47 protein-coding genes and 2 pseudogenes are annotated in these 53689 nt (G+C 62.0%); 40 read left to right on the top strand and 9 right to left on the bottom strand.

What is annotated here, in order from left to right; genetic code table 11:
- Positions 1-382, top strand: a pseudogene (locus PQR02_RS09480) (MocR-like pyridoxine biosynthesis transcription factor PdxR); the annotation flags it as partial.
- Positions 383-1069: 687 nt separating this feature from the next.
- On the top strand, positions 1070-1324 hold the full coding sequence (locus PQR02_RS09475; RefSeq protein ID WP_408228801.1) for a hypothetical protein: 255 nt from the start codon (positions 1070-1072) through the stop codon (positions 1322-1324).
- 44 nt (positions 1325-1368) lie between these two features.
- Here PQR02_RS09475 and PQR02_RS09470 read toward each other — a convergent pair whose 3' ends face one another.
- Positions 1369-1806, bottom strand: coding sequence for an SET domain-containing protein (locus PQR02_RS09470; protein ID WP_408228798.1), 438 nt, complete (start codon positions 1804-1806; stop codon positions 1369-1371).
- A 535-nt stretch (positions 1807-2341) separates the two neighbouring features.
- Between PQR02_RS09470 and PQR02_RS09465 the strand changes: the two genes are divergently transcribed.
- Positions 2342-3328 (top strand): Dyp-type peroxidase, encoded by a 987-nt coding sequence (locus PQR02_RS09465; RefSeq protein ID WP_408228795.1) that lies wholly within the window; start codon positions 2342-2344, stop codon positions 3326-3328.
- Between the two features lie 95 nt (positions 3329-3423).
- On the opposite strand, the gene PQR02_RS09460 is transcribed toward PQR02_RS09465, so the two are convergent.
- The gene (locus PQR02_RS09460; RefSeq protein WP_408228792.1) at positions 3424-3882 is read right to left on the bottom strand and encodes a zinc-finger-containing protein; all 459 of its coding nucleotides are present in this window, start codon (positions 3880-3882) and stop codon (positions 3424-3426) included.
- A 316-nt stretch (positions 3883-4198) separates the two neighbouring features.
- On the bottom strand, positions 4199-5014 hold the full coding sequence (gene ppk2, locus PQR02_RS09455; RefSeq protein WP_408228789.1) for a polyphosphate kinase 2: 816 nt from the start codon (positions 5012-5014) through the stop codon (positions 4199-4201).
- 282 nt (positions 5015-5296) lie between these two features.
- Between ppk2 and PQR02_RS09450 the strand changes: the two genes are divergently transcribed.
- The 10 genes and pseudogenes from PQR02_RS09450 to PQR02_RS09405 all read left to right on the top strand — a co-directional run bounded on the left by PQR02_RS09450 (position 5297) and on the right by PQR02_RS09405 (position 15267).
- Entirely contained in the window at positions 5297-5977 is a 681-nt protein-coding gene (locus tag PQR02_RS09450) for a hypothetical protein (RefSeq protein WP_408228786.1), read from the top strand.
- Positions 5978-6460: 483 nt separating this feature from the next.
- Positions 6461-7048: a BPSL1445 family SYLF domain-containing lipoprotein gene (locus PQR02_RS09445; RefSeq protein WP_408228783.1), complete on the top strand. Its 588-nt coding sequence runs from the start codon at positions 6461-6463 to the stop codon at positions 7046-7048.
- A gap of 1165 nt (positions 7049-8213) precedes the next feature.
- A complete protein-coding gene (locus PQR02_RS09440) occupies positions 8214-9665 on the top strand; it encodes a PAS domain-containing sensor histidine kinase (protein WP_408228780.1) in 1452 nt (483 codons plus the stop codon).
- Positions 9662-10285 carry a response regulator transcription factor gene (locus PQR02_RS09435; RefSeq protein WP_408228845.1) on the top strand — a complete coding sequence of 208 codons (624 nt, stop codon included), beginning with the start codon at positions 9662-9664 and terminating at the stop codon, positions 10283-10285. The genes PQR02_RS09440 and PQR02_RS09435 overlap by 4 nt, the downstream gene beginning before the upstream one ends.
- Positions 10286-10448: 163 nt before the next feature.
- A complete protein-coding gene (locus PQR02_RS09430; protein ID WP_408228777.1) occupies positions 10449-10835 on the top strand; it encodes a response regulator transcription factor in 387 nt (128 codons plus the stop codon).
- Between the two features lie 1050 nt (positions 10836-11885).
- Positions 11886-12185, top strand: a complete 300-nt coding sequence (locus PQR02_RS09425; protein WP_408228774.1) for a hypothetical protein — start codon at positions 11886-11888, stop codon at positions 12183-12185.
- 92 nt (positions 12186-12277) lie between these two features.
- Positions 12278-13099, top strand: coding sequence for a DUF2092 domain-containing protein (locus PQR02_RS09420; RefSeq protein ID WP_408228771.1), 822 nt, complete (start codon positions 12278-12280; stop codon positions 13097-13099).
- An 11-nt stretch (positions 13100-13110) separates the two neighbouring features.
- Positions 13111-13899, top strand: coding sequence for a hypothetical protein (locus PQR02_RS09415; RefSeq protein WP_408228768.1), 789 nt, complete (start codon positions 13111-13113; stop codon positions 13897-13899).
- Between the two features lie 508 nt (positions 13900-14407).
- Positions 14408-14608 (top strand): annotated as a pseudogene (locus PQR02_RS09410) (ATP-binding protein); the annotation flags it as partial.
- A 5-nt stretch (positions 14609-14613) separates the two neighbouring features.
- A complete protein-coding gene (locus tag PQR02_RS09405) occupies positions 14614-15267 on the top strand; it encodes a response regulator transcription factor (RefSeq protein ID WP_408228765.1) in 654 nt (217 codons plus the stop codon).
- A gap of 131 nt (positions 15268-15398) precedes the next feature.
- On the opposite strand, the gene PQR02_RS09400 is transcribed toward PQR02_RS09405, so the two are convergent.
- Positions 15399-15584: a hypothetical protein gene (locus PQR02_RS09400; RefSeq protein ID WP_408228762.1), complete on the bottom strand. Its 186-nt coding sequence runs from the start codon at positions 15582-15584 to the stop codon at positions 15399-15401.
- A 335-nt stretch (positions 15585-15919) separates the two neighbouring features.
- Here PQR02_RS09400 and PQR02_RS09395 point away from each other — a divergent pair, with 335 nt between their 5' ends.
- The 11 genes from PQR02_RS09395 to PQR02_RS09345 all read left to right on the top strand — a co-directional run bounded on the left by PQR02_RS09395 (position 15920) and on the right by PQR02_RS09345 (position 29440).
- A complete protein-coding gene (locus PQR02_RS09395; RefSeq protein WP_408228759.1) occupies positions 15920-16297 on the top strand; it encodes a response regulator transcription factor in 378 nt (125 codons plus the stop codon).
- 175 nt (positions 16298-16472) lie between these two features.
- Positions 16473-17042, top strand: a complete 570-nt coding sequence (locus PQR02_RS09390; RefSeq protein WP_408228756.1) for a lipid-binding SYLF domain-containing protein — start codon at positions 16473-16475, stop codon at positions 17040-17042.
- 376 nt (positions 17043-17418) lie between these two features.
- Positions 17419-18669 carry an efflux RND transporter periplasmic adaptor subunit gene (locus PQR02_RS09385; RefSeq protein WP_408228753.1) on the top strand — a complete coding sequence of 417 codons (1251 nt, stop codon included), beginning with the start codon at positions 17419-17421 and terminating at the stop codon, positions 18667-18669.
- Positions 18670-18681: 12 nt separating this feature from the next.
- Positions 18682-21912 (top strand): efflux RND transporter permease subunit, encoded by a 3231-nt coding sequence (locus PQR02_RS09380; RefSeq protein ID WP_408228750.1) that lies wholly within the window; start codon positions 18682-18684, stop codon positions 21910-21912.
- Between the two features lies 1 nt (position 21913).
- Positions 21914-23398: an efflux transporter outer membrane subunit gene (locus tag PQR02_RS09375; RefSeq protein ID WP_408228747.1), complete on the top strand. Its 1485-nt coding sequence runs from the start codon at positions 21914-21916 to the stop codon at positions 23396-23398.
- A complete protein-coding gene (locus PQR02_RS09370) occupies positions 23395-24672 on the top strand; it encodes a paraquat-inducible protein A (protein WP_408228744.1) in 1278 nt (425 codons plus the stop codon). The genes PQR02_RS09375 and PQR02_RS09370 overlap by 4 nt, the downstream gene beginning before the upstream one ends.
- Positions 24653-26269, top strand: a complete 1617-nt coding sequence (locus PQR02_RS09365; protein ID WP_408228741.1) for a PqiB family protein — start codon at positions 24653-24655, stop codon at positions 26267-26269. Before PQR02_RS09370 ends, PQR02_RS09365 begins: the two co-directional genes overlap by 20 nt.
- Positions 26269-26856, top strand: coding sequence for a PqiC family protein (locus tag PQR02_RS09360; protein ID WP_408228738.1), 588 nt, complete (start codon positions 26269-26271; stop codon positions 26854-26856). Before PQR02_RS09365 ends, PQR02_RS09360 begins: the two co-directional genes overlap by 1 nt.
- A 957-nt stretch (positions 26857-27813) precedes the next feature.
- Positions 27814-28071 (top strand): RNA recognition motif domain-containing protein, encoded by a 258-nt coding sequence (locus PQR02_RS09355; protein ID WP_408228735.1) that lies wholly within the window; start codon positions 27814-27816, stop codon positions 28069-28071.
- A gap of 17 nt (positions 28072-28088) precedes the next feature.
- A complete protein-coding gene (locus PQR02_RS09350) occupies positions 28089-29111 on the top strand; it encodes a hypothetical protein (RefSeq protein WP_408228732.1) in 1023 nt (340 codons plus the stop codon).
- 35 nt (positions 29112-29146) lie between these two features.
- Entirely contained in the window at positions 29147-29440 is a 294-nt protein-coding gene (locus PQR02_RS09345; RefSeq protein WP_408228729.1) for a hypothetical protein, read from the top strand.
- A gap of 46 nt (positions 29441-29486) precedes the next feature.
- Here PQR02_RS09345 and ydiK read toward each other — a convergent pair whose 3' ends face one another.
- The 3 genes from ydiK to PQR02_RS09330 form a co-directional block, all read right to left on the bottom strand.
- Positions 29487-30641 carry an AI-2E family transporter YdiK gene (gene ydiK / locus PQR02_RS09340; RefSeq protein ID WP_408228726.1) on the bottom strand — a complete coding sequence of 385 codons (1155 nt, stop codon included), beginning with the start codon at positions 30639-30641 and terminating at the stop codon, positions 29487-29489.
- Between the two features lie 208 nt (positions 30642-30849).
- Positions 30850-31434, bottom strand: a complete 585-nt coding sequence (locus PQR02_RS09335; RefSeq protein WP_408228723.1) for a hypothetical protein — start codon at positions 31432-31434, stop codon at positions 30850-30852.
- Between the two features lie 99 nt (positions 31435-31533).
- Positions 31534-31959, bottom strand: coding sequence for a glycine zipper family protein (locus tag PQR02_RS09330; protein ID WP_408228842.1), 426 nt, complete (start codon positions 31957-31959; stop codon positions 31534-31536).
- Positions 31960-32330: 371 nt separating this feature from the next.
- Between PQR02_RS09330 and PQR02_RS09325 the strand changes: the two genes are divergently transcribed.
- The 13 genes from PQR02_RS09325 to PQR02_RS09265 all read left to right on the top strand — a co-directional run bounded on the left by PQR02_RS09325 (position 32331) and on the right by PQR02_RS09265 (position 48751).
- Positions 32331-33743, top strand: coding sequence for a DUF3300 domain-containing protein (locus PQR02_RS09325; RefSeq protein ID WP_408228720.1), 1413 nt, complete (start codon positions 32331-32333; stop codon positions 33741-33743).
- Positions 33655-34713, top strand: a complete 1059-nt coding sequence (locus tag PQR02_RS09320) for a DUF2950 domain-containing protein (RefSeq protein WP_408228717.1) — start codon at positions 33655-33657, stop codon at positions 34711-34713. The genes PQR02_RS09325 and PQR02_RS09320 overlap by 89 nt, the downstream gene beginning before the upstream one ends.
- Positions 34714-34927: 214 nt before the next feature.
- Positions 34928-36694, top strand: coding sequence for a SulP family inorganic anion transporter (locus tag PQR02_RS09315; RefSeq protein ID WP_408228714.1), 1767 nt, complete (start codon positions 34928-34930; stop codon positions 36692-36694).
- A gap of 35 nt (positions 36695-36729) precedes the next feature.
- A complete protein-coding gene (locus tag PQR02_RS09310; protein WP_408228711.1) occupies positions 36730-37128 on the top strand; it encodes an RT0821/Lpp0805 family surface protein in 399 nt (132 codons plus the stop codon).
- Between the two features lie 342 nt (positions 37129-37470).
- Complete coding sequence (gene aspT / locus PQR02_RS09305; protein ID WP_408228708.1) at positions 37471-39216, top strand: aspartate-alanine antiporter; 1746 nt, start codon at positions 37471-37473, stop codon at positions 39214-39216.
- Positions 39217-39276: 60 nt separating this feature from the next.
- Positions 39277-40932, top strand: a complete 1656-nt coding sequence (locus tag PQR02_RS09300; RefSeq protein WP_408228705.1) for a bifunctional aspartate transaminase/aspartate 4-decarboxylase — start codon at positions 39277-39279, stop codon at positions 40930-40932.
- A gap of 80 nt (positions 40933-41012) precedes the next feature.
- Positions 41013-42392 (top strand): glutamate decarboxylase, encoded by a 1380-nt coding sequence (gad, locus tag PQR02_RS09295; protein ID WP_408228839.1) that lies wholly within the window; start codon positions 41013-41015, stop codon positions 42390-42392.
- A 424-nt stretch (positions 42393-42816) separates the two neighbouring features.
- Entirely contained in the window at positions 42817-43386 is a 570-nt protein-coding gene (locus PQR02_RS09290) for a BPSL1445 family SYLF domain-containing lipoprotein (RefSeq protein ID WP_408228702.1), read from the top strand.
- Positions 43387-43465: 79 nt separating this feature from the next.
- Positions 43466-44572: an AI-2E family transporter gene (locus tag PQR02_RS09285; protein WP_408228699.1), complete on the top strand. Its 1107-nt coding sequence runs from the start codon at positions 43466-43468 to the stop codon at positions 44570-44572.
- Between the two features lie 87 nt (positions 44573-44659).
- Positions 44660-46138, top strand: a complete 1479-nt coding sequence (locus tag PQR02_RS09280) for a TolC family protein (RefSeq protein ID WP_408228836.1) — start codon at positions 44660-44662, stop codon at positions 46136-46138.
- Positions 46135-47262 carry an HlyD family secretion protein gene (locus tag PQR02_RS09275; RefSeq protein ID WP_408228696.1) on the top strand — a complete coding sequence of 376 codons (1128 nt, stop codon included), beginning with the start codon at positions 46135-46137 and terminating at the stop codon, positions 47260-47262. The genes PQR02_RS09280 and PQR02_RS09275 overlap by 4 nt, the downstream gene beginning before the upstream one ends.
- A 19-nt stretch (positions 47263-47281) precedes the next feature.
- The gene (locus PQR02_RS09270) at positions 47282-48292 is read left to right on the top strand and encodes a DUF2955 domain-containing protein (protein ID WP_408228693.1); all 1011 of its coding nucleotides are present in this window, start codon (positions 47282-47284) and stop codon (positions 48290-48292) included.
- A 78-nt stretch (positions 48293-48370) separates the two neighbouring features.
- Positions 48371-48751 (top strand): potassium channel family protein, encoded by a 381-nt coding sequence (locus PQR02_RS09265; protein ID WP_408228690.1) that lies wholly within the window; start codon positions 48371-48373, stop codon positions 48749-48751.
- Positions 48752-49020: 269 nt separating this feature from the next.
- On the opposite strand, the gene PQR02_RS09260 is transcribed toward PQR02_RS09265, so the two are convergent.
- The gene (locus tag PQR02_RS09260; protein ID WP_408228687.1) at positions 49021-49200 is read right to left on the bottom strand and encodes a hypothetical protein; all 180 of its coding nucleotides are present in this window, start codon (positions 49198-49200) and stop codon (positions 49021-49023) included.
- Here PQR02_RS09260 and PQR02_RS09255 point away from each other — a divergent pair.
- The 3 genes from PQR02_RS09255 to PQR02_RS09245 all read left to right on the top strand — a co-directional run bounded on the left by PQR02_RS09255 (position 49199) and on the right by PQR02_RS09245 (position 52356).
- Positions 49199-51559 carry a mechanosensitive ion channel family protein gene (locus tag PQR02_RS09255; RefSeq protein ID WP_408228684.1) on the top strand — a complete coding sequence of 787 codons (2361 nt, stop codon included), beginning with the start codon at positions 49199-49201 and terminating at the stop codon, positions 51557-51559. The two genes, PQR02_RS09260 and PQR02_RS09255, sit on opposite strands and share 2 nt — an antisense overlap.
- 386 nt (positions 51560-51945) lie before the next feature.
- Positions 51946-52128, top strand: coding sequence for a hypothetical protein (locus PQR02_RS09250; protein ID WP_408228681.1), 183 nt, complete (start codon positions 51946-51948; stop codon positions 52126-52128).
- A gap of 21 nt (positions 52129-52149) precedes the next feature.
- Entirely contained in the window at positions 52150-52356 is a 207-nt protein-coding gene (locus PQR02_RS09245) for a DUF6900 domain-containing protein (protein ID WP_408228678.1), read from the top strand.
- 405 nt (positions 52357-52761) lie between these two features.
- Here PQR02_RS09245 and PQR02_RS09240 read toward each other — a convergent pair whose 3' ends face one another.
- Complete coding sequence (locus tag PQR02_RS09240; RefSeq protein WP_408228675.1) at positions 52762-53235, bottom strand: hypothetical protein; 474 nt, start codon at positions 53233-53235, stop codon at positions 52762-52764.
- Positions 53236-53689 lie beyond the last annotated feature (454 nt).

Below are 53689 nucleotides of genomic sequence, written 5' to 3'. Positions count from 1 at the left end.
CGGCCTTGATGGCGGAGGGCCATCTGGAGCGTCACATCCGCAAGATTCGCAATGTGTACGCCGAGCATCGGCTGCAATTGATCGAGACGCTCGCGACGCGCTGTTGCCCAATGACCTCGCGTGGTTGAAGCCGGGCGACCAGGGCATGCATTTCGTACTCTGGCTCGCGAAGGGCACGGATGATCGCGCGGTCGCCGAGTTGGCGGCTCGACGTGGAGTCACGGTGCGTGCAGTGTCGCCGATGTTCGCGCGGGGAACCGCTCGACTCGGGCTGATTCATGGATTTGGCGGGTTCAGCAATGCGCCGATGAAGGCGGCTGCGCAACGGCTTGCCGCAGTGGTAGCAGCTAAGGTTGCTAGACGTCGAACCGGCTCAAGGTAATCGTGGGCAGGGGAGCTGGACAAACGTGCATGACGCGATGCACGGCGCGCATCTCACGGCCGCGAACGTCGCCCCGCGCAGGCACAGCACGCGCCCACGAGAAAAGCGCCGAATGCGGCGGATGGCAGGGCCAGCACGAGAAACACCGTGCCGGTGCCAATAGCCACCCACGCAACGAACGGGGCGTTCTTTCGGGTAATCAGCACGCGTCGGATCATCGGGCATTCAGAACATGGCCGCTCGACGAGGTGCGGCGCCCGGGCGCCAACCGGTTGGCGAGGCATTCGGGAGGAGGGTATCGAGTGGGTCGAGCGGGTCTAGCGGGTCCATGAGGGGCTCCCTGATAGCGATTGGAATACCTGTTTGGCGCAATCGCTGTGCCCGAGCAGATACTTTCGATCACTACGCATGGAGTCGTCGTGCGCCCCTGACGGTCCGTTCATTCCAACCGGCTGGCCTCGCCCCTCGTGAAACTGGCCGGGCGCGTAGCCGCACAGCCGCATGCGATTTCAGTAAGCCAGCGTGCGGCGATGTAACGCATACCGGCAAGCCAAGGCAACGCATTCATGTACAGATACGGCTTGGGGGCAGGCCGGTGCGCCCGGAGACCCGGCACAAGCAGTCTGCTGGCTGCTGGCGCGAGATTTGCGCAACAACGTGTCTCGGGCTCACCGTCGCAAGGCGATCATGAAGACGCGCTCAATCACCTATGTGCAGTGTCCGTGCGGGCACCGCGGTTCGATTATCGAAAGCTTCGATGACGAAGCCATGCCCGACGGTTGGCACTTCAGTTGTCTGCGTGATCTGAAGCACGGGGGCGACTATGAGGGACTCGATCCGCTATTCGCCGACACCATGCCAGCCTGTCCGGCCTGCGGACGATCGTTGGGCCCGGAACACGTCGTTGACCATGGCGAGCTGATTGCCGCCATGCCGGGATAGGGAGCACTCGGTCGTCGAAGCAGGAACCGCGTGCAAGTTCAGCATCAAGCCACGCCGAGCATCGTTCCCCGGCAACGCTTCGTCCCGCAATGACAGGCGTACGCAGCAAGCGCGTCCCTGCGCGATGCGCGCGGCACCTCCAGCGCGTAGTCGATGAAAAGCTCCTCGCCCGGCGCGATGTCGCGGATCGTCACGATGTACACGCGCCCCGCCTGCTCGACCGCTTCGCAATTCGCGACGCAGGCATGGTTCAGCCAGCGCGCGCCGTTCCCTCCGCGGCCGCCATCGATCACGTGGCCGCCGGACAGTCCGAACAGGAACGTGTGTCCGCCGTCCGGACGGGATCGGTACCAGCGCGCGGCTTCGCGCCAGGTCGTCACGAGCCCTTTGTATTCGAAAATGCGAACGCCGGCGGGCAGCGCCTGAAGCGCGAAGACACCTTTGCCGTGTATCGGGGAACGCCTGACAGAGATACGTTTCATGCTATGCGAGAGGAGTGAGGTAGACGCCAGTATCATCTTGACCGAACGCCGTGAGCGCGGCATCCGGACGGGTCCATCTTATCCGCTGCCGTGGTGATGAAGTGCGGGCCGTCACGCATTTCGATTGCTATCCGGTCATCGTATCCCTGGGCGAAACAGGTTCTGGCGGCTAATGGTCTTGCCGGAGATCGTAAAGACGCCATCGTCGGCGCTCCAGATAGCGCCGCACCCGCTCGACGGGGTAGTGTGTTTGGCGTTCGGATAGGTCACGGTCAACGTAGGCGGGATGGGGCAAGACGGTGGGAGAAAGTGTCGGCCAACAAATCGCTGAAACAGCACGTATCATTCCACGGGGCACCTGATCACGCCTCAGCAAATTTGCCGGCAACCAGGCGCGGCCTGTCTGGATGAGCGCTCGCCTCGACCGGAACCCGGTGCTGAGGCGATCCCTGCGGTGCGAGATCCACGGCAGCGTCCGGCGCCGACGACGCATGCCGCTGTCGAAGCGGTCACAAACCGATAGGGAGCATTCCAGATGAGTGATAAGAGTTGGGACAGAGTGCCGATCGACGCGCAAAGTATCGACGCGCCCCTGTCGCGCGCAGCCGTCTTTCTCGTGGTTACCGTCGCCAGCGACCGGGCCGCTCTTACCAGCCTCTGTTCAGCGCTCGATGGGCTTGATGATCTCGTCAAGACCGTCGGGTTCCGCGATCTTTCTGCCCGGCTGTCATGCATCGTCGGCATCGGACGAGGTCTGTGGGATCGTCTCCATGTCGATCAGCAACCTCGGGAACTGAAGCCGTTTTCGCCGATCCGGGGCACCGTTCACACGGCGCCCGCGACACCCGGCGACCTGCTGTTTCATATCCGCTCCGACCGTCCCGATCTGTGCTTCGAGTTCGAACGCATCCTGCTTGACAGTCTCGGCGCGAGCGTGAGCGTCGTGGATGAAGTGTCGGGCTTTCGCTATTTCGATGCGCGCGACCTGCTGGGCTTCGTCGACGGCACGGCCAATCCGACCGGTCTGGACTTGCCTGCCGCGGCGCTAGTCGGCGATGAAGACGCGGATTTCCGCGGCGGCAGCTATGTCGTCGTGCAGAAGTATTTGCACGATCTAAGCGCATGGGCGCAGATTCCGACGCCCGTGCAGGAAGCGATCATTGGTCGAACGAAGATCGACAACATTGAAATCGACGACGACGACGCGCCGCGCAAGTCCCACAAGTCGCTGGCCACGATCGTGGATGCCGACGGCAACGAGCACGATATCCTGCGTGACAACATGCCGTTCGGCCGGCCCGGCCAGCGGGAATTCGGCACCTATTTCATCGGCTATTCACGCTACTTGTGGGTCATCGAGAAAATGCTGGAACGGCTGTATGTCGGCGATCCGCCGGGCGCATACGATCGGCTGCTGGATGTCTCGACGCCGCACACCGGCGCGACCTTCTTCGCCCCGGCGCGTCCGATGCTGGAGACCCTCGTTCGGGCCGCCCAGCAGAAGCTTTCGGCTGCGCAATAGGCTGGCAGGACAGCTGGTTGGAGCGCTGCGATGGAGTGAGTCTGCCTGTTTCAGGAGAGCAGGAGACCGCTATCGTCCTTCCGATAGGGGCAGAGTCAAGTCTGCGTGTTATCCGATGAAGCGCGCCGCGCTGCCTGGAAGGCATCGACATATCGCAGCGCCTGCTCGCACTGGTCGAGCGTGAGCATGTGAATTGAGCCCGGCATCGGATCGAACCCGACTTCAGTCGCCACCCAGCGGATCGCCTTGGCGCGCGCCTCGAACGTGTTCACACCGTCGCGGCGCACCTTGCCGGCAACCAGCGGTTCCAGCGCGTCATGCAGGCGGCCCTTCGCTTCGCGAAGCTGCGCGTTCGCCAGTCGTCCGAGCGGGACGTTGCGCGTGCTGCGCGAATGCACGCCGATCCAGGCCTGACAGGATGCGCAGATCCAGATCGGCCCGTGATCTTCCCGATAGGGATAGGACTCGTCGCCAGCGCGGGCGAGCAGTGCGCGCGTACCGCAGTAGTCGCACAGCGGTTGCGGTAACGCCTTCACAGGTTTGCCTACGCGCATCCGGGCGCCTCCGGGGACAATGCAGGGAATCTCATAACGCGGGTCCGATTAGCAGCAGGGGCGAACAACTATACGATTTTAGCGGGCCTGGCTGGAAATGCCCGTCGGCCGTCGATGGCGCGGGCATACATCGGGCGTACGCGGGTTGGCGGCCGAGAATATATTGAAGGGGGCGCTCGTGGACGGGCTACAAGCCCTGGGTCGGATTTCGCTCGGGTGCTTCAGGCGCCGCCGGCTATATCAACGGCTTTAAGCCGGCTAAGGCCGGAGCCCTTGATGGCAACCACAGCATTCGTCCGCACTGACGCCGACGAGGTCAGAAGCGCTCGGCAATGTATTTGAACGGATAGTCCGATTCCTTATAGTCATGCGGTTTTTGCCTCTTCGGCAGCGCAACTTTCTTGCGCGGCATTGCTTTATAAGGAATCCTGCTCAGTAGATCGCTGATGATGTTCAGACGCACGCGCCGCTTGTCGTTCGAATTGGCCACATACCATGAAGCGATTTCGGTGTCCGACGCCTCGAACATCGCGTCGCGTGCACGCGAGTAGTCATACCAGCGGCTATAGGATTTCAGGTCCATGTCCGTCAGTTTCCAAACCTTGCGGCCGTCGTTGATGCGTTCTTCCAGGCGGCGGGTCTGTTCTTCGGGGCTGACTTCCAGCCAGTATTTGAGCAGGATGACCCCCGACTCGACGATCGCCCGCTCGACGAGCGGCACCGCCCTGAAGAAGAGATCGACGTCCGCTTCGGAGCAGAAACCCATCACTCGCTCGACGCCCGCGCGGTTGTACCAGCTGCGATCGAAGATCACGACTTCCCCCGCAGCCGGCAGGTGCGGCACATAACGTTGCAGGTACATCTGGCTCTTCTCGCGCTCGCTCGGCGCAGTCAGGGCGACCACGCGAAATACGCGCGGACTGACCCGTTCGGTAATCGCCTTGATGGTGCCTCCCTTGCCGGCGCCATCGCGGCCTTCGAAGACAATGCAGATCTTGGCTCCCGTTTGCACCACCCATTCCTGGAGTTTCACCAGTTCGACGTGCAAGTGGAATAGCGCCTTCCGGTACTCCTTGTACGAGAGCGGCTTGCCTTCCACGGACGGGTCTGTTTTTGCCTGGGTCTTCGCCATTCCCATATCTCCACACGGTCTCAGCTGACGCGTTTTCCGATGATCCTGTATCAAGGTAGGACGCGGAACGCGGGAAGGCCATACGACCTTGGTCCAATATCGTCGCCAGATCGCGCGGCGTATCTTCCCTGAACACTGTCAGTGGAACGTCGATCCAATGGGGATCCATGCGATGACGATTACCGTCCGGCGGTGTCTATCCGCGGCCGGGTGCTGAAACGCTAAAGGCGCGTTCGACTGGATGATGAGAACAATCACATGCCACGCGCGGCGGGAGACCTCATGGACGCTACCGGTCTAACGAACCAGCAAGACATCGACACCCGCGAGCCGATTCTGGACACAGTCGATCGGGTGTCGGAATTGTGTTTTGGCCTGTTCATGGCGCTAACATTTGTGGGCGCCGTGTCGGCCGCCACAGCCGGCGAAGAGGCCGGGCGAAAAATGTTCTACACGGCACTTGGGTGCAATCTCGCATGGGGGCTGGCCGACGCCGTGATGTTTCTGGTGCGCACGCTGACCAATCGCGGCCGGCGGCTGACGCTTGCGCTGACCGTGAGACATGAGCCGAATGCGGTGGCCGGAGTTGGGGCGCTTCGCGCGGCCTTGCCCAGGTGGATCACGCCCCTGATCACCGATGCGGAACTGGAACTCATCCGGGCACGCCTTGCCGCCATCCCGGATTTGCCGCACCGCCCACGCTTTTTGCGCGATGACATCGTCGGTGCGGCGGCAATCTTCCTGATCGTGGTCTTCGCGACTTTTCCCGTTGCGTTGCCGTTCGTCCTGTTCAGGGACGTCCCGACGGCGTTGATCGTTTCGCGTGTGCTGACGATAGTCATGCTGTTCGGCAGTGGGACGGCGCTCGGCCGCTACTCCGGGTTCGGCGGATGGAAAGCGGGCTTTGCGATGGCGGCAGTCGGCGTCGCGCTGACCATGGCGATCATCGCGCTTGGCGGATGACGCAGGGTTGGTTTTCCCTGATGGCGTTCAGGCTCTCAGCGCACGCTCGCGAAACTGTGATTCGATGCCCGCACTTTCAGGCGATCGGCCAACGATGTCGTCCGGCGGCCATTGAGCCGGAATTCGCAAGCACGTTCGTTCGTCAGGCATTCCTCGGCCTGTGCGGTCGCCGGCTGTAAGACCATGGTCCGATTTCCCGATTGCCCCGTCGTGACATCATGCAATCGGAGGCGCTGCCGCCGCCGCGCCTCGTAACCCGGACATGACCGTTCGCCATGTCCGGCTGGATCTGCGCGTCTACGCCGTGCGGGCACAAAGGGTAGACCCGGTCAGAGTTCGCCGGGTCATTGCGCACGGCGCGTGTGATAGAGCAGCAAGACAAGCCGCATTGCGGCCAACTGTTGGAATGCGATAGAACAAAGGACCGAAGCGGCCAGACATAGGGCCTGGCGATTCGCACTGTAACCACAATGGAGTTCGATAATGAACAGACGGAACTTTGTGCAAAATATTGCGATTTCAACCGCTGCTGCGAGTTTGGCTCTTACGGGTTGCACTATGACATCGGGAAGCGGCAAGAGTCCCGAAACCAACGCTGCAAAGCGGCAAGAGATCGATTCGGCCGTGAACGGGACGTTGTCGCGATTGTTCACGGCGGTAGGCGGTTCACGTGAACTCGTATCAAAGGCCCAAGGGGTGCTGGTTTTCCCTGATGTGAAAAAAGCGGCCTTCATTGTTGGCGCCGAGCACGGCAACGGCGCGTTGCGTGTCGGTGGCGCGACAGTCGGCTATTACAGCACGACGTCCGCTTCATTCGGATTTCAGGCGGGCGTCCAGTCGACCGCCATCATTTTCCTCTTCATGACGCAAGCCGCACTGGACAAATTCCGCAGTACGTCGGGCTGGTCGGTTGGGGCCGACATGGGGGTCTCGATTGCGAAAGTAGGCGCGAACGGTGCAATCGACACATCGTCCGTGTCCTCGCAGGTTGTGGCGCTAGTATTGACCAACCAAGGTCTGATGGCTGATATCTCTCTTGCTGGAACAAAGGTGAGCAGACTCGACCTGTGAACGCGCGGTGCTCTTCTGCAATGCCTATTTGATCATCGGGGTCAATGCATGCCGAATCGTTATGCGGACCTGCGATGGTACACGCCAGAATGCGATGTCCCGAAGCGCGCCGTGAAATGGTCGGGATGGACCGCGTATTTGAGCGCTAATCGGCTTGCGCCAGCCGAACAACCGAGTGACAACTCAAACGGCGTGCTGTGAGCGGTGTGATTGCGTCGCAGCAAATCGGACTTCGAAGCCGTGATGAAGCACGGCTTCCGAGCGACGTCGTCTGCAAATACCGTAAAGCCATATCCCGTCGTGCATTGGAGCGCGAGTGACCATCTCCCGCGGGCGTGCCGGCATGAGGTCTAGCGACGCAAACTGTGACGATGCGGCTCGCTCGCGGGTCCCAGCAGGAGCGTCGCAAGTTACACCCGTCCTTTTACGCCAACAGGATTGAGGTTACCCCGGAGCGCGTCGGCGGTATTACTCTCCATTTAGCGAGCGTTCGAAACGACTCGCCATTCACGGCGCAGCGTGGGACATATCTTCGTTTGACGCTGCACATATACCCAATGAAGATTCCGATCCACATCACGAATTAAACCGCATAACTATCGGTATATTTTGTTGTTGGCTGAAAGGCGCTATCAAAATCGATTACGTGGCGAAAAAAACCGCTCACCAGCCCAGAAACATCAATTAAATGGTTCCATAGACGTGTCATATTATCTCTGCAGGGTTAACCACGAGCATGCGCGGGTTTCTGCTTGACGATGGCAATCAAGTCGCCACGGCAATAACGTGAAGGTATGCAAACTTCACGGAGTTGTTTGACGGGTCGCGAACGCGGCCGCCGAATCGCTTTTCTCTAGGGGCAACGGTGCTCGGGGCATTTTTTAAGCGTGCCTAATTAACTAGATATGAAATCGACCTGTCCGCGCCCCTTGATTGCTCGTACGCTTTATAAAGTGCCGAGCACTTCGCAGACTGAGATCCCCGACTGAGGAAAAAATTGCTTCAATTTACTCGTGGAATTAAAGTTTGAGATCCTATACTGTTTCCAAGTTACCTATTGTACGAAGCGAACTTCGCAAAATCGGTTAAGTAGCGTAGGCTGGGTAAAGAGGCTGCCGGCCGGGTAACTCCACACATGCACTAAATATTGGTTACGGAGAGGCCGATGATCAATCTGCTTGTGCGTGGCAAAGGCCTGATTCAAGAGGTGGCTGATTTTGCTATCGCCTGCTATGCGTGGCGTCATCCGTCTCGAAGCTCCCACAGCGATGCGCATGCATTTCCCTCCAGCACCCGATCGAGTCGTCAACACGGACATCGGCGCCTGAGGACATCGGGTTCCGATTTTATCGTTCTCCATGGCGATGTCGCCGATATGCCGAAAAAGCGCATTACAGCCGATCAGCATCAGCATGGCGGCCGAAAACCGGCATGGCGAGGGTATCCGGGCGCATGCATTGCATGGCTGTACGGAGACGGACGCGGCAGGCGCCGGATACTGGACGAAAGCATGCCGTTGAGGGGCGCCCTTGAAATGTTGCCGATCCCGATCCTGACGGTCGATCGCCACAATCGGATAACCTTCGCGAATGCCAAAGCGATAGATCTGTTCGGATACAGCGGGGAAGAGCTGATCGGCGCATCGATCGAGATGCTGTTCCCGATTCACGGCTTGGACCGTGGTCATTCGGCGTCCGCAGACCGTGGTGTCCAAAGCGGCATCTCCGACGCGGCAACGACACAGATGCTGGTTGCGCGGCGGCGTGACGGTGAAGGTTTTCATGTCGAAGCCAATACGACCAGATATGGCGCCTTTGATCAGGCATTGCGGATCATCGCGATAGCGGGTCGCAGCGCATGCCTCGAAGTCGATCGGAACCGCAATGAACTGGTACATCTGGCGCGCGTGTCATCGTTGGGAGAACTCGCGAGTTCTCTTGCGCACGAGTTGAATCAACCGCTTACCGCTATCCTGAGCAACGCCCAAGCCGCGCAAAAATTCATGGAGGCGGAAAACGCCAATAAGGCGGAGCTCCGTGAGGCGTTGGGCGACATCATCCTGGACAGCTGTCGCGCGAGCGAAGTCATCCAGAAGATCCGGACGATGGTACGAAAAGGCGACATGGAGCTGCGGCCGGTGGAGGTTGGCAGTGTGGTCCGGGACATCGCGCTGCTCGTCCATAGCGATGCTATGGCGCGCGAGGTTCGCACGAAATTCGACATTTCCGACCATCTGCCGATGGTGTTCGGCGACAAGGTTCAACTGCAGCAGGTTGTCCTTAATCTGCTGCTGAACGCGTTCGACGCGGTGAAGGAATGCGATCCAACGGAGCGCATGATTGAGACAACAGTGCGAGAAGAGGCTGGGGGAGGCGTACGGATCACAGTGAAAGATCGAGGACAGGGGTTGACTGTCGACAGGATGAGCAAGATATTCCGGCCTTTCTTCACGACCAAACCTCAGGGACTCGGTCTGGGACTTTCTATTAGCCGCACGATCGTGACGGCGCACGGAGGCCAGCTATGGGCGGAGAACAACGAGGACAAGGGAGCGTCGTTTCACATAACGTTGCCTCCGGGAGCGGACCTGCAAAGGCACCATCCCCAGTCGCTTTGAGTCGGGCCGCGGCCCGCGTTTTCATCGTAGACGACGACGAGCGGGTGCGATGCGCACTTGCGCGGCTTCTGCGCGCATCCGGTTACCACGTTGAGTCCTTTGACAGTCCCGAAGCTCTTCTGAATAGAGCCGATCTGGCGAGCGTGCCCGCATGCCTGATTCTCGATTTGCAGATGCCGGGAATGACGGGTCTGGAGGTGCAGCGCAATCTCGACCAGCTTCTCCCCATCGTTTTTCTGACCGGACATGGCGACATCGGCTCGAGCGTTGAAGCGATGAAGGGTGGCGCACTCGACTTTCTACCCAAGCCGGTGTGCGAATCGCTGCTTCTCGCCGCGGTGGATCGCGCACTCAAGCGCGCTTGCGTGGAGTGGACGCAAAGAAGCGAAAGGGCGGAACTTCAGGAACGGGTCAATCATCTCACGCGCCGCGAGCGCGAAGTCATGGCGCTCGTACTAACCGGCCGTCTGAACAAACAGGTTGCCAGCGATCTTGGCGCGGCTGAAAAGACCATCAAGATTCATCGGGCCCGCGTAATGGAGAAGATGAAGGCCCGATCGATTGTCGAACTCGTTCGGCTGGCGGAAAAAGTCGGCGTGCACGCGGCCGACGGCAACTGATCCGGAATGGTCCGATCGGGGCCTCGTGAGAGGAATATCGGACCTGTTCCGTCGAATCAATGCCGCTAGTGGACCAAAGTCCTATATCTCGTCACCGTATCTCCCGTTACGCTGGAACCCCAGATGGTCTATTCATGGAGCGACTGCGTGTTCGCGCCGTCATATGGTCAACCTCAACCAAATCGTTGCTGTGGTCGACGATGACGAATCGGTATGCCGAGCCATCAAGCGTCTGCTGCACTCCGCAGGTATCGGGGCGGAGACATTTTCAAGCGGCGACGAGTTTCTGAATACGCTGTCGGCGATTCCGTCATACCGCCCTGCGTGCGTCATTCTGGACATCCAGATGCCGGGAACCGACGGTCTGGAAGTCCAGCGTCAACTCGCGCCACTGGGCCTGCCGATCGTCATGATCACCGCGCACGACGAGCTTTCCGTTCGGCAGGCAGCCCTTGGGGCCGGCGCGGCAGCGTATCTGCGCAAACCATTCAATGCGGCCATCCTGATCAAGGCCGTGGAAATGGCGATAGACGGTTCGTCGCGCCCCTGAAGCCCGTGCGCTCCGCCTGGTGATATGGGACTAAGGTTTGATGTCTCCCTGTATCCCAGCTACCAACTGAGCTACGTCAGCGCGTCAATCGAGCGGCCGGCCTTTTCAAGTTGACGCGCGGCTATCTGACCCTCCGCATTCGCCTGCCGTCGGCGCGCGCGGGTTCACTGCGCGCGCAGCGTTCAATGCAAATGCAGGAGCACGTGATGAGATACGGGTCTGCTTTACGCGGCGATGATTGCCGGATCCCAGAGCGGGCATGCGGACACATTTGTCCGTCCGTGTACCGAGAATCGTGGGAGGGGATAGGACCAAAGTCTAATTGTTTTATCAGGACCGGAATACCACTATTGGCATGAGCCGGGGGAATTATCGTCGGAAACGCCTTTCATGCGGAGACGGCCTTTTGTGCCTGGAGCTCGCGCCATGGTCAGGTATTTTCAGCTTATCCTCGCCATCCCGCTCTCGCTGCTCGCGCTGGCTTGTTCGACGCGGCAGTCTTCAGCCTCGGGAGACTTTGAGCCTGACGTGAAAGTACGCGCGGCTTTGCAGCGACGGTTCGACACGGAACAAAAGCCGAGGACCGACTATCGAGCGAAGTTGGTATTTTATTCCCGGGCGTAGTGAAGGCGGGGTTCATCGCGGGTGCGCAAGGCGACAAGGGCGTCATGTTCTCTCCCGACGGCAAAGCAGTTGGATACTACACAATTAGAGCCGCCTCAAACGGCCATCAGGCCTGTGAACGCCCGTGTTCACAGGCTATGTCATGACGGACTCAGCAATCAGCTACCACTAACAGCGGCGACAACTGGTCCGTTGCGATCGGCCCGAGCGCCGCGGTGATGGATGCGGGCAAGGCCAGGAGAGTTGACCACACCACGGTGCAGTCCGATGTCTACGCATTCGTATAGGGTCAGGAGGGCTTGATGGCCGGTCTCGGCCTGGAAGGTCCGAGTATAAAAAATACACCCCTTGACACGGGCAACTGCATCCGCCGATCACGGCAGTTTACCTGACCGACACTTTGATGACGATATGAGGAGCAAACTCATGAACAAGCGTCTCTTGTGGTTCGCGATCACGCCAGCCCTGCTGTTCACGGGTATTGCCGTCGCACAACAATACCCGATGATGGACATGGTCGCCGACAAGCTGGTTCAAAGATACCAGCAATCAAGCTGTGAGCAACTGTGGCAGGAGCGGGCCCAGAAGCAGGGCAGGCCGAAGTCTGAGAGAGAGCAGCAGGCTGTACAACTATTGCACGACGACCCGCAGATGCGTGCTGCTTTCATCAGCAAGGTGGCAGCGCCGATTGCCAACAAGATGTTTGAGTGCGGCATGCTCCCCTGAGCGTCGACTGGTGCCGCAAAGCCTGGCTACTCACTGAGACCGCGATGAGTTATGAAAAATTGCAGCGAAGCATAGCGGCCGTCGTGCTGGGCATGTTGCTGGCCGCAAGCGGCAACGCCCAGCAAGCGCAGCATGCGACGAAACATGTGGCCACGCCGGCGGCGAAATCTGCGGTGCCATCATTCCAGCCTGGACTTGAGCAGCGCGCGATCGACATTCTCAAGGCGGCGAGTGCCCGCCTCGCGGCCGCGAAGACGATGTCGTTCACCGCGATCGTTTCGTATGAAAGTCCAAGCCGCCTCGGCCCGCCGCTCGTCTATTCGACCCGATCCGAGGTCATAGTGCAGCGGCCCGACAAGCTCAGGGTCATCACCACAGCAGACGGGCCGCGTTCGGAGTTCTACTACGACGGCAAGACCATGACCGCGTTCTCACCGGCCGAGAATCTGGTCGCTGTCGCCGACGCGCCGCCGACCATCGATGCCGCGCTACAGGTGGCCTTCGATACCGGCGCAATCTATTTCCCGTTCACCGACGTGATCGTCGCGGATCCGTACCAGGACATCGCCGACCGACTGAAGGTCGCTTTCTACATCGGACAATCAAACGTTGTCGGCGACACGACAACGGATATGGTGGCGTATGTCACCGGGGACGTGTTCGTGCAGGCCTGGATCGGCGCGGAGGACAAGCTCCCGCGTCGTATCTACGCGATTTACCTCAACGATCCCGCCCGGCTGCGTCACGTGCTGACGCTTTCCGACTGGAAACTGGACAGTGCGATTCCTGTGGATGCTTTCGTTCCGGCCAACGTGGCCGGCGCGGCACGCATCGCGTTCGCGCGCCCGGACGCGACGGATGCGCCCGGAATGATGCCGCCGCCGAAGAAAGCCAACTCCACCAAAAGTCAATGAGGAGACGCACTGTGAAGAACGTCGTCATCCGTCTGGTGGTTTTTCTTATCCCCGCGCTCGCTGCGGGTGCCGCCGGCGCGTGGTCGCACGCCAACTATTACGGAGGTCGTACGTCACATACGCCCGGTTCCGGGTCTACGACGCGCTCGAACGCTTGGGGGGGCAGCGAAACGCACACCTACGGACAGGGCACGACCGCTACGGGCCGCTACGGCAATACAGCAACGCACGCCCAGGGGTCGGGGCAGACGACCGCCACCAATCGCTACGGCGGAAGTGCGACTCACACCTACGGACAGGGAACCAGCGCGACTAACGGCTATGGTGGTTCGGCATACCATGCCACCGGCTCAGGCTATACGAGCTACACGAGCGCCTCAGGTGCGACTGCGTACCACAGCGCTTACTACGGCGCCAGATACCCGGCTTACCATCCGCCGGTGACGGTGAACAATTACGGATCCACGTGCTACAACTGCGGCGGCTGGTCCACAGCGGGGGCAGCCGCCGCGGGCGTAGCGGTCGGCGCGGCGGTCGGCGCCACCGTGGCATCGGCGAACACCGCGGCAGCGACGTCGAACGCTTATAACGCCGGCTATGTGGCAGGAGCGACTACCACCGCCCCTGTGCCCGCTCCGGTCAGTAACTCGTTTGCGATGGGTGCGGTCTACGCGACGCTCCCGGCCGGCTGCATATCGCCCAAGGTTTCGGGCGGCACATACTACCTGTGCGGCAATACGTGGTTTCAACCCGCCTACGGCGCGAATGGCGTTTACTATCGCGTGGTGCCTGCGCCGTGAGGAGCCTCAAGTTAAAGTCGACTTACTGCATTCGCGTGAGGCAACCCTCGGAGACAGATTCAAGGCCACCTGGCGAAGCTGTGGTGGAGAAAACGCCGCCTCAGCGTGAGCAGCGCACGAGGCAACCGCTCGGGAGACGGTTCCGCGCAGCGGCAAGACGGGCCATTCATTGGGCCGGGGAGGGGCATAGGCGGTCTCGCCCACACGACAACGGCAAACCGCAACCATGCGTTCGGGCTGGCCAAATCTACGAGCGGGGCATGCCTGGGAGCTGTGTTCGAGAGCGACGCAATCTTCCGCCAGACCCTGGTGTCGTTGATATAGCCGAGGGTCACCCTACCGTTTACGTCGACAAGGTGCAGTTGCAGCAGGTCACGCTCATTCTGTTTCACGATGCGTTCGACGCGATGAGCGACGGAGCGGCCTCCCGGCGCGTGGTCGTGATTACGCTAGCCCGGCCGCCCGATGGCATGGCCCGCATCGCCGTGCGCAGTGCGGCCACGGACTCGCCTCCGGCAGGCTGGATTCGGTTTTTACTCCGTTCCATACATCCAAACCCCATGGCCTGAGGCGTGGATTGTCAATCAGCCGCGCGATCGTGGCGCTTCACGGCGGCCGCCTCTGGGCCGAGAGCAATGTTGATCGAGGCACGACGTTCTACGCCACGTTGCCAACCGGGAACGCGGCCGAGCACAAGGAATTGCGATAAGAGCCATGGGATATTCCGAGCCAGTGGTGTTCGTCGTCGACGACGACGATTCCGAACGTACCGCCCTTGCGCGACTGATTCGCTCTGCGGGTCATCGCGTCGAGGCGTTCGCCACGGCACGCGAATTCCTGGCTGCCGCACACGCGCCCGCGTGTCCGTCGTGCCTGGTACTGGACATTCATTTGCCCGACATCAGCGGTCTTCAGTTGCAGCATGAACTGGGCGATGCCTTGCCGATCATCTTCATCACGGGTTATGACGACACCGCGATCGCGGTCCACGCCATGAAGGCCGGTGCGTCCGATTTTCTGGCGAAACCCGTGCGCGACACGGACTTGCTGAGTGCGCTCGAGCAGGCGCTCGGGCGTGCCAGAGTGCTTTACGCGAGCCGCTGCGAACGGGATGCGCTGCGTGGCCGTTTCGACCGGCTCACCCCACGCGAGCGGGATGTTCTGGAACTGGTCGCGACCGGGTATCTGAACAAGCAGATCGCACGCGAACTAGGTACGGCCGTGCAGACTATCAAGGCGCATCGCGCGCGGGTCATGACGAAGATGGAAGTGACCTCGCTCGCCCAGCTGGTGCACGTCATTGACCGTATGGACACACTTTCTTCCGCCGATCGCCGGCTATCCTGGCAGATGTGCCAGACCGCGTGATTCTCAGGCGCTCACAGCGGGGGGGCAAGCTTGATGCCCGCGAACTGGTGGCTGTGTGCCTCGCACCGTGCGGATTTTGCGCCGCTCATCTTCAGGCCGGCCGCCGCACGTCAAGTCGACCGGCGAGGCATCTACTTCGCGGCAGCCGGTTCGACGGAAATGGCGAGTGCCTCGGTATACACGGCATCGACCTGATCGCCCTTTTTGATGTTGGCGAACTGTGCAGGATCCTCCACCTTCAGGTCGAGCGTGTTGCCCTTGGGGCCTCTCAACGTGACGGTCTTGTGTTTGGGATTGACCGCGACCACGTCAGCCACGATTTTCACTTCCCGGCCCAAGGTGCCGCCGGGTTTGGCACCCGCAACCGTGCGCTCGATCGACGGAGTCTCTTCGACCGAAGGCGCGTCGCCGCCTTTTTTCCTCAGGTTCAGCGTAAGTGATTCCCGGATGCAAGTCTATGTTTATCAGCACGGTGCTGATAGTGGACTTTGGTCCTGGAGAGGCAAGCACGTTCTCGTGACTTCCGGCGACGGCACAGCTCACCTTGAGGATGATAGGACCAAGGTTCAATACCGCAATCCGAATATGTCTCGTAGTCTAGGTGCTTGGGGCATGCACACGCGCACAAGTTGACGCCACTGGACTATTCATAATGGGAAAAGCCCAACCATTTGTGGTCGTCGTCGATGACGACGAGTCCGTGAGCCGGGCGATCAAACGGCTATTGCGTTCGATCGGGGTCGCGGCGGAGTCGTTCGCGAGCGGAGAAGCATTTCTCGAAGCCTTGCCGTCAATCCGCTCGTATCACCCGGCGTGCGTGATTCTCGATGTTCAGATGCCTGGGTTGAACGGACTGGAGGTGCAGCGGCGCCTGGCTGGCAGTGGCTTGCCTGTTATTTTTATCACCGCACATGACGACATCGGCATACGCGAGCAGGCGCTGTCTGCCGGCGCTCTGGCGTACCTGCGCAAGCCGTTTGATGACGAGATCTTTTTCAGGGCAGTACGTTCCGCTCTGGGCATGGAGTAGGCGGGCGGATCGGTTCAGTGCGACCGCCTCGCGTATAAGACCAAAGGCTAATTGTTATTCGTTAGAGACGCGACCAAAATTGACCTTGCTGGATCAGAGCCCAACGTGAGGTGCATCGCTGGCCGTTGCGTAACGCGATCAGAGATCGACCATTTTTTAAGTGGAGCGCGTCATCATGTTCAAATTTTTGCGTCTTCTGATAACGATTCCGATCGTTCTCGCTGCCGTAGCGTGCTCGAACATGGGTTCATCGAGTTCGACGGGCAGCTCCGGGCGCCCGGACCTCGAACAGCAGGCACGCGACGCGTACAAGACACTGATTGCGACGACACCGAAAGCCGCCGACCTGAGGAGCGGCGCAACCGCCGTTCTGGTGTTTCCGAGCATCATCAAGGCGGGTCTGCTTGTAGGCGGCCAGGAAGGCAACGGCGTATTGTTCGACCCCAACGGCAAGGTGCTTGGCTACTACAACCTGACGGCGGTTTCGTATGGTCTGCAGGCGGGCGCGCAGGATTTTTCCCAGGTGATGTTCCTGATGACACCCGCCGCGCTTAACTACCTGAACTCCAGCGACGGCTGGTCGGTTGGCGTGGGTCCGAGCGTCGTGGTCATGGACGAGGGAAAGGCCAATTCGATGACAACCACCACAATGCAGTCCGATGTCTACGCGTTCATCTTTGGCCAGTCAGGCCTGATGGCAGGCATGGGCGTGCAAGGGCAGAAGATTACGCAGACCGGTCGCTAATGTGCTGTATGACTCATACCGATCGGCGCGGCAGTTCGAACTGTCACGTGTGTCAACGCCTGGGTCAAAGAGGCCTGACGGGGGGTGTCATGAAAGTATCGCCGTGCGTCACAGCCGGACTGCCCGGGTTTCTGGTGGCGCCGTGCCAACCAGGCTGCGGCCCAACAACAGCAGGCGGGGCAGCAGCAGGTCTCGCAGGAGATGGCGACCTTCCCGGGCCGTGGCGGCTTGCATGTCGGGCCGTGGCTACACGGTCCAGTAGGCACCGTTCGTTGGGAGAGTGAGACATCATGAACAGTGCGTGTCTGCGCTTTGCGTCCGGCTCGCCTTGCTGCGCCGGTCGAGGTACGCCCGACAAACCGTGACAGGTGATGCCATGGAATTCGCGCCACTGAATGCCTGTACGCGACGCACTTATCGGGTCGATTTCAGACTCGCGCTCGCTTGTGCAACCTTCCTGCTTTGCACGGGCTGTCACAAGGCGTCGACCGCCCCGCCGGCGACCGTCACCGAAGTGACGGTCATGACGGTTCAACCGCACGACACGCCAGTCTCGATCGAATTCACCGCTCAGACGCAAAGTTCGCGCGAAGTCGAGATTCGCGCACGCGTAGACGGGTTTCTCGACAAGCGCGTGTATAGGGAGGGGGACCTTGTGCATGCCGGGCAGACACTGTTCCTGATGGACCGCAAGCCATTCGAGGCGGCGCTCAAGACGGCCGAGGGCCAGCTTGCCCAGCAGCAGGCAAGGCTTTACGTGACGAAAGCCAATCTGGCGCGCGTCATTCCGCTCGCGAAGCAGAACGCGTTGAGCCAGAAGGATCTCGACGATGCGACCGGCAATGAGAAACAGGCCGAGGCCGCCGTGATCTCCGCGCAGGGCGAGGTGCGGACCGCGGAACTCAATCTGAGCTATACCACCATCAAGTCGCCGCTCGAAGGTCTGTCCAGTTTCGCGAGGCAGCAGGACGGCAGCTATGTGTCCGCTGGCTCGTCGAGCCTGCTCACCTACATTTACCAGCTCGACCCGATGTGGGTAAACTTCAGCCTTTCGGAAAACGAACTATTGAGGTATCGCGCCGAAGCCCAGAGAGGGACGCTGCGGATGCCGGCCAATAGCGACTATGTCGTCACTGTCGTCCTGGCCGATGGCACCGTGTTTCCCGCGGAAGGCCATATCAACTTTACCAACCCTGCCTTTAGCGACCAGACCGGCACCTTCCTCGTACGCGCCTCGTTTGCCAATCCGAAAGGCGTCTTACGCCCCGGACAGTTCGTGCGCGCCGTGGTCTCCGGAGCCGTGCGGCCAAACGCGATTCTCGTGCCGCAGCGCGCGGTCCTGCAAGGTGCGAAGAGTCACTTCGTGTGGGTGGTCGACAATGACTCGAAGGCGCATCAACGCGTGGTCGAAACCGGCGAATGGCATGGCGACGACTGGTTCATTTCGGAGGGACTCAAACCGGGCGAGCGCGTCGTGGTGGATGGGGCAATCCGGGTTGTCGCCGACACGCCGCTCAAGATAAAGGGCGCGCCCGAGGCGGCCCCGAAGCCGACTCCGGCCGCCAACGCATCGCCCGACCAGCCCCTGCATCTGGCCCGCCGGTCCGGCCAGCCCGCGATCGAGTGAGCGACGGTCGATATGAACATTTCTCATTTCTGCATCGACCGGCCCATCTTCGCGTCGGTGATTTCAATTGTCATCACGCTGGGTGGGGCATTGGCGATGTTCAGTCTGCCTATTGCCCAGTACCCGGACATCACGCCGCCGCAGATCACGATTTCCGCGACCTACCCAGGGGCCAATGGGGCGGTGGTCGCGAATAACGTAGCCGCGCCGATCGAGCAGCAGGTGAACGGTGCGGACAACATGATCTACATGTACTCGTCGAGTTCGTCGACCGGCGCCTATACGCTCAACGCCTTCTTCCAGATCGGCACCAACCCGGAACTCGCGCAGGTCGACGTGCAGAACCGCGTGAACCTGGCGTTGCCGCAATTGCCTTCGTCCGTGCAGGCGCAGGGCATCCAGGTGCAGAAGAAGTCGTCGGCGTTCATGATGGTGATCGCCATCTATTCGCCGACTGATCGTTACGATGCCACCTATATCGCCAACTACGCGAACATCTATGTGCTCGATGCGTTGAAGCGCATACCGGGTGCGAACCAGTCGAGCATCTTCGGCACGCCCGACTACGCGATGCGCATCTGGCTGAAACCCGACCGGATGGCGCAACTGGGCATTACGGCGGCCGACGTGCAGCGGGCCGTGGCCAACCAGAACCAGCAGTTCGCGGTCGGGCAAATCGGGCAGTCGCCAACCGGCACCGCCGTCGAGCAGTCGTTTGCCGTCACCACCACCGGGAGGCTCACCGACCCCACTGAGTTCGACAACATCATTATCCGCGCGACGAATGGCGATGCGGCGATCGTGAGGCTCAAGGACATCGGCCGGGCTGAACTCGGCCAGAAAGACTACTCGATCCGCAGCCGGTTCCAGGGCAAGCCCGCCACGGTCATGGCGGTGTATCAGCAACCGGGGGCTAACGCGCTCGATGTCTCGAAGCAGGTGCGCGCGACCCTTGCGGAGATGAAGAAGTCGTTCCCGGAAGGTATCGACTACGAGATTGCGATGGACACGACGGACTTCACCCGCGCCTCCATCTCGGACGTCATCCATACGTTTTTCGAAGCCCTCGTGCTGGTGGTGATCGTCGTATTCGTGTTCCTGCAAAGTCTGCGCGCCACGTTGATACCGGTCATCGCGGTGCCGGTATCGATCATCGGCACCTTCATGGGCATGCTGGCACTTGGGTTCTCGATCAACATGCTGACGCTGTTCGGCATGGTGCTGGCGATCGGCATTGTGGTGGACGATGCGATCGTGGTGGTCGAGAACGTCGAGCGGAATATGACCGTTCACAAGCTGAACCCGAAAGACGCGGCCAAGCGGGCGATGGACGAGGTTTCCGGGCCGGTCATCGCGATCGTGCTGGTGATGTGCGCGGTGTTCGTGCCGGTCGCATTTCTCGGCGGCATCACCGGACAACTGTACAAGCAGTTCGCCATCACCATCGCGATCTCCGTGGTGCTGTCCGGGGTGGTGGCGCTGACCTTGTCGCCGGCGCTGGCGGCGTTGCTCCTGAAGCCCGGTCACCATGAAAAGCGCGGTTTCTTCAAGTGGTTCGATAACGCGTTCGGGCGGATGACGGCTGGCTATACGAACCTGGTCAAGCTCGCCATCAAGCGTTCCGTGATCGGGCTGCTCATTTTCGCGGGCGTGATTGCGCTCGCGGTCGTCATGATGCGCTCGATTCCTACCTCGTTCCTGCCGCCGGAGGACCAGGGTTACCTGCTCGGCGCGGTAATCATGCCGGATGCCGCGAGCCTCGATCGCACGGAGGCGGTCACGCAGCATGTCACGGACTATTTCATGAAGCAGCCGGCCGTGGGCAGCGTGACGATTGTCAACGGCTTCAGCCTGCTCGACAGTCAGAACAAGAACAATGCCGGAACGTTTTTTGTCGGCTTCAAGAGCTTCGACGAACGATACAAGTTCGCCAACATCAAGACCCAGAACGCGCGCGCGGTGCTGATCGACGCGTACGAGCATCTCTCGGCGGTGCAGGAGGGGATCATCCTGCCGGTCAATCCGCCGTCGATTCCCGGCCTGGGCACGACCGGCGGCACCGAGGTATGGGTCCAGGCGCAGGGCGATGCCACCACCGCGCAACTGGCAGGCGTGGTAGACCAATTTGTCGCCAAGGCCAAGGCCCGGCCCGAACTGGCGCGCGTCACGTCGACCTTCAATGCGTCCGCGCAGCAGCTGCTGGTGAACGTCGACCGCGACAAGTCGGAGACGCTGGGTGTGCCGATCGAGGACGTCTACAGCGCGATGCAGACGATGTTCGGTTCGCTGTACGTCTCGCAGTTCAACCGTTCGAGCCGCCTGTGGCAGGTGATCCTGCAGGCCGAACCGTCCTACCGCCTCAAGCCGCAGGATCTCGATCAGATCTTCGTGCGCAGCAAGACCAACAGCATGGTGCCGCTCAAGGCGGTCGTGACCTCGAAGTTCGACACGGGCCCTGATCTGGTGACGCGGTTCAACAATTTCCCGGCCGTGAAGGTCACCGTCAATCCCGCCCCGGGTGTCAGTTCGGGCCAGGTGCTCAACACGCTCGACGAAGTGGGTGCGCAGGTGCTGCCGGACGGCTATAGCCTCGGCTGGAGCGGCGAGGCGTACGAGGCCAAGAAAGCCGGCGGGACCTCCGCGCTCGTGTTCGTGTTCGGCCTGATCATGGTGTTCCTGATTCTTGCCGCGCAATACGAGAAGTGGAGCCTGCCGTTCGGGGTGCTGATGGCCGTACCGTTCGCGCTGTTCGGCGCACTGCTCGCGATCATGCTGCGCGGCCTCGAAAACGACGTCTACTTTCAGATCGGTCTGACGATGCTGGTTGCGCTCGCGGCCAAGAACGCGATCCTGATCTTCGAGTTTGCGGTGCTCAACCGCGAGTCGGGCGAGTCGGTGTACGACTCCGCAGTCACGGCGGCGACCGAACGTCTGCGCCCGATCGTGATGACCTCGCTCGCGTTCATCCTTGGCTGCGTGCCGCTGGCGATTGCGCTGGGCGCGTCCGCGAACAGCCGCCATTCGATCGGCACCGGCGTGATCGGCGGGATGCTCGGCGCGACGGTGATTGCCGTGTTCTTCATCCCGATGTTCTTCTACGTGCTCGAGTCGATGTCAGAGAAAAGCGGCGGCAAGAAGACACCGGGGCCGACCGGCAGCAAGCCCGGCGACGACGCTGCGGGCGGCACAGGCGCTGGCGGCGCTCCTACGATCACGCCGTCGGCCAGACACGAGGGCGAATGACATGCGTAGCAGAGCGTCCTTGCCCCTTCTGGTGCCCGTGCTGCTGAGTCTGGGCGGCTGTCTGCTCGGCCCGAACTACTCGCGGCCGGCGATCGACACACCGGCCACGTATCGCTTCGCGGCCGGTGAGACCGCCGAGGTGGCCAATACCGCGTGGTGGGAGCAGTTTCAGGACCCGGTGCTGAACGATCTGATCGCCACCGCGCTGGCAGAAAACAAGGATGTGAAGATTGCGGCCGCACGCGTCGACCAGTTTCTCGGCCAGTTCGTCACCACCCGCTCGGGGCTGTTTCCACAGGTGGCCGCCGGGTTCGATGCGCAGCGCCAGCGTACCTCGCAGGCTGCCGGCGTGCCTTTACCCGCGGGGGTATCGCCGGTCTTCAACATCTTCGAGCCGACATTGTCGGCGGCGTGGGAAATCGATCTGTTCGGCAAGGTACGCCGCCAGACCGAAGCGGCGCGCGCCGGCCTGCTGGCCAGCGAGGAAGGGCGGCGCGCGACGATCCTGACGCTAGTCGCGTCGGTGGCGACGGCCTACATCAATCTGCGCGATCTCGACCAGCAGCTCGAGATCGCGAAGTCCACGACAGAGTCCCGCGCGGAATCGGTGCACGTCTTTACGTTGCGGTTCAAAGGGGGCGACGTATCGCAAATGGAGCTGGCGCAGAGCCAGTCGGAATACGAGGCATCGCTCGCGACGATTCCCCAGCTTCAGACGCAGATCGCCCAGCAGGAAAACTCGCTGTCGATCCTGCTGGGCCGTAACCCGGGCGACATCGTGCGCGGCCGCCAGCTGTCCGATCTGGCTGTTCCGGCGGTGCCCGCCGGGTTGCCCTCGGATCTGCTCGCACGGCGCCCGGATCTGCTGCAAGCCGAGCAGAACCTGGTGGCCGCCAACGCGCTGATCGGCGCCGCTCGCGCACTCTATTTTCCGTCGATTTCACTGACCGGACTGTTTGGCTCGGCCAGCGGCGAATTCTCGAAGCTGTTTACCGGACCGGCGCGGATCTGGGCGTTTGCAGGTTCCGTGACCGTGCCGATCTTCACGGCCGGCAGCATCAGCGGACAGGTGCGGCAGGCCGAAGCGCAGCAACAACAGGCCTTGTTCCAGTACCAGCAGGCGATTCAGACCGCGTTTCAGGAGGTCGACGATGCGCTCATCTCGGTGCAGAAGTCGCGCGAGCAGCTCGTCATTCAGGAGCGCCAGGTCGATGCGCTTCGCACTTATGCGCGGCTTGCGCGGCTGCGTTTTGAAGGCGGCTACACGAGTTATATCGAAGTACTGGACGCCGAACGCAGCCTGTTTAACGCGCAGCTCAGCTATACGCAGACCAACGGCGTGGTGTTCAGCTCGCTTGTCGCGCTTTACAAGGCGATGGGCGGCGGCTGGGTAGTCACCGCGGAGCAGATGACGCACCAGACTCCGCAGCAGGAGGGCAGTGTCGTCCGGAAAACGGGCGAGGCGCTTGCGGAGTTGCCGCGATGACGACCGGGCGCCTGATTGCCTGCCACGAATGCGATCTGTTGCAGCGCGAATTGCCGTTGCCACTCAAGGGCGTGCTGCGCTGCCGCCGCTGCAACGCCGAGTTGTCGCGCAGCCGTCCGGACAGCGTCGACCGGGCGCTGGCGTTCACGCTCAGCGCGATGGTGCTGTTCGCCATCGGGAACGCGTTCCCGATGGTCGGCCTCAGTGTCAATGGCGAGCTCGTTCAGACGACCTTGCTAGGCGCCGCCCGCGTGCTGTACGACGATGGCATGTGGCCCATCGCCGGGCTCGTGCTGGCCACGACATTCGTGATGCCTCTTCTGCAGATGGCGACGATGACTTATCTGCTGGTGCCGCTTCGCTTCGGCCGGGTGCCGTACCGGTTCGACCTGATCTTCCGTCTTCTGCAACTGGTTCGACCGTGGGGAATGACCGAGGTCCTGATACTCGGCATGCTGGTCGCCCTGGTCAAGTTGGCCCACATCGCCAGCGTCGTGCCCGGCACGGCGTTGTGGACGTTCGGCGTACTCATGGCGCTGCTTGCGGCAGCCAGCAGCGCGTTCGATCCACGTGAATTCTGGGAACGCGCGCGCGGCACGCAGGCGGCCGGTCCCGATACCGTCGAGTCAGTCATCCCACGCGCACCCACGGCCATGGGTTGCGGCCTGCTGACCTGCCACACGTGCGACCAGCTCGTGAAGCACGCCGCGCACGGCGCCGACGCGGCCTGTCCGCGCTGCGGTGCGCATCTGCACGCGCGCCAGCCCAACAGCATCGGCCGCACGTGGGCGCTCCTGATCGCTGCGATGGTTCTATACATCCCGGCGAACGCGCTGCCCGTCATGAACACCAGTTCGCTGTTCGGCAGCGAGAAAGATACGATCCTGAGCGGCGTGGTCTATCTCTGGACCTCCGGCTCATGGCCGCTCGCCATCATCGTGTTTATCGCGAGCATCGCGGTGCCGATGCTCAAGATCATCGCGTTGATGTTCCTTGTTATCTCGACGCAGCTGCGTTCGCCCTGGTCGCCGCAACAACGGGCGCGGATCTACCGGCTGGTGGAACTGGTCGGTCGCTGGTCGATGCTCGACATCTACGTCATCACCATTCTCGTCGCGCTCGTGCAGTTCAAGGGGCTCGCAACCATCCAGGCCGGGCCGGCCGCTATTGCGTTCGGGTCGGTCGTCGTTCTCACGATGTTTGCCGCACTATCGTTCGACCCGCGCCTGATCTGGGACCGGGCGGAGAATAATCATGTCCCGGCCGCCCGATAACCGTTCGCCCGACATTCCCGATGCCGTGGCCGTGCCGCGCAAGCGCTGGCGTATGCAACTGGTCTGGCTGGTGCCGATCGTCGCTGTGCTGATCGGCGGCTGGCTGGCCGTCAAGGCGGTGCTCGACAAGGGGCCGACGATCACGATCAGCTTTGCGACCGGAGAAGGTCTCGAAGCGGGCAAGACCAAGATCAAGTTCAAGAACGTCGACATTGGCACTGTCACGAGCGTGGTGCTGTCGCCGGACCACCGCAGCGTGATTGCGCGCGCCGAACTCGCCAAGGACGCTTCGAGGTTGCTGGTCAGCGACACGCGCTTCTGGGTGGTGCGCCCGCGCATTTCCGGCGGCACCGTATCGGGCATCGGCACGTTGCTGTCCGGTTCCTTCATTGGCATGGATGTGGGAACCGCAAAAACGTCGCGCAGTGACTTTGTCGGTCTTGAGACGCCGCCTGTTATTGCCACGGGTGTGCCGGGGCGGGAATTCATATTGAAAGGGGACGATATGGGCTCGCTCGATGTGGGCTCTCCCATCTTTTTCAGGCGCCTGCAGGTTGGACAGATCACCTCGTATGCGCTGGATGGAAATGGCAAAGGGGTGACAATGCATGTGTTCGTCAACGCCCCCTATGACAAGTATGTCAAGGACGATACCCGCTTCTGGCACGCCAGCGGCATTGACGTGGCGCTCGATACCAATGGCGTCAAGGTCAACACCGAGTCGCTGGTGGCCATTCTGATCGGAGGGCTCGCCTTCCAGACGCCAGAGGAGAATGCAGACAAGAACGAGGCTGCCGTCGGCGAGGAATTCTCGCTGTTCCGTACCCGCGACGAGGCCATGAAGCGCCATGACCGCATCGTCGACAAGTATGTGTTTGACTTTACCGAGTCGGTTCGCGGGCTGTCGGTTGGGGCGCCTGTCGATTTTCGCGGGATCGTGGTCGGTGAGGTGGCAGCGATTTATACGCGCTTCGATCCAGTCACGAAGCAGTTCAGCATCCCGGTCGAGATACGCTTCTACCCCGAGCGCTTCACGTCACGCTACAAGGGCGGAGAAAAGCGCGGAAGGATAGCGGCAGACCCCCACCAGCTCGGGGACTGGCTGGTCGCGCGTGGCTTGCGTGGGCAACTGAAAACCGGCAACCTCCTGACCGGGCAGTTATATGTTGGGATCGACTTCTTCCCCAATGCGCCGAAAGCGACGATCGACTGGAACGCCAATCCGCCTGAGTTGCCGACCGTGCCCGGCGGCCTGCAATCGCTGCAGGATTCGGTGTCGGCGCTGATTGCCAGGCTCAACAAGATTCCGTTCGAAGGGATTGGCAACAACGCCAAACAGACGTTGCAGGACGCCGACGCGCTCCTGAAACGGCTGGATAGCGAAGTGGTGCCTCAGGCGCGCTCCACGCTCGCAGCGGCACAGGCGGCGCTGAATTCGGCGAATACAGCGTTGCAGCCCGACTCGCCCCTCACGCAGAGTACCGCCGATACGATGCGCGAACTCGCACGCACCGCGGCAGCTTTCCGCACGTTGGCTGACTACCTCGAGCGTCATCCTGAGGCGCTGATTCGCGGCAAGTCGGAGGATAAAAAGTGATGCGCACGTTTCTGTCCAGGGCATTGGTGCTGACGGTCGCCGCACTGGCCGGCTGTAGCACCTCGCCAACAGCCAGCTTTTATACGTTAAGCGCGGTCGCCGCGCCTGGCGACGCCTACACGGCCCGCCCGGTCAACGTGGCAGTCACGTCGGTCACGGTGCCCGAGCTCGTGGACCGTCCGCAGTTCGTGGTTCGCGTCAGCGACAATCAAGTGAAGCTTGACGAATTCGCGCGTTGGGCGGACTTGGTGAAGAGTCAGATTCCGCGCGTGATAGCGGCCAATCTCGCAGTTCTGCTGCCAGGCGCACGCGTGTCCGTCTATCCGCAGGACACGGATGCCGGTACACCGTACCGTGTCAAGGTCGAACTCCAGCGCTTCGATGGCGCGCCGGGCGAGAGCGCCACTGTCGAGGCAATATGGTGGATCAGCCCGCCCAAGGGGGGGGCGCCAATGAGCGGACATACGGTCGTGCGCGAGCCCGTTGCGGGCCCCGGCTACGAAGCGCTCGTGGCGGCGTACAGCGAGGGGCTCGGTGTCGTCAGCCATGACATTGCCACGGCGATCCAGGGAGGTCTGTCGAAGTGATGAAAATTGGAGCAGGGGTGTCCACGGCGCATGCGGCACCGGGGGATGTTCGCGCCACCTGTTGGAGTTGATCGCGCAGGACGCGGCGGCCCGTGCTGTGGAGGATTTACCTGGCTACGGCGACGTCGCAAACAACTGTGAGGAAACGCCGAACATCACCGTGCAACGCTAGCTCCTCGCGCTGCGCTGGATCAATTGCATGCATGACTCGCGGCCGTCCTGTAGCACTTCTCCCCATTCGGGCCGCGGTACACGCCGCCCTTTCCATTCATCGTCTTGGCTTCTCCGCCTTTGCTCGTCTGCGTCGTCGTCACGCCAGCCTGATTCTTCTGCGATTTCCAGGCGTTACCCGTATTGTGACGGTCATACCCGACGGCCTTCTTGCACGACGTGTGGCTGCGTAAATTTGCAGGAGCGCCCAGCCGGACTGGCGGTCACTCGCAGAAACGCACGCACGGCCGCACGTGAGGTGTAGGAGGGGACAGACGTGTTGAGCCAAGTCGCTGCCCCCGGAGCGAGGAATAAGACTTTGGTCCGATTGCCGACTATTGGGGCTCAGAACACGATGGAAACAGAACCGGACCGTGCGGCGCGCGCATTTGCGCCGCCGCATCAGCCGCACAACCTGAAGCCGATCCGGATCCTCACACAGTTGCGCCGCGACATTCCGCACGTTGCGTGCTTCGACACCATGTGTCATAACATGTGGACGGACGCTTTGCAGGCGCTCTATCAAAGATATGTCTACCCGGTTTGCCGGGGATGTCGAGCGACATGAGCGCGCACGCCGTTTCCTGCTGGTCTGCCAGGACCCGTTCCGCTTCGGGGCTGAAGGATTTTCGGGCTGATCTCCGGCGCAGCGGTGCATCGCGCGCCGCTGGGGTTCCCCGCGCCACGTTGCATGTCGACCGCAGGCAGAAGATCATCGCGTAGGCTGATAGTCGAGGAGCAATCATCATGGCTGAACTGCTGCTTGGAAACGTGGAAGAAAGCGTCACCGATGAAGAAATCGGCGAGTTCCTGATCCGGTATGGATTTCCCCGGTTCAGCGAGATTCGGCGTTTGCCGGGCGGGGGCTCCCGGCCCGCGGCGCTGGTGGTCTTCGACGACGTGACCGCGGACGGATTGCGCATACTGCAGTCGCGCATCCATAACCTGTACTGGAAGAACCGCACGATCACCGCGCTGCTTCTTCCGACCCGCGATGAATCCTAGATCGCGAGGAGCCGCGCATGGGCCTGCTGTCGTGGTGGTTCGGGAAAAACCGCGCATCTGAGGAAGGCGATCTCCAGCAGGTGAAGGAAATCGTCGAGCGGATCATCAGGCTCGGTCCGCAATTGCGTCTTGCGCCCGATTGCGAGGCGCGCATGGCGCCCGCCGTGCACCGGTCGATCGACTTTCTGCGCGAGCTCGTCGCGGACATGCAGGCGCCGCGGGAGGCCAGCGCGGCGGCGTGGGCAACGGACCCCTACATTCATGCTTTTTTCGCCACGCCGGACGATGTCGGTCCGGTCTTCAGCCACTCGGAGGCGTTACGCGCCTATTTCGATGATCGTGCCGGCGCGGACGAAGCCGTCGCCGTACTCGGGATGAACGTCAACGAGCGGCGCACTCTCGGTGTCGCGCAATTTGGCGCAACCACGCGCACCGATGTCATGCAGACGACCGTCGGCTTCAGCGATCACCAGGTGCGCCTGTGCGCCGGGTCGGAAGCGGCGCTTCGGCAGGAAATCATTTTGCGGGTGGTCGATCAGCTTGCGCTCGAAGCGCTCGGGAAAATTGCGGAGGACACGAAACGGCGCGATTCGCTGGAGCAGGAGCGGGCGCTGCTGAGGACGCGCTTGAGGATGCTGGAGCGGCAGGGCACGGGTGCACGGTCGCTACTGGGCAGCGACGCGTCGTGCAGCTTCGCGGAAGTGGCGCAATTGCAGAAGCAAATCGATGAGAACGATCAGGCGCTGACGAATCTCGGTCTGAAAACCGAGGCGCTCGAACGGCATCTGGAGATGGTGTGCAGCGTGCTGTCGTCGCCGGATGCACATTTCCACGTGCAGAAAAAAAGGTTTCTGCTGGATCGGTTGAACGTCGTCGTCGACGCTGGGGACACCCGCCCGGCGGACGAACTGGAACTCCAGATGGCCCGTCTGCCGGCGAGTTCCGATGCGATGCGCGCCTTTGCGATGGTGCGCTTCAGGCGAGCCGATCTTCTGCCCGCGCGCGACATGCTGGCGGAAGCCCGCCGATTGCTGATTTGACGAAACGGCCTTTCGCACTCCGGGGAGGACATGGCGTGAGCATCATCGTAGATGAGAATGCGGTGGACACGACGCTCATTCGACTTGGCCGTCCGTTCTTCGACCGCGAAAACGCACTATGCTTTTCCGCCTACGCGTTCGGTTGGGGATATTGCGCCTTTTCGCTGGAGGCCGTCGTCGCCCACGAAGTGCTCGGCAGCATTGACGAGTCGCCCCGGCAGATCCTGCTGGCATTCGCTATCGGACAAGCCAGAGTCCGCAAGGCGGTGCGCCGGGCCGCACGGCAACACGGAGAGCGCATCAGGCTCACGCCGGACGATTTTTCGTGAAGCGCGAACGTCGCGTCGTTGGTTCAGGAGAGCGCGTGTTCTCGCCTCAATCGCTCCGGTGCGAGTTGATGTCGGCCGGGCCGGTGGGGTTGCCTTGCGCCGCCGACCCGTTCGGCTGCTCTATCCACGCCAGAAGCAGATGATAAGTGACGGCCAGGATGACCGGACCGATGAAAAGGCCGACGGCTCCTATTGCGATCAAACCACCCAGCACGCCCGAGAGGATGAGCACCATCGGCAGCGCAACCGCCCGGCGGATGAGTATCGGCCGCAGGACGTTGTCGAGCGCCGAGACGCCGATGGCCCAGACCAGCAGCACGCTGGCCGTCAATCGCGCATCATGCATGAATAGCCAGATCACGCAGCCGAGCATCGGCACTAGTGGTCCCAATTGCACGAGGCACATGAAGAGCATCAATGCGCTGAGCACGCCTGCGAACGGAATGCCCGCGGCCCAGACGCCGGCCGCGCCGAGCGACGCCTGGACCAGTGCCGTTACCACCACACCGAGTGCGATCGCGCGGATCGACTGACCCGTCAGGTGCACGATGTTGGCGCCGTTGCCCGGCGCCACGCGCAAGGCCAAGGCGGTCACGAGGCCGACCGCGCCCTCGCCGTGTCCGTAGAGCAGTCCGCACACGATCAGCATCAGTATCAGATGCACGGCAAACGAGCCGACGAGACCCATCTGCACCAGAAGCCATTTCGCGACCACGGCGGCATAGGGTTCCACCTTGGCGAGAATGCCCCCTGGGCCCGCGTCGGACAGTTTCTGCCACTCGCCGGTTGCATGGTCCATCAACGGCACGCTGCGCAGCCAGCCCGGGGGCGATGGAAGCGCATAGTCAGGCAGCCGTTCGACGAAGTTCATGATGTCGGCCGTATGGTCGGCAAGCGTGGACACCGCGGCGTAGGTCGGGATGCATATCACCACGATTTCCAGCCACAGCATGACGGTGACGGCGAGCCAGCGCCGTCCGCCGAGCCGCCGCTGGATTGCGAGCATGAGCGGCCATGTCGTGACGACGATCGTGCTGCCCCAGATCAGCGCGGGCACGAACGGATGCACGATGTAGAGGCTGCCGCCGATGAGCAGGACAAGTGCGGCGACAGCCAGCACGATCCGGGCAAGATCGCCAGTGGGGCGAACTGCCTGGCGCTGCGGCTCCGGACTCGGGATGGGGTGGGCGATATCGTCCATCGTCTGTGCGGCTCCGGTCGAACTGCGCAACCAGCTCATGCGCATGGGCTTCGCCGAAACGGGTGTGCCGACCGCGAGGCCAGTCTGGAGGGCCGCGCAACTCGATCGAACGCAACCACCGAAGAAGAACCGGGCGAGCGGCACTCAACCGGCCCATGTGCCGCCGCGGGCGATGTGGTGCCGTGCGATCCGCACGGCACCTGCGCGGTTATTTGGCTTTGGGTTCGACGGAAACTGCGATGGCCTCGGTGTAGACGACTTCTAAATGATCCCCTTTCTTGATCAGCTTGAGCTGCTCGGGATCCTGCACGATAAGGTCCAGCGAATTGCCCTGCGGACCTTTCAACGTCACCGCGCCGGTCTGATGATTGACGGCGGTGACAGCGGCCATGACGGTCACTTCCCTGCTAGCCGTGCCGCCAGGTTTGGCGCCCATCGGCGCGCGCTCCAGAGTCTGATTTTCGTTGGCGGCAAGCGGCGCGCCACCCTTTTTGAGCGTGAGGGTCATGGCCTGCGAGTACTCCGCCGTGACCACGTCGCCGACCTTGAGCTGATCGAAGTTGCGTGCTTCCTCACCCACCACGACTTGCACGACCTTTCCCTTGGCGTCCTTTAGCCAGACGGTTCGCGTGGCCGGTTCGATACCGACGACAGTCGAGGTCGTCTTGACCGTGCCTGTCACGGATACTTTGCCGGGTGCGCTGTTGACCGCCACTTGCGGCTCCGTCTGCGCGTAGCCCGCGGTCGCCAGAGACACGAGCGTCGCCGCGATGATGAGTTTGCTGTTTCTCATGCTTCTCTCCTTGAACGCCTGTGCGCACGTTGTTTCGCGGCCAGGCTGGCCGCCGGTCTTTCATTACGGAAGTGCATTGCCACGCTTACACCCTAAGGTTCATTTGATCGTGTAGCCGCGACCTTCCATGCACGCGGCATAGGCACGATTGAACGTGTCCATTGCGCCCTGCGTCTGTTGCTGCGACGATGCCGTAGCCGCGCGCCGGTTCTGCCGCGCGCGCGACCCGCCGACCACCGTACCCGCCGTGGCTCCAACGGCCGCGCCTTTTCCCGCGTCACCCGCTATCGCTCCGACGACCGCTCCTCCGGCCGCGCCGCGCGCCGCGCCCTGAACACGCTCGCCGCCGCCCACCGCGGGTCCGGAAGGCGGCGGCGGAGCATTGGCCACCGCGGCGGGGTCCACGCCGGTATTGCTCTTGGCCCACGAATAACATGCGCCTTCATCCTGCTGCTGCTTTTGCTGGCTTTGTCCTTTCGCGGGGTAGGCAATGGGTCTGCTTTGCGCAATACCATCGAGTGACATCGAGCCTGCCAGGGCGGCGAGAAGGACGTACTTTGTCAATGTAGTCACGGCGACTCCTTGCATGAGCCCACGCCAATGCGGACCGCCGGCTGCCTGTTCGGGCGGGCTTGTAGTTGAAACCGGCACCGGTCGTCGCGATCCTGCCAGGATCGGGCGCCGGGCGGTGTGCGTGCAGTAGTGGCAGTTTCGCTTCCATCATTGCGCCCAGCCGTGCAGTGCGCAATCGGACCAAGGTCGTATTTGCAATACGGCACATCCTCGGTCCAAACTGTATCTGTACGGCAGGTTTGCGTGTCGATTTATTGCTTCGGATAACTGTCTTTCAAAGATCGCAACCCGAGTCGCATGGTGAAGAGTGAGGGGACGCCTCAATGGACCGCGTTACGCGTGCTTCTGAACGGATCATCCCGACTGAGCCGGCGCTCGACGGGTGCGGGCGAAAGCCTGGCTTTGAGAAGTCAAGGCCTGCCCGCGTTGCGATCCGCGCGCTCGTTGCCGCCATGCTGACGGTTTGCGCGACGTCATCCATCACGCTCTCGTTTGCGCAGGCTCCCGCCGCGGACAGCGGCGCGGCGGTCGCCATTCCTGCCGCGACCCTCGACCAACTCGTCGGGCCCATTGCGCTATATCCGGACGATCTTATCGCCATTATTCTTCCCGCTGCGACTTACCCGGTGGAAATCGTGCAGGCAGATCGCTTCCTCGATCAGCGCAAGAGTGACAAGTCGCTCAAAGTCAACGAGAGCTGGCACGATCCCGTGAAGGCCTTGCTGAATTACCCCGACATCGTCAAAAGGATGAGTACCGAGCTCGACTGGACCAGCAGTCTCGGCGAAGCCGTGGTCACCGATCAGGGCGCGGTGCTCGAGGCCGTTCAGCGCTTCCGGCGTAAAACGCAGGCGGCGGGTCAACTCAAATCCGATGACAAGCAGGTCGTGGTGGTGGAAAAAGAGGTGATCAAGATCGCCCCGGCCGATCCGCAGGTGATTTATGTGCCGCAGTACAACCCGACGACCGTCGTGGTCGCCGGCGCACCTCCGACCTATGGCTACCTGCCTGCGCCTTATCCGGCCTACTACTATCCCTACGCGCCGGGCGCGGCGCTCGCGACGGGCCTGATCTGGGGGGCGGCGATGGGCGCGGCCTGGAGCGGCAACCACTACGAAGCGCATTACGGCGGCGGCGGCAATAACAACATCAACGTCAACCGGGAAAGGAACGTCGAGCGAGGCGACAGGGAAAGGAACGTCGAGCGAGGCAATATCAACACGGGCGATGTCAACCGTACGCGAAACCAGGGAGGGCAGTCGAGCGCGTGGCGATCCGAAAAGAAGCCCGGCCAGGTCAGCGGCACGACAGGCCGCACCGGCGGCATGCAACGGGTCGGCGACGCCCCGGCTCGCGGCACCGCGGGGGGCGGCAACCAGGCTGCAGGCGGACGGCAGCAAGCGGCTCAACGCCCCGCTACGCCGGCCACGAGGGACCAGGGCGCTCAGCGCTCCGCATCGCCGGCCACAAGGGACCAGGGCGCGCGGGCCTCGCAGGGACGCGGGGGCGATGCGTTTAGCGGCTACGGGTCGGCGCGCGACGCGCAGGCGAACAGTTCGAGAGGCGCGGCGAGTCGTCAGTCCATGTCCCAGACACGCAGCCCGTCTCCCCGGGCTTCCGCCCCCACCGGCGGCGGATTTTCATCGGGTGGCGGACGCGGCGGCGGCGGCGGCGGGGTTTCCCGTGGCGGCGGCGGTGGCGGTCGCGGTGGCGGTGGCGGTGGCGGACGGCGATAGGGGGATGACAATGACTGACCGGAGCACGACCGGCAAGAACCCACGCGCGCACTCGCGGCCCCGACTCGCTTCATGGTGCGGGTTGTGCGCCCTGGTCCTCGCGCTGCTGGTTCCGTTCGGGGCCCTCGCCGCAGGGCAACGGACGTTCGCCACGCCGGAGGAGGCGGTCACCGCTTTGTCCCAGGCGTTGAAGGCCGGCGATGAAGCGACGCTGGTCGCCATTTTCGGCGAGGCGCACAAGAGCCTCGTGGTTTCGCCGGATCAGGCGGAGAACGAGGCGAATTGGGCCAAGGCGAGCGCGGAACTGGATGCCTTTCACGTCCTCGATGAAGCGGGCCCGGACCGCCGGATTCTGCTGGTCGGCGACGAGGCGTGGCCTATGCCTATCCCCATCGTGAAGGAGAACGGCAGCTGGCGGTTCGCCACGGAAATCGGCGAGGTTGAAATGCTGAATCGTCGGATCGGCGCCAACGAACGCGAGGCACTCAACGTGCTGCGCGCCTATCTCGACGCTCAGCGGGAATACGCGTCACGCGATCGAAACGGCGATGGCCTGCTGGAATACGCGCAAAAGCTTGCCAGTACGCCGGGCAAGCATGATGGTCTCTACTGGCACACGGATGAGAGCAGCGGTGAAGAAGCCAGTCCGTTTGGTCCGCTGATCGCCGTCAGCTCGGAGTATCTGAAGGGCCACAAGGCGGGCGACCCTTACCGGGGCTATCACTTCCGTATTTTGACGAGGCAAGGCAAGGACGCCCCAGGCGGCGCCTTCAGCTACATCATTAACGGGCATATGGTCGCCGGGTTCGCGATGGTCGCCTATCCAGCCATATATGGCACGAGCGGCGTGATGACTTTCGTAGTCAATAACAACGGCGTCATCTACCAGAAGAATCGCGGCGCAAATGCACCGCCGGTCACCGAGTTCAACCCGGATCACACATGGCAGCGTGTTAAGGATCCGTTCTGAGCCGATCGCCTATTGCGGGCTGCGGGCTGCGGCCTGCGCTTGCGGCGCACGCGGGTGCGCAAGCACCCAGGACCAAGGTCCGATGTGGATCGCGCGAGCTATCGACTACGCTTGAAAAGTGGAACGGGCCGCTCGCGCAGCGCCATGCACTGGATCATCGAACCGGGCGCGCCCGTGTTTCTATCGAGTCTGCTTCCGTACGCGAGGCGCTACGTTGACCAACGAATCCAGCGTCACCGATCCGGTGGCCGCCGACCTCGCCGTGCGCGGGTGGCGCAGCGCGTTTCCCCCCTTACAGTGGCTGCGAGTCTATAAGCCCCGATGGCTCTTGAACGACGCGATAGCGGGTACGACGCTCGCGGCCTACGGGATCCCGGTCTCGCTCGCGTACGCATCGCTTGCCGGGTTGCCGCCGCAATACGGCATCTACGGTTATCTCGTCGGTGGACTGTTCTACGCCCTGTTCGGCTCGTCGCGCCAGCTTGCGATCGGTCCGACTTCGGCGATCTCGATGCTGGTCGGCGTCACCGTAGCGGCGATGGCCGCCGGCGATCCCGCGCGCTGGGCCTCGATAGCGGCGCTCACGGCCGTGCTGATCGCCGGCATGTGTGTCGTGGCCTGGCTGCTGCGCCTGAGTTCGCTGGTCAATTTCATCAGCGAGACGATATTGCTCGGTTTCAAGGCGGGCGCCGCGCTGACTATCGCGATGACCCAACTGCCGAAACTCTTCGGGGTCAAGGGCGGCGGGGAGTTTTTCTTCGAACGGATTGCGGTGCTCGGCGGCCAGCTTGCGCAGACCAATCTGGCCGTGCTCGCCTTCGGTCTGGTCTGCATTGCCTTGCTGCTGCTCGGCGAGAAATTTCTGCCGGGGCGTCCCGTTGCGCTCGTCGTCGTGGTTGCTTCGATCGTCGTGTTGTCCGTCACACCGCTGGCCGGTTTGGGATTCAAGCTCGTGGGCGCGCTGCCGCGAGGATTGCCCGAATTCCACCTGCCAGGACTGCGGGTACGCGATGTCGATGGCGTCGTCCCGCTCGCCTTTGCGTGCCTGTTGCTGGCGTATGTCGAGAGCGTGTCGGCGGCGCGCGCACTTGCTCAGGCAAACGGGTACGAGATCGACGCGCGTCAGGAACTGCTCGGTCTCGGCGCCGCGAATCTGGCTGCGGGTTTGTTCCAGGCGTACCCGGTCGCAGGTGGCCTGTCGCAATCGTCGGTGAACGACAAAGCCGGCGCGAAGACCCCGCTTGCACTCGTATTCGCGTCGATTGCCATCTGCCTGAGTCTGATGTTCCTGACGGGTTTGCTCGCCAATTTGCCCAATGTCGTACTGGCGGCCATTGTGCTGGTGGCCGTGAAAGGGCTGGTCAATGTTGGTGAGTTGCGGCATGTCTGGCGGGTAAGCCGCTTTGAATTCGCCATCTCCATGGTCGCGTTTGCGGCGGTGCTGATGTTGGGCATTCTGCAGGGGGTGATTGTCGCGGTCCTGGTTTCGATGCTCCTGATCATCCTGCGTGCCGCGCATCCTCATGTGGCGATTCTTGCGCGTATTCCCGGCACGCGCATTTTTTCGGACATCGAGCGGCACGCCGAGAACGAGACGATTCCACATGTGCTGGCAGTGCGCGTCGAGGCATCGCTGCTTTACTTCAATGTCGAGCACGTGCGCGAGACGATCTTGTGGAAGATCCGCTCGGCGTCCGAGCCAGTCGGATTGCTGATCTGCGACCTGTCCGCGTCGCCGGTTGTCGACCTGGCGGGCGCGCGGATGCTGAACGCGTTGCACGAAGCGCTTCAGGCCTGCGGCACGGCGATGAAAGTGGTGGCCGCACACGCGGACGTGCGGGACATGCTGCGCGCCGAAGGTCTCGAAGATCGTTTGGGCCACATCGGCCGGCGCGACTCGGTGGCCGACGTGGTCGACGAATTCCAGTCGCATCGGGGCGCCGCCGATGGCCCGGATGTGGCGCCCCGGGCCACGACATAGCATGTGGCCGAACCCGTTATCGATGGAGATGATCTATGCGAGCCCAATCCCATATGACCGTACACCTGCTGCCGCGCTGCATCGTGGGCGCTGCGCTGCTGGTCTGTGCGACATTCGGCCAGGCGACGAACCTGAATTTCCTCAAGGACACGCCGATTAGCTACATGAAGGACGCCGACCGTAAGGCACTCAACCAAGCGGCACAAGTGGCGCTCGAAACCAAGAAAGACGGCGAATCGCTGGAATGGAGCAATGCGGGCACCGGCAACTCCGTTTCGATCACAGGCACGGTGACGCCGCAGACCACCACGAAGGAGGGCGATAGAACCTGCCGGACCGCGACACTCGTCGCGATGGCCAAAGGCCAGATGCAAAGCTGGACGCCGAAGGTCTGCAAACAGGGCAGCGGACCCTGGAAAATCATCAAGCAATGAGTGCTCGTGCGAGCCGCCTCGCGGCGGTTTGATCGCATCGGCGTGCCTTGTCGACGGCGAAGTACGGCATTGAGCTGTCTACTGCCGGAACGCCGTAGCGGCTTCCTTGATTGCGCCCATACGTCCGCCTCGGTCTGCAAGCTCTGACCGGGTTGGGGTTCCTCGTGCGACCAAAGTCGTATTGTCCGTGCCGGTGAGAAGAAGCATTGTAGTAACGGCGAGAGGCCGATTCGAGAGATAGGCAAATTTCTCACTGGAGCTCGCCGGCCATGATTCATTGACAACGCACCCATTCGCACATGTGTGTCAGAAGGGTGAACCGCAGACGAGGGCTACGATGGCATGGCATGGCTAACTGGAACATTGCAACACTATCCCGAGATAGCGATATTCCTGTCACTCGCCATCGGCTACTGGGTCGGCGCAAAGAGCTTCAAAGGCTTCAGTCTGGGCGCCGTCACGGCAACGTTGTTGGCTGCCATTGCGATTGGGCAGCTTCATATCACCGTATCGCCGAACGTCAAGTCGGTGTTCTTCCTGATGTTCCTGTTTGCCGTCGGCTACGGGGTCGGGCCGCAGTTCGTGCGCGGCATCGCAAAGGATGGCTTGCCGCAGGCACTCTTTGCGGTCGTGCAGTGCGTGCTGTCTCTAGCCGCCGCGGTCGTTGCTGCGAAAGTGGCGGGTTACGACCTGGGTTCCGCGGCCGGACTCTTTGCCGGATCGCAGACGATCTCGGCATCGATGGGGTTGGCGACGGATGCCATCAACCGGCTGGGGTTGCCGCCCGATCAGACCAAAGTCATGCTCGACGCGATGCCGACCGCCTACGCCATCTCGTACATTTTCGGCACGATCGGTTCCGCGGTAATTCTCGCGACCCTCGGGCCGAAGCTGCTGCGCATCGACCTCGTCGCGGCATGCAAGGAATACGAGGCGAGTCTCGGTGGAACCAAAGAACTGGGCGGGGCTGGCCAGGCCTGGCACCGGTACGAGTTGCGTGCTTTTCGCGTCGTGCCGGACAGCGTGGTGTGCGGCAAAACGGTCAGCCAGGTTGAAGCGCTCCAGCCTGAAAATACGCGCTTGTTCATCGAACGCGTGAGGCGCGGGAGCACGGTCCAGGAAGCGACCCTCGATCTGGTTCTCCAGGCTGACGATGTCGTCGCGATAGCGGGTCCCCGTGACCAGCTGGTCTCTGTGCTCGGGGGCCGCGACGCGACTGGGCCGGACACTGACGATCAGACCGTCGCGGTGCGCGGAGCGCGCGCAGTGGAAGTGGACGATCCCGAACTGCTGGCAGTACCGGCCGAGGGCGTGGACGTCTACATCACCAGCAAGGCGGTGGATGGCAAGACGTTGCAGGAGCTTGCAGGCTTGCCGCTAGCGCGGGGCGTCTATCTCCGGAAGATCAAGCGGGGACCCACCGAAACACAGATTCCCGTGCTGCCCAGCACCAGGCTGCATCGCGGCGACACGATAACGATCGTCGGACGGACTCAGGACACGAGTGCCGCCGCGAAAGCTCTCGGCGTGCTGGACCGGCCGACCAACATGACGGACGTGGCTTTCGTGGCCCTCGCGATCACCGTCGGCGCGCTGGTGGGTGCGATCGTCATCAATGTCGCGGGCATTCCTATCACGCTGTCGACAGCGGGCGGGGCACTGATCGCCGGTCTCGTGTTCGGCTGGCTGCGTGCGATCCACCCAACCTTCGGGCGGATTCCGGAACCGACCGTGTGGTTCATGAACTCTGTCGGTCTGAATGTGTTCATCGCCGTGATCGGTCTAACGGCAGGGCCGGGATTTGTCACCGGGCTGCAGAACCTCGGTCTCGGTCTGTTCCTGTGGGGGGTCATGGCCACCTCTGTTCCTCTGATTCTCGGCATGTTTGTCGCGCGCTACGTCTTTCATTTTCATCCGGCCATCCTGCTCGGCGTGTGTGCCGGTGCAAGAACCACGACCGCGGCGCTGGGGATGATCTGTGACGCAGCGAAAAGCCAGATCCCGGGACTGGGCTACACCGTCACCTACGCGGTGGGCAATACCCTCCTGACGATCTGGGGGATGGTGATCGTGATGATTCTGTCTTGAGCCGGAGAGGGCGTCGCGAGGGCGACACCGGTCCGGCAAACTTCGTTCTGGAGAGCGCAAATGAGCAAGCGGGAAAAGCAGGATACCGAGAAGGCGGCGAGGCTGGCCGCACTCAGTCCGTTTGAACTGAAGGACGAATTGATCAAGGCGGCGGGCGGCGGCGCGGTCGAGCGAGCCGCGAACCTTGCGATGCTCAACGCCGGGCGCGGCAATCCGAATTTTCTCGCGACGACCCCGCGCCACGGCTTCTGGCAACTCGGCCTCTTTGCGATGCGCGAAGCGGAGCGGTCGTTTGCGTACATGCCGGAGGGGCTCGGCGGCTTTCCGAGGCGCGACGGACTCGTCGAGCGGTTCGAACTGTTCCTGCGCGGCAACAAGGGCGTGCCCGGCATCGACTTCCTTGCGAGTGCCGTGTCGTACGTTCGCGATCAACTCGGGCTGTCCGACGGCGACTTCCTGTACGAGATGTGCGAAGGCATTCTCGCGTCGAACTATCCGGTGCCCGACCGGATGCTGAGGCTGTCGGAGGTCATCGTCGGCCAGTATCTGCGCCGGGAGATGATCGGCGACCATCCGTTCATCGGCGAGTTCGATATCTTCGCGGTGGAAGGCGGCACGGCCGCGATGACCTACATCTTCAACACGATGCGCGAGAACCGGCTGATCAAGGCGGGCGACGCGATCGCGCTCGGTATGCCGATCTTTACGCCATACATCGAGATTCCGCATCTGAACGACTATCAACTGAAGGTCGTCGAGGTCAATGCGGACGTGGAAAAGAACTGGCAATACTCGAACAAGGAACTCGACAAACTGCGCGACCCGAAGGTGAAGGCGTTCTTCCTCGTGAATCCGAGCAACCCGCCGTCGGTGCGGATCAGCGATGAAAGCCTTCAGTACATTGCCGACATCGTCAAGGAACGGCCCGACCTGATCCTGCTGACTGACGACGTGTACGGCACCTTCGCCGACGGCTTCGTCTCGCTGTTCGCGCTCGCGCCGAAGAACACTATCCTGGTGTATTCGTACTCCAAGTATTTCGGCGCGACCGGCTGGCGTCTCGGCGCAATCGCCACCCATCGCGACAACGTGCTCGACAAGCTGATCGCCGAACTGCCCGGGGACGCCAGGAAGGAACTACACAAGCGTTACGAGTCGATCACGACCGAGCCGGACAAGCTCAAGTTCATCGACCGCCTGGTGGCCGACAGCCGCACCGTTGCGCTGAATCACACGGCGGGCCTGTCGACTCCACAGCAGGTGCAGATGGTGCTGTTCTCCCTGTTCTCGCTGATGGACACGCCGGACGCGTACAAGAACGCGCTGAAGCGCCTGATCCGCAGCCGCAAGCGTGCGCTTTACGAAGAGATCGGCATTTCATTCGACGACGACGACACGAATCAGGTCGACTACTACACGATTCTCGACCTGGAGTTTCTCGGCGAACGTGCGTACGGACGCGAATTTGTCGAGTGGCTCATGAAGAATACCGAGCCGTCGGAACTGCTCTTCAGACTGGCCCGGGAAGCGCGCGTGGTGCTGCTGCCGGGGCGGGGCTTCGGCACGCCGCATCCGTCCGGCCGCGTGTCGCTTGCGAACCTGAACGAGTCCGACTATCGGAAGATAGGCCACGCCATTCGAACGCTGCTTGCCGATTATGTCGAGCGCTACAACGCCGCAACCGGCAACAAGCTCGACAAGAACAGGGTGCTGTAGATCCCGGCCCCGGACAAACCGGTGATCCCGCCGGTTGCGGCGGCCTTCGCATCCAACCTTTCTCCAGCGAGGAGTACCAGATGACTACGGACAGCGAAAAGATCACACCCTACGACGAGTTCAACTATCCGATTCCAGAGAACGAATTTCCGAAAGACGGGATGTCCGCGCGCGCGGCGGCCGCGGTCGTCATCAGCGCCGAGTGGACCGACGCGAACCCGATGCTGAACATGTCGTCGTTCGTCACCACCTGGGCCGAGCCGGAGGCTGCGGAGACGGCCAAGCGCAACATATTCAAGAACTACATCGACCATGACATGTATCCGCAGGTGTTCGCGATGGAAACGCGGATGGTCAGGTGGCTGCATCAGCTATGGAATGGCCCCAAAGGCGTGGAGCCGTATGGTACGGCGACGGTGGGCTCGTCCGAGGCGTGCATGCTCGGCGGCCTCGCGCACAAGTGGAACTGGCGCAAGAGAAGGGAAGCAGAAGGAAAAGACGCGAGTAAGCCGAATATGGTCACCGGTGGGAATGTGCAGATCGTGTGGAAAAAGTTTTTTCGCTATTTCGATGTCGAACCGCGCATCGTGCCGCTGAGTCCCGGCAACTACCGCCTGACGGCGGAAGAGCTCGGGAAGTACGTCGACGAAAATACTATTGCGGTAGTCGCCATCGCGGGACAAACATTCACCGGCGAGGATGACGATATCCAGGGCATCCATGACTGGCTCGACGACTATGAGAAGCGCACCGGTGTGTCGATTCCGATGCATATCGATGGCGCGTCGGGAGGATTCGTCAATCCGTTCCTTTACCCCGACTACGAATGGGACTTCCGGCTGCCGCGCGTGCAGTCCATCAATGCGTCGGGACACAAGTATGGCCTTGTACCCCCTGGCCTCGGCTGGATCATTTTCCGCGAGCGCAAGGTATTTAATGAGGAGCTGGTTTTCTACGTCAATTACCTAGGTGGCGAAATGCCGACCGCGACGTTGAATTTCAGCCGCAACGCCTTTCAGGTAGCGGTGCAGTACTACATGTTCCTTCGCCAGGGATTCGAAGGCTACAGAAGGGTCATGCAGCACACGTTGGACAATGCGATCGCCTTGCGCGAAATTCTCGTGAACAGCGGCTACTTCACGGTCATGAACGAAGCGCAGCGGATACCCGTGGTAGCGGTGACGCTCGACAAGAAGGTAAAGAACTTCAACGAATTCGATGTCTCGAACAAGGTACGGGAAAAAGGCTGGGTGCTCGCGGCATACACGATGCCGCCCAATGCCGAGGAGATAACAAGCCTGCGGGTCGTGGTGCGGCCGCATATCAATAGGAATGTGGCGGGACTGCTCGCTGAAGACATCGTCAATGCCTGTAAATTCCTCGAGAAAAATGGCGGAAACGCGAAGCCTCCCGCGCTGCACGCGCATGCCGCGGAAAAGACGACGCAGACTAAATGCTGAGGACGCCAAGCGGGAACTGCCGCGAATCGCGAGGGCTTTTGCACAGAGCCGGGATCGGGACGATGCCGATCACTGTCCATTGTCGTCGGGATCGCGGGTTCAGTTTGTCTCGGGGCGTTCCGCGTTGGTGATCGGCACGCAGTGTCGGGTCCCGCGTGACATAGGACCAAGGTCCAATACCTGCCGGCGGGCATCGGGCCTAATCTTAACTCGATGTATTTTTGTTCGGCGATTCCACGGCGGTGTCAATCGGTCTGTTGAGGGCGATGGTCCATTCATGCCGGTTCGACATTAACTTTGATCCTGAGCCCACTTCGTTCGATCTTCGATCACCAGCGTCAATTCGTTGCTTTCGATGAATGTAGACAAGCATTCTCAGGCGCGTCAGATCCGAACTTGTCGCACTTCAACCGAGGAGAGTCTCATGAACCGTCGTACCTTCTTTTCGCTAACGGCGATCGCACTGGCCAGTTCGTTGGCTGCATGCAACACACCTCCCAGCGCGAATGAGGCGGCCAGCAAGCGCCAGCAGACAGATGCCGGCGTCGACGGTGCCCTCAAGAAGCTGTTTGCTGCGACGCCGGGCGCGCAGGCGCAGGCCGACAAGGCCAAGGCCATTCTCGTCTTTCCGTCGGTGATCGCAGCAGGCCTGGTCGTCGGCGGCGAATATGGCGAAGGTGCGCTCCGTCAGGGGGGAACGTCCATCGGTTATTACAAGACCAGTACCGCCTCGTTCGGGTTGCAGATTGGCGCCCAGTCCAAGGCAGTGTTTCTGATGTTCATGACCCAGGACGCGCTCGATAAATTCCGGACGAACGACAAGGGCTGGACCGCGGGCGTGGATGGTTCGGTAGCGGTGGCGAAGCAGGGCGCCAATGGCCAGCTCGACACCGCGACGACGGGTGCGCCGATCGTCGGTTTCGTGCTGACGAACTCCGGCCTGATGGCCAATCTTAGTTTCGAAGGCACCAAGATCAGCAAGCTCGACATCTGACACCGGCGCCGCACCGCAACTCAAGTCTATCGAGGCCTGATTCCAGCACGTGCGCAGCCGTCCTGCCGGGAGACAAGTTATGCTGCTGACACCGATTACCCAACGGACGTTGTCCAGAGAACTGCTCGACGTACTGATCCGTGCAGGCCTCGTTGCTGTTCTGGCCATTTTCTGTTTCCGGATATTCGCCCCGTTCCTGAACCTCATGGTCTGGGCCGTGATCCTCGCGATCACGCTGTATCCGCTTCACGTCAGACTTCGGCGTAGGCTCGCCAACAAGGATAGCCTGGCCGCCACGCTGATCATCCTCGTCGCGTTTGGCGTCATCCTCGTGCCGACCTACCTGCTGGGGGGCGCGGTGGCCGAATCGGTCGACAACGCGATGACCATTTTCAAAAGCGGCAGCTTCAGCATTCCACCTCCCGCCGACTCGGTGGCCAGCTGGCCGCTGATTGGCCAGCGCGTGTACGACTTCTGGCAGCAGGCTTCCGTCGACCTCACGGGTCTTGTGCTGAAGTTCGCTCCACAGCTCAAGGATGCCGGTCTCGTGCTGCTTGGAACGGTTACCGGTCTCGGTGCCGGGCTGCTGCTATTCTTCGCCGCGCTGATTGTGGCTGGCATCCTGATGGCGTACGGCGAGAAAGGCCACACCAGCGCGGTGCAGATTGCCTCACGCATCTCCGGCCCTGAGAACGGCCCGCAGATCACCGACCTATGCACGGCCACCATTCGCGCGGTCGCCCAGGGCGTGGTCGGGATCGCCTTCATCCAGATGCTGCTGATCGGTATCGGGTTCGTGGTCATGGGGGTTCCCGGTGCGGGGCTGCTTGCGCTCGCGGTGCTGCTCATCGGCATCATGCAGTTGCCAGCCACGCTGATCACGGTGCCCGTGATCATCTTCGTTATTGCCACCCAAGGTGTGAGCGCAATGACGATCATTTTCTCGGTGTATGTGTTCGTGGCGGGGCTTGCCGATAACGTGCTCAAGCCATTGCTGCTCGGCCGCGGCGTCGCTGTTCCGATGCCTGTGGTGCTGATCGGCGCGCTCGGGGGGATGGTCACAGGTGGTGTCATTGGTCTGTTCATCGGTCCCGTGGTGCTTTCAGTCGGTTACCAGCTCTTCTGGCGGTGGGTCAAAGACCAGGCAAAGCCCGAGCGGCTAAAAAAAGAAGAACAACAGACCTGAGAGTGCCGGGGCCAATCCGTGTCCGCCGTGGCCCAGAACGCTCGCACACACTGGCTGCTGATCGCGGCCGGTTGTCTGAGCGGATGCATGCGTGTCGGCCCGGACTTTCAACCGCAGCATGAGGCATGGAGCGAGCACTGGAGCAGTGCGTCGATCGAGCAGGTCACACAGCAGGCAACCCAGCCGGACATCCGGCAATGGTGGCGGATATTCGCGGACCAGAACCTCGAGAGTCTGATCGCGCAGGCCGATGCAAACAACGGCGATGTGAAGCTTGCCGGCCTGCGCGTGCTCGAGGCGCGCGCCCAACTGGGCATCGCGGTCGCGGGCCGCTATCCGCAGGTGCAACAGGCCAATGCCGACGTCCTGGCCTCGGCGCGCAAACGCTCGGATGGATTCAATCCGCACTCAGGCGGCTACTGGCAGTACGCGGCGGGTTTCAGCGTCGGCTGGGAGCTGGATTTCTGGGGGCGCTTCAGCCGCGCAATCGAATCTGCCAATGCCGGGTTTTTCGCGGCGCAAGCCAGTCGGGATGGCGCGTTGGTGCTGCTGCACGCACAGGTCGCCGATACGTATTTCACGCTACGCACGGCCGAAGCGCGCCTGCGCATTGCGCGCGAGAACGCCCAGTTGCAAAAGCGCAGCTACGAGATTGCGCAAAAGCTCTTCAAAAGCGGGGAGACCGATGAACTCGATCTCCAGCAGGCGAAGACGCAGTATCTCAGCACGCTGAGCAGCATCCCCGACTTCGAAAGCCAGATCGTGCTCGCGCATCACGCGTTATCCGTGCTGCTTGGACGGCCGCCTGGCCCGTTGCCGGAACTGAATGTGCAAGCGGGCAAAGGGGGAGTATTGCCGATCGTGGATCGGGCCGTACTGCAGGATGTCCCGGCAGATCTCTTACTGCGCCGCCCGGATGTACGCGCGGCCGAATTGCAGATGGCCGCGCAGTCCGCGCTCATCGGCGTGGCCGAGGCCGATTTCTACCCGTCCGTGTCGTTGCTCGGCTCGCTGGTCTGGAGCGCCAGTTCGCTCACTGGCGCACCGAGTACGCTGGCGCTGGCCGTCGGCCCGAGCGTTACGTGGAACCTGTTCGATCACGGCAAGATAAGCAACAACGTGCGCGTGCAGGACGCCCGGCTGCAGGAGCTGACGGTCGCCTACCAGAACACCGTGCGCGAAGCGGCCCGCGAGGCCGACGACGCCGCCACGGCAATCATCGCCGCGTGGCAGCGCGACACCATCCTGAACGACGCGCAAGGCGCTGCGCAGCGCTCGCTCAAGCTCGCGAATACGATCTACCGGGAAGGGTACTCGGACTTCCAGCGGGTCCTCGACGCGCAGCGCGCCCTGTTCGCCCAACAGGATGCGTACATCGTCAACCGCGGCAACGCGGTGGGCGGTCTGATTGCGCTCTACAAGGCGCTCGGTGGAGGCTGGTACTCGGAACAGCCGCTCGTCGATCCCGCGACACGCGAGCAGATGCAGCAGCGCACCGACTGGGGTGACCTGCTGAACGAGTCGAATGCCGCATCCGCCGCCTCGCCAGGAGGTTCGTCCCGATGAGCGACAAGCCCGAGCCCACCGCCGTCACGCCGCCGAAGCCGCCGGCGGCTGCCGCTGACCCGTCGGGCAAGGCGGTGAAGTGGGTCGTCTGTGTGATCGTGGTCAGCCTGATCTGGTATCTGTTCGCCGATCGCTTCACCCCTTATACGCAACAGGCGCGCGTTCAGGCTTACGTCGTATCCGTCGCCGCGGAAGCATCGGGGCGAGTGACCCGCGTCCTCGTGCATAACAATCAGGAAGTCAAAGCGGGCGACGTGCTCTTCGAGGTTGATAGCGTGCCATACCGGATCGCCGTCGATCGCGCGCGGGCCGACCTCGAGTCGACGCGCCGGCAGGTCGGTGCGAGCACGGCAGGGATCGATTCGGCGCTTGCATCGTTGCGCGCGGCGCTCGCGAATGAAGTCAAGGCACGCCAGGACAGCGAGCGGCTCGAAAGGCTGTATCGCGAGGATGAGGGCACCGTCTCGCTGCGGCGTCTCGAAGTGGCGCGAGCGACGCACGAGCAGGCCCAGAGCCAGGTTGCCGCAGCGCGTGCCGAAGTGGAGCGGGCGCGCGAGCAGCAGGGTGGCAATGAGGCGGAAAACGCCCAGTTGCGCAGCGCTGGCGCCGCCGTGGAAAAGGCCGAACTCGATCTTGCCAATACCCGGATCAGGGCGCGCTCCGGCGGCGTCATCACGGATCTGCGCACGGAGGTCGGCCAGTTCGCGGCGGCGGGCAATCCGGTCATGACGCTGATTGCAATCCGCGACGTGTGGGTCAGTGCGGATATGACCGAAAACAACCTGGGGCATCTGCGGCCCGGCACACCCGTGGCGATTGCGCTGGACGCGCTACCGGGCGAAGTTTTCGAGGGACGGCTTCGCAGTATCGGCTATGGCGTGAGCGTGGGGCAGAGCGCGCCGCCCGGCGGTCTGCCCACCGTACAGAACAGCCGCGACTGGCTGCGCCCCGCGCAACGCTTTCCGGTCATCGTCGAGTTCGAACCGGTTGAGAGGGCGCGCCTTCACAACGTTCGTGTCGGCGGACAGGCAGAAGTGATGGCGTTTCCGGATCCGGGTAATCCGCTCAATCCGCTGGGTCGCGTGTTTCTGCGCGTGATGAGCTGGGTCTCGTACCTTTACTGAATGGCTAACCCCTGCATCTATGGAACCCAGGCTTCAGCTTCTCGGCCGACGTACGCTACGCGTTGCCACAGGGACGGCACTTTGCCTGACCATCAGCTTCGCGCTGGACCTGTCGGTCCCCGTCATCGCGCCGGTGTTCGCCGTCTTTCTTCTGGCGACGCAAAACCGCCCATTGTCGTTCGGGGCTGGCGTCGCGTTCGCGCTGATCGTGGCTTTGACCACGGGCAGCGGCCTGCTGCTTGTGCCGTTGCTTCGCCATTACGCGTTCGCTGGTGTAATGCTTGTTGGCCTCATGCTCTTCCTCGCGTTTCGCTATGGTTTGCGCGGCGGGAATAATCTGGTCTCGACCTTTCTGGTGGCCGGTCTGACGATGATCTCCGCGGCCGGAACCGCCGACTTCCAGCTGGCCGTCACGGTTGTCGGCGCGCTGGTGAAGGGCCTCGTGCTGGCCGTGCTGGTGGCCGCGTTGACTCACATACTGTTTCCCGAGCCCGTGAGCACGGGGCCACAACCTGCCGCTCAGGTCATGCCCGACGGGCAGGCGGCGCGCATCGCGCTGCGCGCCGCACTCGTGGTGATGCCGGCGTATCTGTTCGCCATCGCTGATCCAGCGAGCTACATGCCGATCATCATGAAGTCCGTCAGTCTCGGCCGACAAAGCTGCACCACGACGGCCCGTAGCGCAGCACGCGATCTGATCGGCTCCACGTTGCTAGGTGGCTTGCTGGCGATCGTGTTCTGGTTTGCGCTCAGGCTCTTTGTCGGCCTGTGGATGTTCTACCTGTGGATGCTGCTGTTTGGCCTGGTGGTGGGACGCAAGCTCTATCGCATCAGCCCGACGCGTTACTCACCGGGTTTCTGGCTGAACAGCCTGGTCACCATGATCATTCTGCTGGGCCAATCGGTGCAGGACAGCGCGGCGGGAAAGGACGTCTATACGGCGTTTGCAGTCCGTATGGGACTCTTCGTGGCCGTCACGGTGTACGCCTGTCTGATGTTGGTGATTTTCGAGCGACGCCGCCCCGCGTGATGACGCTGCGCGCACCCGTGCCTCTGCCCAGCGCGCGGAATGGCGTCCCTGCGAACACAATCAAGGAGGTTGCGTGCAATGGGAAATGCGACAAACGACGCGGTCGTCCGCGTGCGAGCAAGTGAGATATTGCGGGAGTCGGGTAGAACGCTCTGGTATCTGCGTATGCTCCTTGCGAGCCTTCTGGTGCTGTTTCTGCTGCTGACATTCGCCATGTATTACATGGGGGGACCCGTGGAGACGGTGAAGCGAACGCCTTCGCCGATGGGGGAAACCATGTACTTCTGCGCAATCACGGCGCTGACCATCGGGTATGGCGACGTGGTCCCAACGTCGACGTTTGGCCGCATCGACGCAATACTGCTTGGGCTGACCGGCATGGTGTTCACCGGGCTGATCGTTGCGGCAGCCGTGCGGGGCGTGCAGGAGGCTGCGCACCGGGCTAGCGTTCGGGATTAGGCTGCCTGTGCGGGACTGGCTTAGCGGCTTTCAGGCACCGAGCCAAGCCGCGCTCCGGCAATTCTCAGGATCGTCTCGTTCAACTGCTTACGGGTCAATTCGCGCTGCGTGCGGGTGCCGACCTTGCGTTGCTTCGGCCTCGCGCTTCGTTAGCCCCGGGCGTCACCCTGGGCGCCGCGTCACGCCACGGGTCGGGCAGGGGTCATATTGTGTTGCGGATGCGCACTGAAACATCGTCGCGGGCGGGCCGGGCTCGCGTCGAGCGTACATTACAGAAAGCGATGCGCGTTCTGCTCTCTCGCGCAGAGGCTTTCGTAAGGGATCGCCATGACCGCATTTTTGTCGCGTGAATCCAGCGATGCCACGGTCGTCGTCGGACGGCCGGCGCGCGCTGTTTTACATGCAGGTGTGTGGCGCGCCATTGGGTGCGTCAGCTTATGGTCGGCCATGGCCTGCTTCCTCGTTCTGTTTTCGGCGGCCCTTAACCCGGCCGCGGCCGCCTTGCCCGCCGGGCTGCAGAACCTCATCAACAATGCGACGGGTGGGTCCGCGCCGCCAGCCTCGGCGGCGCAGGCCGCGTCGGCACCGTCGCCCGCCAATCAGGCCGAACTGGCGCGCTCGCTGGACAGCCTGATCGGCACGCTCGAGAGCGATTCACAACGCAAAGCGCTGGTCGCGCAGTTGAAGGGGCTGCGCGCAGGGACCGAACGTGCCGCACCCGCGGTGCCCGCTTCGTCCGCACAGGGCGGCAGCGATCTCCTCGGCGCGATCGCATCAGGCATTGCGTCCGTCGAGACGGATCTGAGCGAGGGCCGCACACCGTTGCACTACTGGGCGGCCCGTTCGAGCGCGGCGGCCAACGATCTTTGGACCATTATCAGAGGCGGCACCGGAGAGTCGTTCGGCCACGTCCTGCTTGGCATGATCGCGACGCTTGCGGGCTGGGGCGCGTGCGCTGGCCTGCTGATCTATCTGCGCCGGCGCATCAGTGCGCGTTATGGCTGGAAGCTCGCGCTGGAACCGAATCCAACGTCGTTCGAACTCCTGAGTTTCGCATTCTGGCGGACGGCGCCATGGATCATCGCCTTCGTGGCAGTGGCGCTGTTCATGCGGGGAATGCCTGACGCGCTCGGCAGCACGCTGGGGCTTGTGATCGTCTATGCGATAGTCGCGGGCTCGATCTTCTCGGCGATTTGCCTGATCGTGTTCTCGGCGTTCAATACGGCACACCGGCGTGTCGCAGTCCATCAGCTGCTCTCGCAAAGCCGCTGGCCGCTTTTCGCGATTGGTGCGTCTGGCGCGCTAGGCGACGCGACGGCCAACCCGAACGTCGCAGGCCTGCTCGGCGTGAATCTCGCCGGGCTCGTGTCGGCATCCGCGAACGTGGCGGCTGCCGTCATGATCGGTTATTTCGCACTCGCTTACCGGCGGCCCGTTACCCATCTGATACGCAATCGCCCGTATGCGCGAAGGCGTGATCACAAACTTGCCACTGAAGCGCTCGATATCCTCGCATCGCTGTGGCACATCCCGATTCTATTAATGGCGGTCGCGTCGGTCGTTGCGATCATCGATGCGCGCGGTTCGGAAGAGAACGTATTGCAGCCGTCGCTTGTCAGCGCGCTGTTACTCGTGCTCACGCTGTTTGTGTCGGCGCTGCTGTTGCACGTGACGCGTCGAAGAGATACGCGCGCACAGCGCCGCGCGCCGCACCTGATGCGACTCTTGCGCTTCGCCAGCACGCTGCTCGTCCTCCTGATGTGGTTCGCGTACATTCAATTCGAACTGGATCTGTGGAGCGGTCCGATCGCGCGGATGATCAAGCACAGTGCGATGACACCCAGTTTCAAGCATGCGCTGGTTACAGTGATCGCGACGGTCTTCGGCGCCTGGTTCGTATGGATACTTTGCGACACCGCAATTGTCAACGCGCTGGGCCCGAGCGGTTCCCGCAACAAGGTACTCGGTCCCGGCGTGCGCGCACGCACGATGCTGCCGATCGTGCGCAACGCAGTTTTCGTGACGGTTGCGACCCTCGCCGCAATCGTCGCCGCCGGGAGTCTGGGCGTCAATCTGACGCCTCTCCTGGCGGGTGCGGGCGTGATCGGTCTTGCAGTCGGCTTCGGTGCGAAGGCGCTCGTCACCGATCTGATCACGGGGCTCTTCATCATTGTCGAGGAGACGATCTCTGTCGGTGACTGGATTGAGATTGACGGCAGCCATGCCGGCATCGTCATGGACCTGACGATCCGCACGGTCCGGTTGCGTGACGGACAAGGCGCGGTTCACACCATTCCCTTTTCGCAGATCAAGATCGTGAAGAACCTGTCGCGCGACTTCGCCAACGCGGTGTTCGAGGTACGCGTGCCGTTCGCCGTCGAACTCGATGACGTCACACGCATGATAGTGGAGGTGGGGGCCGATCTGCAGGAAGATTTTCGTCTGCGCAAGGAAATACTTGCGCCCGTCGAAGTGTGGGGGCTCGACCGCTTCGAGGCTAACTGGATGGTTGTGAAAGGGCAGATCAAGACGCGGCCGCTGCAGCAATGGAGCGTGGCGCGCGCTTTCAACGCGCGGCTCAAACGCAAGATGGATGAGGCGGGGATTGAGATTCCGGTGCCGCATATGCGGCTTCACACCCCGGCGAACGAGCCCAACGCATGGTCGGAGCCTGACGACAGCGGCCAGGACGAGAGCCGGCAAGCGAACGACGCGAACAGTGAACCCCGCCATAGACCGGCTCGCACCGTGCCGTCGGAACTGCGCGCGCTCAAGGAGCCACCAGCAACGGAGCCACCGGCGGGCTAGACAGTTTCGAAATCGTCGATCAGGTTCGCCGGCTGCGATCGCGACGGTCTCCAGGAGGCGCGTTGTACTTTCGGCGATCGCTTGTGCCGGGAGGAGGGCTCGGGACCGACCAGGCAAGCACGATCGTATTCCGGGCGGCGCGTCTTGGGTCATCCGAAATGGTTGCCCTATCATTCAACGTGATTGAGTTATCCACCGTGTTAAGCGACTGCTGGCTCCAGGTGTGACGGACGGTCGAGGCCGCCTGCGCGTTAAATCAATAGAATGACAAGCGGTAAGGTGTGAGGCTCGACGCCGGAGGCAAACATGGGTGAAACCCGTCGCCAGCGTGGAACTCGGAATCCGCTCTTTCGCGGAGTCGGGAAAAGCTGCAACCGACATCCGGCTTGTCAGGATTTTCCAGCGTCGCGAAGGCTCTTGAGCGGGCCTACGAGTTCGGCCTGTTGATGGGTCACCCCGTCAATCAGGCTGAACATCCGAACACGAAGCAGTCCACGCTGACGTGTCGCTCGGATCAGGATTGGGTGCGTGCCGTGGCGAAGGACATTCTCCGCACGTATTGGCGGTAACGTTGAAAGGAGGAGGCCGTCATGGTCGAGAAAATCAGGAAAGAGGCTTACTGGGCAGCGTTGGTCGCAATAGCCGACGAGCACCTCGAAATCAATTCATTCGAGCGGACCGGACAGAAGCTCGTGGATATCAAGTTGTTGCGGGTCGCTGATATTGCGAACGCGCTTGAACAGGCCTACAAAATGGGGCTCGAAGTGGGTTATAACGTCAACGAGCATCAGGTATGAAACGCGGGTCCGAGTGCGCCAAGCCGCGGGGTACAGGGTTTGCAATCTCGCGACTAGCGCGCGCCGGTCAACGTGAGGTGAATCTGGCAACTATACGCGCTGATGCAGGCGAGATCGACCGCTTGCGGACTCCCTTAGCCTTCCGGCGCGATTGCGTCAAGATGGCCGCGTCCGTATCGCCTGAACGGCGGGCATCGGCACACCAAGCTCGCTTCAAGGAGCTGGGATCGGGTCCGATAACGCCCGACGCCAACTAGCACCCGCTCAGGCGACGGCCCGAGCGTCATTGAATGGCGCGCAGCATCAGGGGCGAGTCCAATGGGCTCGCCCCCTGGCGAGCGTCTCATCTGCTGGCTCGTGTGCGCGATGGCTGTCGGATGGCAAGCCGCCGGAGCGGTGAGCCTGTTACTGCTTCTTGGCTGCATCGACATTCGCGTCGGCGGCCTTCTTGTTCGCATCACTTTGGGCCTCGACCTTCTCCTTGTCAGCTTTCGCTTGCGCCACGTTGGCATCCTTGGCAGCATCGTGTTTTTTCTCGTTAGCCTTGGCCTGCGCATCGTGCTTCTTCTTATTCGCCTTGGCTTGCGCTTTTGTGGCGTCAGCGCGCGCATCGGACGCTTCCGCTACGGTAGTCGCCTTTTCAACTTTTGCTGCTTTCTTGTCGGCGCTGGCTTGTGCCGATGCCTTATCTTCATTTGCAGACGCCTGCGCCTTCTCGGCATCGCTTTGTGCTTCGGCCTTCTTCTTGTTAGCTGTAGCTTGCGCTTCACTCTTTTCGCTATTGGCCTTGGCCTGTGCCTTGTCAGCGGGCGTGGCGGTTTGCGCAAACGCCGACGTGATAAGCAGCGCAGATGCGACCGCGGTGAGGATCTTCTTCATGATGTTAGACTCCCTTAAATTTGCACGGCGTTGGCCAGTGCTGTCTGTATCAACGTCGATCGAGGAGCAGACGTTGACCCTCCTTTTGTGACAAGTGGTAACCAGTCGACACTAATTGCAACACCACGGTGCCAATGCGCCCGCTCCGATCGACTAGCGGTTGTCGCGAATGCGCAAGTCTTCCGATCGCTCTGCTGCAATACGCGATCGAGAAAGGACCCTCCTCGATGTGCAAGATGTGGCCTCTCGCGGGATTAGTCCTCTCGTCTCAAAGGGCAGCTACTGCTCCGCAATTTGCGGGCCTGACGGCAAGCGTTTGTGTTTTGTGGGCAGCTCAATCCAGAAAGTCTTCAGCACGGGCATTCCCGGTATATGGGGCGAACCGTGAAGAACGGGCAATGTGGAATAGGGATATTGCCCAGTTTGCACTCGCGGCAAAAACGGTCCACATTTC

The sequence above is a fragment of the Paraburkholderia sediminicola genome (genome assembly GCF_046026895.1).
GTDB lineage: Bacteria > Pseudomonadota > Gammaproteobacteria > Burkholderiales > Burkholderiaceae > Paraburkholderia > Paraburkholderia sediminicola_C.
This window is presented reverse-complemented; position numbering and strand designations above follow the sequence as displayed.

What these genes read in the sequence shown, in the direction of transcription:
- PQR02_RS09475 (WP_408228801.1), top strand. Translation starts at nt 1,070, where the DNA reads ATGAAGACGCGCTCAATCACCTATGTGCAGTGTCCGTGCGGGCACCGC.
- PQR02_RS09470 (WP_408228798.1), bottom strand. Translation starts at nt 1,806, where the DNA reads ATGAAACGTATCTCTGTCAGGCGTTCCCCGATACACGGCAAAGGTGTC.
- PQR02_RS09465 (WP_408228795.1), top strand. Translation starts at nt 2,342, where the DNA reads ATGAGTGATAAGAGTTGGGACAGAGTGCCGATCGACGCGCAAAGTATC.
- PQR02_RS09460 (WP_408228792.1), bottom strand. Translation starts at nt 3,882, where the DNA reads ATGCGCGTAGGCAAACCTGTGAAGGCGTTACCGCAACCGCTGTGCGAC.
- ppk2 (WP_408228789.1), bottom strand. Translation starts at nt 5,014, where the DNA reads ATGGCGAAGACCCAGGCAAAAACAGACCCGTCCGTGGAAGGCAAGCCG.
- PQR02_RS09450 (WP_408228786.1), top strand. Translation starts at nt 5,297, where the DNA reads ATGGACGCTACCGGTCTAACGAACCAGCAAGACATCGACACCCGCGAG.
- PQR02_RS09445 (WP_408228783.1), top strand. Translation starts at nt 6,461, where the DNA reads ATGAACAGACGGAACTTTGTGCAAAATATTGCGATTTCAACCGCTGCT.
- PQR02_RS09440 (WP_408228780.1), top strand. Translation starts at nt 8,214, where the DNA reads ATGATCAATCTGCTTGTGCGTGGCAAAGGCCTGATTCAAGAGGTGGCT.
- PQR02_RS09430 (WP_408228777.1), top strand. Translation starts at nt 10,449, where the DNA reads ATGGTCAACCTCAACCAAATCGTTGCTGTGGTCGACGATGACGAATCG.
- PQR02_RS09425 (WP_408228774.1), top strand. Translation starts at nt 11,886, where the DNA reads ATGAACAAGCGTCTCTTGTGGTTCGCGATCACGCCAGCCCTGCTGTTC.
- PQR02_RS09420 (WP_408228771.1), top strand. Translation starts at nt 12,278, where the DNA reads ATGTTGCTGGCCGCAAGCGGCAACGCCCAGCAAGCGCAGCATGCGACG.
- PQR02_RS09405 (WP_408228765.1), top strand. Translation starts at nt 14,614, where the DNA reads ATGGGATATTCCGAGCCAGTGGTGTTCGTCGTCGACGACGACGATTCC.
- PQR02_RS09395 (WP_408228759.1), top strand. Translation starts at nt 15,920, where the DNA reads ATGGGAAAAGCCCAACCATTTGTGGTCGTCGTCGATGACGACGAGTCC.
- PQR02_RS09390 (WP_408228756.1), top strand. Translation starts at nt 16,473, where the DNA reads ATGTTCAAATTTTTGCGTCTTCTGATAACGATTCCGATCGTTCTCGCT.
- PQR02_RS09385 (WP_408228753.1), top strand. Translation starts at nt 17,419, where the DNA reads ATGGAATTCGCGCCACTGAATGCCTGTACGCGACGCACTTATCGGGTC.
- PQR02_RS09380 (WP_408228750.1), top strand. Translation starts at nt 18,682, where the DNA reads ATGAACATTTCTCATTTCTGCATCGACCGGCCCATCTTCGCGTCGGTG.
- PQR02_RS09375 (WP_408228747.1), top strand. Translation starts at nt 21,914, where the DNA reads ATGCGTAGCAGAGCGTCCTTGCCCCTTCTGGTGCCCGTGCTGCTGAGT.
- PQR02_RS09370 (WP_408228744.1), top strand. Translation starts at nt 23,395, where the DNA reads ATGACGACCGGGCGCCTGATTGCCTGCCACGAATGCGATCTGTTGCAG.
- PQR02_RS09365 (WP_408228741.1), top strand. Translation starts at nt 24,653, where the DNA reads ATGTCCCGGCCGCCCGATAACCGTTCGCCCGACATTCCCGATGCCGTG.
- PQR02_RS09360 (WP_408228738.1), top strand. Translation starts at nt 26,269, where the DNA reads ATGCGCACGTTTCTGTCCAGGGCATTGGTGCTGACGGTCGCCGCACTG.
- PQR02_RS09355 (WP_408228735.1), top strand. Translation starts at nt 27,814, where the DNA reads ATGGCTGAACTGCTGCTTGGAAACGTGGAAGAAAGCGTCACCGATGAA.
- PQR02_RS09350 (WP_408228732.1), top strand. Translation starts at nt 28,089, where the DNA reads ATGGGCCTGCTGTCGTGGTGGTTCGGGAAAAACCGCGCATCTGAGGAA.
- ydiK (WP_408228726.1), bottom strand. Translation starts at nt 30,641, where the DNA reads ATGGACGATATCGCCCACCCCATCCCGAGTCCGGAGCCGCAGCGCCAG.
- PQR02_RS09335 (WP_408228723.1), bottom strand. Translation starts at nt 31,434, where the DNA reads ATGAGAAACAGCAAACTCATCATCGCGGCGACGCTCGTGTCTCTGGCG.
- PQR02_RS09330 (WP_408228842.1), bottom strand. Translation starts at nt 31,959, where the DNA reads ATGTCACTCGATGGTATTGCGCAAAGCAGACCCATTGCCTACCCCGCG.
- PQR02_RS09325 (WP_408228720.1), top strand. Translation starts at nt 32,331, where the DNA reads ATGGACCGCGTTACGCGTGCTTCTGAACGGATCATCCCGACTGAGCCG.
- PQR02_RS09310 (WP_408228711.1), top strand. Translation starts at nt 36,730, where the DNA reads ATGCGAGCCCAATCCCATATGACCGTACACCTGCTGCCGCGCTGCATC.
- aspT (WP_408228708.1), top strand. Translation starts at nt 37,471, where the DNA reads ATGGCATGGCTAACTGGAACATTGCAACACTATCCCGAGATAGCGATA.
- PQR02_RS09300 (WP_408228705.1), top strand. Translation starts at nt 39,277, where the DNA reads ATGAGCAAGCGGGAAAAGCAGGATACCGAGAAGGCGGCGAGGCTGGCC.
- gad (WP_408228839.1), top strand. Translation starts at nt 41,013, where the DNA reads ATGACTACGGACAGCGAAAAGATCACACCCTACGACGAGTTCAACTAT.
- PQR02_RS09290 (WP_408228702.1), top strand. Translation starts at nt 42,817, where the DNA reads ATGAACCGTCGTACCTTCTTTTCGCTAACGGCGATCGCACTGGCCAGT.
- PQR02_RS09285 (WP_408228699.1), top strand. Translation starts at nt 43,466, where the DNA reads ATGCTGCTGACACCGATTACCCAACGGACGTTGTCCAGAGAACTGCTC.
- PQR02_RS09280 (WP_408228836.1), top strand. Translation starts at nt 44,660, where the DNA reads ATGCGTGTCGGCCCGGACTTTCAACCGCAGCATGAGGCATGGAGCGAG.
- PQR02_RS09275 (WP_408228696.1), top strand. Translation starts at nt 46,135, where the DNA reads ATGAGCGACAAGCCCGAGCCCACCGCCGTCACGCCGCCGAAGCCGCCG.
- PQR02_RS09270 (WP_408228693.1), top strand. Translation starts at nt 47,282, where the DNA reads ATGGAACCCAGGCTTCAGCTTCTCGGCCGACGTACGCTACGCGTTGCC.
- PQR02_RS09265 (WP_408228690.1), top strand. Translation starts at nt 48,371, where the DNA reads ATGGGAAATGCGACAAACGACGCGGTCGTCCGCGTGCGAGCAAGTGAG.
- PQR02_RS09255 (WP_408228684.1), top strand. Translation starts at nt 49,199, where the DNA reads ATGGCCTGCTTCCTCGTTCTGTTTTCGGCGGCCCTTAACCCGGCCGCG.
- PQR02_RS09260 (WP_408228687.1), bottom strand. Translation starts at nt 49,200, where the DNA reads ATGGCCGACCATAAGCTGACGCACCCAATGGCGCGCCACACACCTGCA.
- PQR02_RS09245 (WP_408228678.1), top strand. Translation starts at nt 52,150, where the DNA reads ATGGTCGAGAAAATCAGGAAAGAGGCTTACTGGGCAGCGTTGGTCGCA.
- PQR02_RS09240 (WP_408228675.1), bottom strand. Translation starts at nt 53,235, where the DNA reads ATGAAGAAGATCCTCACCGCGGTCGCATCTGCGCTGCTTATCACGTCG.